This is a genomic window from Sinorhizobium sp. NFACC03, from assembly GCF_900103435.1.
Lineage (GTDB): Bacteria > Pseudomonadota > Alphaproteobacteria > Rhizobiales > Rhizobiaceae > Ensifer.
In genome coordinates this window covers 1-57,671 of the sequence record NZ_FMXF01000025.1, presented here as the reverse complement: position 1 = coordinate 57,671, position 57,671 = coordinate 1, and the positions used below count along the sequence as shown (strand labels likewise).

The following is a 57,671-nucleotide window of genomic DNA, read 5'->3' as shown; positions in this document are numbered from 1 at the left end:
TCAGCTTCGTGCCGCAGGACCGCCTCTTCGAGAACATGGGCGCCGCCTGGTCGCGCGCCAATCTCGGTACGGCGATGCTGAACAGCTTCGTCATGGCCAGCCTCGTCACGGTCGGCAAGGTGGCGCTGTCGGCGCTGACGGCCTTTGCCATCGTGTTCTTCAGAACGCCGCTGAAGGGCTTCTTCTTCTGGATGGTGTTCATCACCCTGATGCTGCCGCTCGAGGTGCGCGTGGTGCCCACCTATGCGGTCGCTGCCGACCTGTTTCAGCCGGTTCGACTGCTGATTTCCGCCGTCACCGGTTTCGAAGTTTCCGTCGATTGGAACCTTCTCAATTCCTATGCCGGCCTCACGCTGCCGTTGATCGCAACCGCGACCGGAACGTTCCTCTATCGCCAATTCTACCTGACCCTGCCCGACGAGTTGGCGGAGGCCGCACGCATGGACGGGTCAGGCGCGATCCGCTTTTTCATCGACATGCTGCTGCCGCTCTCGCGCACCAACATGCTCGCACTGACGACGATCATGTTCGTCTATGGGTGGAACCAGTATCTCTGGCCCCTCCTGATGGTGACGGACCCCCAATACAAGACCACGATGATGTCGCTTGTCGCACTCCTGCCGTCCGACAACGGCACGCCGGACTGGAACGTGACGCTCGCCGGATCGCTGATCATCATGCTGCCTCCGCTCATCGTCGTTGCCGTCCTGCAACGGTGGTTCGTTCGCGGCCTCGTGGCCACGGAAAAATGACCCCGCTTTCCCCAAACAGAACAGACAGAGAGGTCCGCGCCCATGGCTGACATCGCAATTCGCGCCGTGCGTAAATCCTACGGAAAGAACCCCACCCTGCATGGCATCGACCTCGCCTTTGCGTCGGGAGAATTCGTCGTGATCCTCGGCCCGTCCGGCTGCGGAAAATCCACGCTTCTGAGGATGATCGCGGGGCTTGAGGACATCACCGCTGGCGAAATCGCCATCAACGGCAAGGTCGTAAACAGGCTTGAGCCGCGGGAACGCGGTTGCGCCATGGTGTTCCAGAACTACGCCCTCTATCCGCACATGACGGTCGCGGGAAATATCGGCTATGCCCTGAAGGTGGCGGGCGTCCCAAAGGCGGAGCGTTTACGCCGGATCGAGGAAACGGCGAAGATCGTCGGGCTTTCCGATTATCTCGATCGCAAACCTGCGGCGCTTTCCGGCGGCCAGCGCCAGCGCGTTGCCATGGCGCGCGCGATCATTCGCGAACCGAAAGTCTTTCTTTTCGACGAGCCGCTGTCGAACCTGGACGCCAAGCTGCGCGTCACCATGCGGGCCGAGATCCGCAAGCTGCATCAGCGTCTCCAGGCAACGTCCATCTTCGTCACCCACGATCAGGTGGAAGCGATGACGCTGGCGGACAAGCTGGTCGTGATGAACAAGGGCGTGGTCGAACAGGTCGGCCAGCCGCTCGACATCTACCACCGTCCGGCAAGCATCTTCGTCGCATCCTTCATCGGTTCGCCGGCGATGAACCTGTTCGAAGCCACCGTCGACGTCGACATGGCGTGCTTGGCGGTTGGCGGCACAAAGATGCCGATCGACAGAGGCCTTGCCACGCGATTGGGCGCAAGGCAGATCACGGTCGGCATCCGCCCGGAACAATGTGTCGTTGCGCCGGAAGGAATCTCGATCAAGGTCGACTTCGTCGAGGAGCTCGGCTCCGGCCGCGTCATCCACTCGGAACTGAACGGCTATCCCTTTGCAGCCAGCGTCGACGAGCATTTGCGCGCGCGGCCGGGCGATCGCATCAGCCTGAAGCTGCCCCTGGCGCACCTGCATCTCTTCGACCAGGAGACCGGCCGGCGGATCGAGATCGATCTGGAGCCGCGTGCCATCAGCAGCTCCGCCAGCCAACCGACGCTCCAAGCAGTCTGAACACTTCAATAAATCAGGAGAAACCGTGATGAACGACATCATTTCCGCCGTGGGATTCTGCAATCGAACAGGCAAGGGCGATCTTTCGAGCCTTGACGCCTCCTTGCGCGAAATTGCCGAGACCGGAGCCAACGCCTGCGAGATCGGAATCTATGGCGAAGAGATCGTCAGTGGCGGTCGCATCATCGAAGACCGTGTCCAGCGCGTCGCCGAGATGACGAAGAAGTACACCTTCAAGAAGCTTTCGCTGCACGGCCAGATCGTATCCAACTTCATGGATCGCCAGCACCACCATCTGCAAAAGAAGGTCGTGAGGGCGATGCTCGAGCTGTGCGACCGGCTTGGTGCGGGCATCCTCGTCCACCACTCCGGCGCAGCGCAGCTTGCCCCCGGAGAGAATGCCGCGGATCTCGACAAGATGGAACGCGACGCACTCGCGGAGACGGCGGAGATCGCAAAGGGATACGGGGTCCGCATCGCGCTCGAGAACATTTTCACGACGGAAAGCGGCCAGTATCGACAGACACCGAGCCAGGTCGCCGAAACGGTGCGAGCGATCGGTTCCAACAACGTCGTCGCGCTCATCGACTTCTCGCATGCCTATATCGAGGCCACGCATCGCGGGCTGGATTTCCGTGACGAACTGAGGGCAATGGCGCCGGTGACGGGCCACCTGCATGTTCACGACAGTTTCGGCCTGCCCTATTCCATGAACCGCTTCTATCATCCGGCCGAAGCGACCGCGCTCGGCATTGGCGATCTTCATCTGCCGATCGGCTGGGGCGACATTGCCTGGGACGACATCTTCTCCGAACTGACCTTCCTTCCGGATACGACGCTGATCATGGAAATCGGCGCCGAGCGGTTTGCCGATCAGCAACCTGCGTGCCTGGAACGGGCAAGGGGTCTCGCCGCAGCGGTCGGACTTCGATCCGCCGCCTAATATTTCCAGTTGCCCCGCCGCATGCGCGGTGGGGCAACCGGATTGTACCCGCTCGAAGCGCACATTCCGGCCGCGTGTTGCGATACACCTGAGACTTGAGCCGCAGGGTGGTTGAGCTTCGCCGCTCGGCATGAAACCGGCCTCCCGCAGCGCCCCGTCGCATCTCCGCAAAGATCCGACCTTCGACACCCCTGATACGGGCGCAGTATCCCTGGTCGTACGGTCAGCACCGACGCCAACCCCGGCCGCGCGTGTTTTTAAAGCGGCCGGAAGACCTAGCGAGCGACCGCGACATCACCCGACTTGTCGCGCGGATAGGCGTAGGCACCTGCCTTTGAGGTCCGAAAGCCGCCACTCGCCAATGCCTCGGCGAGCTTGACGGCCGCCACCACGCCATCGATGACGGGTACTCCAGCTTCGCGGGAGAGCCAATCGCACAACTCCGCCATGCCGGCACAGCCAAGGACGATGGCGTCGACGCCATCCTCGCGTATCGCCGCACGCGCTTCGCCGAGGAGTTTCGTCCGCGCACTTTCCGGGTCGGCCTCCAGGGCCAGAACAGGCAGATCGACTGAGCGCACGCGCCGGCAGCGCTCGGCAGCACCATATTGCCTGACGAGATCCTCGATCACCGGCACCGACCTCGGCAAGGTGGTGATCACGGCAAAGCGGGTTGCCACCGTCATTGCCACCTGCACCGCCGCCTGGCAGATACCGATCACCGGGCCGGTTGCCACTTCGCGCGCAGCCGCAAGGCCGGGATCATCGAAACAGGCGATTACATGCGCCGACGCACCCCGCTTCTCCGCAGCACGGATCGCCGCCAGCATCGCCGGGACGGACATCGCCTCGTCCGCGTAACCTTCGATCGAGACGGGCGTACCGATTGCGGTCTCCGCATCGATCACAGAGCCTTCCGATCGCACAGCTTCGGCGGCCCGTGCGATCTGATCGGTCATTGATGCGGTCGAGTTGGGGTTGATGACATGTATGCGGATCATCGGGCGGCCCTCTCCGGCCTTGGGTTCACTTGCGCGAGCTCGAGAGGCAGCAGTTCCTCCGGCTTCTTAAGTTCGAATTGTCGATCTGAGGTGATGTAATTGTCGGCATGCAGCCGCGCGATCGGCTGATAGGTCTCGGGGTTCGCATAACGCCCCGCAGGATCGAGGCACCGGTCCTGGATATGCATGTGCACGACCCTGCCGATAACCAGCACGCGCCTGTGATAGTCGAGGATCTGTTCGACCCTGCATTCAAAGCTGCAGGGACTTTCGCCAATACGGGCGGCGTCGATCTGGTTGCACGGTATCGGTGTCAGGCCCGCGAAATCGAGTTCATCGACCTCCGAGGCGAAATTGACGCCACAGACGATCATCGCATCGGCGAGCGCCATGTCGACCATGTTGACGACGAACTCGCCGGTTCGGCGGATGTTCGCGACCGTGTCCTTCTCGTCGCCATTGCCACGGTTCTGGATCCCGAGCACCACCAACGGCGGTTCATGGGAGAACACGTTGAAGAAGCTCATGGGCGCTGCGTTGTTGTGTCCGGCTGGCGATCGCGTGCCAACGAGCGCGATGGGGCGCGGACCGATGAAGTTTGTCAGCAGTCGATAGCGATCCGGAGGCGGTAGCGTGGTGAAATCTATGTTCAAGTCCGGATCTCCTGCTTGCCTGTTGAAAAATTCAGCAAAGAACCCCGACGCCCGGCTCGGCGACAATCGGGGAGGCAGTGCGCACGCCCGCCGTTGACTACTTCGGGGAGCGGCGTCGGTGCACGGCAAAGGGCGGCCCAAAGCACTGATGGTCCGAGCGCGCAGACACGGCCAACACCGGCATACACCCTTCGGCGGGAACGATAGATTCTCTGGAAAGCATCGCCGTCCTTTCGGTCGGCAACGGGTACGATGCGCATGCTGCCCTCCCCGACAGTGCCAATCCCGAAGAGCAAGCTACGTTGCATCCATTATAACGTCAATATCGTACACGATTATTGCATACAATAATGAGGGAGATTAGAGAGATGGACCTTTCTCCAGCAAGGCAAGAAACTCGCCGCAGAAAGCTGGCAGGCATTTATGGAAAAGAAAACAGGATCTTGCCGAACTCTACGGGAAGAAGGGGTGGTAGAGGCGGATCCAGGTCACCCGCACGCAGCAGATGTGGACGAGCTTTCCTTGATCGCGTCCCCGAATAAATTGCATACAAAACGCGCGGGTACGCATCCCCGAACCTGGGTTTCCGCAAGGCAAGCAGCGTCCGAGTGGGCGTTGCGACCTAAAGGCCCTCTTCCTTTGCGTAGGCAGCAAGGAGATCCGGCAAGCCGTCCTCAACGTTGCTTTTCAGCAAGGCTCGGGCCGTGATGGCGCCGATGTGATGGCCCATCAACTCGCATGCCTTTTCGTGATCGTTCCGCGCAAGGGCGGCGATCAGGGCGCGGTGCTCGGATACGGCGCAATCGGAAGAATGGGGGCGCCCATAGAGCGACAGGATCATCGACGAGCGCGAAACGAGTTCAGTGACATACCGCAACAGGGTCGCGTTCTCGGTCAGTCTTGCGAGCAGGACGTGAAACTCACCGGCGAGTTGTATCGAGGTCGACGGATTGCTGACCCTTGCCTTGTCCTCGGCATCGACATGCGCTTCAAGCTCCTTGATCTTCGGCGGCGTCAGCCTGCCGATCAGGCTATCGACCACCAATGTCTCCAGGGCTCGCCGCACGGCAAAGATATCGTGTCCATCCTCGAGGCTGGGATGGCTGACACAGGCGCCCTTGTTGGGACGCAATTCGATCAGTCCCTCGCCGTTCAGCCGGGCCAGGGCCTGGCGCACGATCGTGCGGCTAACGCCGAGCCGCTCGCCGATCGAATCCTCCGGAAGCTTCGTTCCCGCAGCGAAGGCCTGGTCTAGGATCGCGCGCTTCAGGATACGATAGACCACGTCCGACTTGGGAACCGAGGATTTTGCATTGCTGGCGCTGGGTTTGGGCGTCGTCATGAAGAACCTGAAAAATGGCGGGGCGTGCGGTCGAAAGAGTCTGCCGAGGATGGACCGCAAACAACTATCATCCCCCAATCGGAACGGCAAAGGCGCGGCCGACCCCTTCGGCCGACCGTTCCTGCGATTGCCTGTCGACGTCTCGACCGGTCGAACTCTCCTCCGTCAGCCCGGTTGCCGATCTCATCAACAAAGCGTCACTCGACGACCGGCAGGTCACCTGCCAGTTCGCCGCCGTCCACGACGACGCGGCGGCGCCGGATAACGGTGCGCTTGCGCGGGGTCAGCGCGACCGCTTCCGCCAAGGTGCGCGCCGGCACCAGCACCAGATCGCCGAAACAACCTTCGGAGAGACCGTAACCGCCGAGCCCGATGCCTTCCGCACCACCGACAGTGCAGACGCGGGCCGCATATTCGAGATCGACATCATTGGCCATGCCGTTGCGCTGCGCTAGATACTTCGCCCGCTCCAGCATGTCGCCATTTCCATACGGCTCCCAGGTACCTTGAATACCGTCGGAACCGGAGGTGACGGTGAGACCGCTCGCGCGCATCAACCTCAGTGGCAATGCGGGCGCCGATGGACTTCCCACGGTCATGACCGCGATACGCTCGGCAGTCAGCCGTTCGATCAACCCAGCCTGCCGTGAGGCATCGAGCATCCCCAGGCAGTAGGCATGGCTTACCATGACCCGCCCCTGCACCGACAAGGCGCGCGTGCGTTCGATGATGAGATCAAGGCAAAATGCACCGAGGTCACCCGGTTCGTGCAGATGGATGTCGATCGGTTTTGCATGACGTTCCGCAAGAGCGAAGATGGCATCGAGATGACGCACCGGATCGCGCTCGATGGAGGCAGGGTCGATACCGCCGACGATGTCGGCGCCGGCGCTCAGAGCCGCGTCCATCAACTCGAGCGTGCCCACGCGCGGTAGCATGCCACTCTGCGGGAAAGCCACGATCTGCACGTCGACCAGATCTCGCATCGCCTCGCGCGTTTCGAGGACACCCTCGATATTGGCAATGCCGATCTCGGTATCGACGTCGACGTGGCTGCGAATGCTCAAAACGCCGTAGGCAAGCGTCTGCATGATCTGACGGGCCGACTGCCGGCGGGCATTGATGCCAAGTTCGCGCTTGGCGTTGCGGTCGGCCAGTATCCGGTCATTGCGGGTCGGGCCGACGCGGTTTTCGAACCAGTCCATGCCGATGAGGGTCTTGTCGAGATGGGTATGAGCCTCGACAAGACCCGGCACGGCGACATGTCCGGCCGCATCGATCTCGACCGCGGCACAGACGCTATCTGCCGCAACGAACCGGCCGTTACGGATGCATAGGTCTTCGAGGGGCCCGCCGAAGGGACGGGCATTGCGGATGAGTAGGTCTGCAGTCACCTTGATATCCTCGTCTATGCCGGTGTTTACGTGCGATCGCCTAGTCCGGCACGAGCCATGGCGAGATCAAAGGCGCGCAAGGCGCGATCCAGGATCGCGTCTTCGTCCTGACCAACAAGGCGCCGCGCGCGCATCAGCACCCGTCCGCCGACAATGGTCGTATCCACGTCCGCTCCGTTGGCGAAGCGCGCGATGCGCTGCACCGGATCGTGCGGCGGCCAGAGGTGGGGCTGACGCATGTTTATGAGGAGTATGTCGGCGCGTTTGCCGGCCTCGAGCGAGCCGATCTCATGCTCCATCATCAGCGCGCGCGCGCCCTCGATCGTTGCCATCCCAAGCAACTGCAGCGGGGGCAACACGGCATCGTCCGCGAAATGGCGCGCGTGGTAACGGTGCGCCTGGAACAGATTGCGAAACATGTCGAAGGGCCTATCGGGTGCCGCAGCATCGGTGCCGAGGGAAACCGTGACACCGTCCGCCATCAGTTCCGGCGCCGGGCACCGTCCGTAAACCGACATCAATGCACTGGGATTGTGTGCGACCTTGGCACCGGTTCGTTTCAGGACTGCGCGGTCGCCCTCGGTCAGGTCTATGCAATGGGCAAGCAGCGATCGCTCGTCAAAGAGGCCGAGGCGCACGTCATTGGCGGCGATGGACCCGTCGCGGTGTCCATCCTGTACCAGGAGGCATTCTCTTTCCCGCGTACGATCTCGGACCTTGCATGCAATTCTGTATACCGTTTCATCGCGCAGTTCCTGCTCATCGAATACCGGCAGGGAAAAGACGACCTGCAGCCGCTCGTCACGTCCCGCCCAGGCATCGACCAACTCCGTGGCCACGTCGATTTGCCGGTCCGGGTCGATGACGATGTCGCTGTGGGCCGTCGCCGTATACTGGCGATACACATGATCCTGTCCTGGACGGTTCGGCCCCACTGCCAGAACCTCCCGCACGCCCATGGCGGCAACCGAGGCGAGGTGCGCTTCGGCCGCCTCCGGGGCCTCGCTGCGCATGATATCCGGGCCACCGCCAAACAGCAGCGCCGCGGTCGTCGTGCCGCATTTGATCCTTTCTGCGGCCGACAGTGCCGCCTCCGCCGCCCAGAATTCAGGATCTGTCGCGGTTGCGTAGATACGGCCGGTCACGGACATCCAGTCCTCGGCCTCGCTGCCCGGCCCCTTGGTCAGCATATGTCCGGCATGGGCGTGCGTATCGATCAATCCGGGCATCGCGACCATGCCGGCCGCGTCGATGCGCTCGGCATGTGTTTCTCCAGCAAGGCTTCCGTCACCGATGGCGGCGATGCGCCCATTCTCGACCAGAATATGGCCGCGATCGAGAACCCGCCGTCCCATATCCATCGTGATGATCGTGGCATTTTCAATCAGTAGTGCGTTCGTCATGGAAGGTTCCCTCTCCGGCTGCCGGGTTTGGCGTTCTTTTTTGACAAAGCGCTGCCAAATCGACTTTCGCCATCTTGATATTGTTTGCATCAGATGTACACTATTTTTGGGAACATTCGTATCCAATAGCAATGACAATATGTATACGCTAAACGGGAGAAACCAGTGAAAACCTCTATAAAGACCCTTCTGGCGGGACTCGCCCTTCTGGCGCCGCTGTCAGCGCCCGCATTTGCCGAAACGCTGCGGTGGGCCTCATCCGGCGATGTCATTTCCTACGACCCGAACGCTCAGGTCGACAGTTTCACCCAGAGCGTTCACCACATGGTTTTCGATCCTCTGGTGCGCCGCAACAAGGATCTGAAGCTGGAGCCGGCGCTTGCCACGTCCTGGGAAGTCGTCGAGCCGACGCGCTGGCGCTTCAAGCTGCGCCAGCGCGTGAAGTTTCATGAGGGCCAGCCCTTCAACGCCGACGACGTGGTGGCAACGATCCAGCGCCAGATCGATCCCGGCGCGCGCAACCGCGAGAACCTCTCCACCGTTGTCGGTGTCGAGAAGGTGGACGAATATACCGTCGACCTTATCCTGCGTGCCCCTTACCCGCTGCTCCTCAACGATCTTGCCGCCATCTACATCATGAGCAGGCCCTGGATGGAGGAGCACGACGCACTGAAGCCGGGCAATGCCTCGACCGGCGTCGTCACCTATGCCAGCAACCATGCCAACGGCACGGGCGCGTTCAAGCTGAAGGCCTACGAGCCGGACTCGCGCTCGGTATTCGAAGTGAACAAGGAGTGGTGGGACAAGCCGCAGCATAATCTGGACGAGGTCGAGTTCCGTCCGATCGCCTCCGACGCGACCCGCGTCGCGGCCCTGCTGTCGGGCGAAGTCGACATGATTGCACCGGTTCCGTTGCAGGACGTCGACCGCATTGCGGCCACCGACGGACTGAAGGTCGTCGAAAACCCGTCGCTGCGCACCATCTTCTTTGTCTTTAGCTACCGGCCGGAACTGCATGCAACTCCAGGCCAGCCTAACCCGCTGCGCGATGTGCGCGTGCGCCAGGCACTGTGGCACGCGATCGACACCAACACGATCCAGAAGCGCCTGATGCGCGGCAAGTCCCGCACGGCCGGCATGCTCGTCGCACCGGCAGTGACCGGCTACGACGACGACATCGATGTACCGCTGCCTTACGACGTCGCCAAGGCCAAGGCGCTGCTGGCGGAAGCCGGCTATCCGGACGGCTTCAAGACCGGCCTCGCCTGCCCGAACGACCGCTATATCGCTGACGAACAGATCTGCCTTGCCGTCGCCTCCATGTGGGCGCAGATCGGCGTCCAGGCCAATGTGAGCGTCGAGAGCAAGACGACCTATTTCCCACGGACCGACAAGGGCGAGCTCGATGTCTATCTTCTCGGCTGGGCTTCGTTGCCGCCGATGGACGGTTTCAGCCCGCTGCAAGCGCTGCTCGCCACCAATGACGGCACCTTCGGCGGCAGCAACGCCGATGGGCTTTCCAATCCCGAGATCGACAAGCTGGCCTATGCTGCTTCGACGGAACTCGACGAAACCAAGCGCGTCGAGGAGTTGAAGCAGGCCTTCCGCATCACCCATGATCAGGTCCTCTACCTGCCGCTGCATCAGCAGCCGGTCGCATGGGCGATGAACAGCAAGGTCGACATGCCGCAGTTCCCGGACGAATATGTCCGTCCGTGGTTCGCGCAGATCAAGAAGTAATCGGGACTCTCCCAAGGCCAGTCCCGGCAAGCGAAAGCAAGCTGGGACTGGACCGCAAACCGGGTCAACCCCTCCAGAACCGGCGACGGCACGGAGGATGCGGGAGCGCATAAGCCCGGCGGCCGCCCTTAGGGCAAGATCGCTCCCCGTAAGGACTATCCGATGATCAGACTTCTTTCAGTCAGGCTGCTTCAGGCCATCCTCGTGATGGTCGCGGTGACGGCCATCGCCTTCGTCATGTTCCGTTTCGTCGGCGATCCAGTCGCCTCAATGGTTCGTGAGGGGGCAACCCAGGCGGAAAAGGACGCAGTGCGCGTCGCGCTCGGTCTCGACAAGCCGGTCTTGGCTCAGTTCGTCAAATTCGTTGGCCAAGTGCTGACCGGCGACCTCGGCACAAGCTATCGCTACCAGCAGCCAGTGACGACCCTGTTGCTCAGTCGCCTTCCCGCCACGCTGGAACTGGTGATCGTTGCCACCGTGCTGGCACTGTCGCTCGGCATACCGCTTGGGGTGCTCTGCGCGCTGAAGCCGCACGCCTTTTTCTCGCGGCTGACCCAGTCAGCGACACTTGTCGGCATTTCCATGCCCACCTTCGTCACAGGCCTGCTGCTGATCCTGGTTTTCGCAGTAAACCTGCGATGGTTGCCGTCCTCCGGACGCGGAGATCTCGTCGATATCGGGTTCTGGCAGACCGGCTTTCTCTCGCTCTCGGGCCTGAAGTCGCTGATCCTGCCTTCGATCACGCTGGCATTGTTCCAGCTCACACTGATCATGCGGCTGGTGCGCTCGGAAATGATCGACGTCTTGTCGTCGGACTACATCCGCTTCGCCTTCGCACGCGGCCTGCCGCGGACCTACATCTATGGGCGGCTCGCGCTGCGCAACGCATTGATGCCGGTCGTCACCGTCACAGGCCTGCAGATCGGGCAACTCATCGCATTCGCGATCGTCACCGAGACGGTGTTCCAATGGCCGGGCATGGGCCTGCTGTTCACGAACGCCGTCGGCTATCCCGACGTGCCGGTGCTGGCCGCCTACCTTCTCTTCGTGGGCTTCCTGTTCGTCATGATCAACATGATCGTCGACATTCTCTACACCTTCATCGATCCGCGCCTGAGGACACGATAATGGCTACGCAATCCCTGATGCGCCGACTTCCGCCGGTTTCCGTTGTCATCGCCAGCCTGGTGCTCGTCGTCATGCTGGTCCTCGTCATCTTCGCGCCGATGATCGCGCCGATGGACCCGCGCGACGTCGCCTCCTATTCGCTGATGGACATGGAAATTCCGCCAGCCTTCATGGAGGGCGGCGATTCCCGCTTCCTGCTCGGCACCGACAACCAGGGCCGCGACCTTGTCTCGGTCATCCTGTTCGGCTTGAGGATCTCCGTCGTCATCGGCCTCGGCGCAGTGGTCTTTGCGGCCGTGCTCGGCGTCGTGCTCGGCCTCGTCGCCGGTTTCTTCGGCGGCGTGGTCGATAGCATCGTGATGCGGATCGCCGATATCTTTGTCAGCTTCCCGACAATCCTCGTCGCACTGCTCATAAGCGGCATTGCCCGCGCCCAGCTCAGCGCCGAGACGATGCTCGCCTGGGCGCCGCTGGTGCTGATCTTCTCCATCGCCATCAACGAATGGGTGCAATACGCGCGAACCGTACGCGCCTCGACCATGGTGGAGATCGCGCGAGACTATGTGCGCGCCGCCAAGGTCATCGGCCTGCCATCCACCCGCATCATGGGCCGCCACATCCTGCCGAACATCATGAGTTCGGTGATGGTCATCGCCACGATCAACCTCGCCGGCGCGATCCTGACGGAGGCAACGCTCTCCTTCCTCGGCGCAGGCATGCCGCCGACCTATCCTTCGCTCGGCACACTGATCCGCATCGGCAACCAGTTCCTGTTCTCCGGTCTCTGGTGGATCGCAGTGATGCCGGCGACAGTGCTGGTCATCCTCGTGCTGGCCGTCAACGTGATTGGCGACTATCTGCGCGACCACTTCAACCCGAAACTGATGGCCCGATGAGATGACCGAAACAACGCGCCCCGTTCTCGATATCCGCAATCTCCGTGTCGAGTATCCGCTGGCCAACGGCGACACGCTTGTCGCCGTCAAGGACATCGATCTTTCGATCCGGCCCGGAGAAATCCACGCCCTCGTTGGCGAATCCGGCGCCGGCAAGACCACCGTCGGCAACGCGCTGATGGGTCTCTTGCAGGCCCCCGGCAAGATCGCCGCCGGCTCGATCGCCATCGCTGGCAAGGAGATCAACCTGCGCACCGGTCGCACCGAAGGCATCGTGCCCGGGCGTGACGTCGGTGCGATCTTCCAGGATCCGATGACGAGCCTCAACCCGCTCTTCACGGTGGAAAGCCAGCTGTGCGAAGGCATGCTCACGCATCTGAAGCTCTCCTCAAGGGAGGCGAATGCTCGCGCGCTGGAATTGATGAAGGCCGTCGGCATCCCGGAGCCCGAGCGTCGGCTTGGCAGCTACCCGCACCAGCTTTCCGGCGGTCAGCGCCAGCGGGTGGTCATCGCCACAGCACTCGCCTGCAATCCGCAGCTGATCGTGGCCGACGAGCCGACCACCGCGCTCGACGTCTCGGTGCAGGCGCAGATCCTCAAGCTCATCCGGGATCTTGCCGACCAGCGGGGCGTCGGCGTGCTGCTTGTCACCCACAATATGGGCGTCGTCGCCGAGATCGCCGACCGCGTTACCATCATGCAGAACGGTGCGGTCGTGGAAAGCGGCCCGACGCGCGAGGTGTTGACAGCACCGAAGGCGCCCTATGCCCGCACACTGATCGCGGCCGTGCCGCCCATCGATACGCGGCTCGTGCGTCTGCCAGTGCCGAGCGAAGAAACGCAGGTAACGCTCGACGCGCGCGCCACGGTGCGCCGCAAGAGTGCGAAGAGCGAGACCGGTAGTCGCGACGAGGTGGTGCTCTCGGTGCGCGACCTTGCCGTGGAATACGGCGGCCGCGGATTGCTTCGCAAGACATCGGTCTTCAAGGCCGTCAAAGGCGTTTCGTTCGATGTTCGGCGCGGCGAGATTTTCGGCCTCGTCGGCGAATCCGGCTGCGGCAAGACCACCGTTGCCAACACCATCGCCGGTCTTGTCACCCAGAGCGCAGGCTTCATCGATTTCGAGGGCACGGCGCTTGGCGGCCGAAGAGAAAAATCGATCCGCCAGTCCCTGCAGATGGTGTTCCAGGATCCCTATTCGGCGCTCAATCCGCGCCTGCGGATCAACGCCGCCATTGCGGAACCGATTCTGTTCTACAAACTCGCCTCGAATGCGGATGAAGCCAGGCAGGACGCAAAGACATTGCTCGAAGCGGTCGGCCTTCCCGCCGATGCCGGCGCACGCTTCGCGCACGCCTTCTCCGGCGGCCAGCGCCAGCGCATCGCCATTGCCCGCGCTCTGGGTCCGCGCCCGTCGCTACTCATTTGCGACGAGCCGACTTCGGCGCTCGACGTCTCGGTGCAGGCACAGCTCCTCAACCTGCTGAAGGATCTGCGTGATCTCGCTGGGCTCTCCATGCTGTTCATCAGCCACGACCTCGCGGTGATCCGCCAGATGTGCGACCGCGTTGCCGTGATGAAGGCTGGAGAGATCGTCGAGCTCGCCGATACCGAAACCCTCTTCACCGCGCCCAAACACGAATATACCCGCGAGCTTCTCCGCCTTGCCCCCTCGGTCGAGCGCATCATGGGGCGGGAGCTGGCTTCGGCGTAAGCGTGGATGGCAATCCCGTTGGACTTTTCCGCACCGCCGAAAGTCCAACGGGATTGGGAACCTGTCGCCGCCATCCTTTTTAGCCTGCCGCTACCCCGGCTTCGCTGGTGACCTTGGGGTATTTGCCCATCGCGAATGACTGACGCGCCACCGCGCAAGTGCGCGTTCGGGCCACAAACAAGAAGAAGACGTAAAGGAAATACCCGATCATGCCCAAATCAACCCAGCCCACGACGGGCCGCCAATGGATGCTGCTCATTCTCGTCGTGCTGGTCGCCGTCAATCTGCGGCCATTTCTTACCGCTCCCGGGCCTGTGCTGTCCGAGATCGTCGCCGATACCGGCATGGGATATGGCAGCCTGGCCCTGCTGACATTGTTGCCGATGATGCTGATGGGCGTCGGTGCCTTCGTATCCCCGTCGCTGCAGGCCTTGATCGGCACGCGGCGCGGCATTCTCATCGCTCTCGTTGTGCTGGCTGCCGGTTCCCTGCTTCGGCTCGTCGCACCGGGCGGCATAGCGTTGGTGATGACGGCCGCCCTTTGCGGCGCAGGCGTCGCCTTTATCCAGGCGGCTTTCCCGGGGATCATCAAGGCGGAGTTTCCGCGCAGCATACCCGTGGTCACCGGCCTCTATTCCGCCGTCCTGATGGGCGGCGGGGCTTTGGGCGCGCGGCTGACGCCATTCCTCGTCAGTGCCGGCTACGGCTGGCGCCCGGCTCTTGCCTGGCTCGCGGCACCGGCGCTTGTTGCTCTCAGTGCCGCGTGGCTGATCCTGTCGGATTCGCGCAGCGATCGCCCGGACAAGGCGCTCACCGGCCGGCTGCTCCGCCGGCCCCGGACCTGGACGCTCATTTTCGCCTTCGGCCTGGTCAACGCCGGCTACTCTTCGGCCGTCGCCTGGCTCGCCTCCTATTACCAGTCTCTCGGCTGGAGCAGCGGAGATAGCGGCAATCTCGTAGCGCTGATGGCCATCTGTCAGGCGGCTGCCGCCCTCGCCCTTCCGGTCTTGGCCCGCCGTAGCATCGATCGCCGTGCGTTCCTGCGCTTGACGCTGGCGATGCAGGCGATTGGTTTCGCCGGTCTTGCGTTCCTGCCCCAAGCGGCGCCCGCGATCTGGGTTGGCCTGTGCGGTGCCGGCCTCGGCAGCAGCTTCTCGCTGGCAATCGTTACGGCCCTCGATCATCTGCCGCGGCCGGAAGAAGCCGGTGTGCTGGTAGCATTGATGCAGGGCGGCGGCTTCCTGATCGCGTCACTCGGCCCCTTCGCCACGGCATTTCTGCACGACATCAGCGGCAGCTTCGCCCCTGGGTGGACGCTGCATCTCATCTGCGTCGTCGGCGTTTTCTTCCTCTATACGCGCTTCAACCCGTCACGCTACGCACAAGCCATGCATTCACCGATCTGAGCGAAATATTGCTCTCTCGATGGGTTTCGACCCTTGGCCCTCCTCGTGTGGGCTGACCGGCATCTTGCGAACGAACTCGGCCAGAACACGAGAGGCATCACCTGGCGACAAGCCTTTTCGTTTTGCGCCCACCGTTGTTGCCGAGGGTCGATGCCAAATCACTAGACATCACGCCGTTTTGTATGCAATTCGAGGAGACAATTGTTACGGCTTGGAGTGACCAGTATGGCAAAGAAAGAGAGCGAAGGCGGCGGCGGCCGCGCTCAGGCCGTTCATCGCGTCCTGAAACGCGCAATCCTTGATCAGGCGCTGTCTCCAGGATCGAAGCTGCCGGAAGATTCGATCGGCGAAAGGTTGGGTGTCAGCCGGACCCTGGTGCGCGAGGCGCTGGTTCGCCTCAGCGAGGAAGGGCTAGTGGAGTTGCGGCCGAACAGGGGCGCCGTGGTCGCGCGACCAACCCTTGAGGAAGGGCGCAATCTGTTCCTGACCCGAATGGCGCTGGAACGGCTGGTGGTCGAGACGCTTTCTGGAAAATTGACGAACGAGCAAATCGGCATTCTCTCGTCTCATATCGCTGCCGAGGAAGCGGCAAAGAAGGAGCGCGCTCCGTCGATCCGTCTGGCGGGCGAATTCCATACGCTGCTGGCACAGATGACGAACAACGCCAGCCTCATCCGCTACGTGAATGAACTGGTCGCCCGCAGTTCCCTGATCCTTGCGCTCTATGGCCGACCGCATTCTTCGGAATGCGCCGTATCGGAGCACCAGGAGCTTCTGGACAAATTGATCGCCGGCAAAACCGACGAGGCGGCAGCCCTTATGGCGCATCACCTCGATTCGGTGACGACCCGGGCTTTGCTTCCGACCGACGGGGACAGAAACATCAAGGAAGTGCTGTCTGCCTACGCCGTTGCGGAGGGCCTTGCCTAGGCGAAACGCAGCACTCCCGGAGGATACGCGGGAGCCTTGTGCACAGTCGGCGCGCGCACCATTCCTTTGACACACACGCTATCAGCTCTTGGAGCACTTCGACGTTCGGCAAGATACGGCCGCTGGCCGGCTCGTGATGACGAACGTCGTCGTGACACCCAAACGCAGAGCTTATCAGGCTTCGCCGACCCCACCCGACACGAGACGCCCCTTGTGGAAGGTCGCAGTCCTGGCGGGCACCCGGGCCACCGCCTCTGCCGAGCAGCTCGCTCCGACGAGTGTGAACGAGGCCTCATCGCCGACATTTGGCCACGCGCGTTTGCCCTTGTCGTCGAGGGGCAAGATGCCACCGGTGGCGATAGACATGGACCGTGAGAGACGGAACTCGTCCGACCCACGATAAAGCTGCGCATAGAGATACGCCTTTTCCAACATGTCCCCGCTGCCGAACGGCGACCAGTGATCGATGACGCTATCGGAGCCGGTCATGACGAAGACCCCCTTCTGCGCCAACTGCGGCAAGGGCATCATCAGTCCACCGATCGGCACCGTCGAGGCAATCGAGATCCTCTGTTCCGCCAGGCGCGACGCCGTCTCCTCCAGCACCTCCGGAGCAAGTGTCGTCAGTGCGAAGGCGTGGCTGATCGTGACTTTGCCGCGCAGAGCGGGATTCTTCTCGACCGTATCGATCATGTAGTTGACCGCCGCCACGCCGGCGGGGCTCGTTTCATGCTGATGAATGTCCACACCCTTGCCGGTATCCAGCGCGATCTGGAACATGGCGTCGAGTGACTTTTCCATGGCGCCGTCGACATTCGTCGGATCCAGGCCGCCGACATACTGAACGCCCATCTGCATGGCTTCACGCATCAGGCCATCGACCTTGGAGTGAAGCAGGCCGTGCTGGGGGAAAGCCACAATTTCACACACGAAATCATCACGATGGTTTTCCAACGCCTGCTGCAGGTGCTCAAGGCTTTTGAGGCCGCTAACCGGGTCGATGTTGCAATGGCTGCGTGCGACGGTGCTTCCCTTGGACTGCAGCAGCGCGATCAGGCCCTCCGCGCGCTCTCGCGAGGTCGGCAGCAACTGAGGAAGCAGCTTCTCCTCAAGCGCGATCATATCCATGATGGTTTTGCCCTGACGCGGGCGCGGCGCCTGCCACGGGCCACCATAAAACGTCTTATCGAGATGGATGTGCATATCGCGCATCGTCGGCAGCAACAGTTGCCCGTGCGCCTGATAGCGCGGCACACCTTCGGGCAGGTTCGCTTTCTCCGCGTGCAAGGCGACAATCGCGCCGTCCTTGATCTCCAACGCGTAGAGCGCAGTCCGTGTGGCGACGACGATATCGCCGTCATACTCAAACCCCTCCTCCAATCGCACGCCGGTCAGGATGTAGTGGCGATCCGCGAGCGTCTTGGTGTTCGTCTCGCCGGCGCTCTTACCCGCGCTGGCCGATGCCTCGCGAACCGCTCCGCCAGACAACCCGGCGACAGCGCACGCCGTGGTCAGCGCCCCGGTCCGGCTGAGAAAGGTTCTGCGGCTTTGCGGTAGCATCTGTTCCAACATTGTTGCGTTGCCTCATCATGGATTGGGTTAGGGCCGCCAATCTACCGAACGGCGCCACCGCATGGCAGCGACATTTACCAATGCTGGCTATTCGATTTGCCAATGCAAGCGGGCGACCACGCAGCGATCGTGAATAACAAAGGCGTGGACGCCTCCCCTCTGTCGCTACCTCCGCAGGTCACAATACTCGATGAGGCGTTCCGCCAAGGCCAGTGCTGCAGGGCTAGCATCGTCGCGGTAAAACAGCGCCAGTTCAAAGTCATCGACGGACGGCAGACGTTCGGCAGCGCCCAGCACGCGGTGGGAAGGCAGACGGCAGCTCGCAGGCAGCAGACTGACACCAAGCCCGGCAGCCGAGGCGGCGGCAAGCGCTGCGAGACTGGCGCTGCTGTAGCTGATGCGCCAGCGAATGCCGAGAGTATCGAGCGCCTGACATAATTCGTCGCGGTAGAGGCCGTTCAGCGGGAACACAGCCAAAGGCACCGGCACCTGTTCGATTGCCGGGCGAACGAGGCTGTCCAGCCACAGCAACGGTTCCGGCCTTGCCGCGCGCGGCTGTTGCTTGCGGCGCTGCTTGACGAGAATAAGGTCGAGCTCCCCGTCCCGATAGGCGAGTTGCAGATCGGCGCTGAGACCGCTCGTCACGTCCAGCCGCAAGTGCGGATGCTGGCTATTGAAAGCCGCCAGCAGATCGGCCGTCGGCACCATGAAATCCTCGGGCATTCCCAAGCGAAGCACGCCGTCGCGCCATGGGCCCGCCAAGGCGTCATGCGCCTCTTCGTTCAGCGCGATGATGCGGCGCGCATAGCTCAGCAACTTGACGCCTTCCTCCGTCAGCTGCACCTGATGTGACGAGCGTTCGAAAAGCGCCTTCCCGAGCATTTCCTCCAGTCGGCGAATTTGCTGACTGACTGTCGATTGGGAAAGGTTCACCCGCTCGGCTGCACGGGTGAAGCTGTTGCTTTCGCAAATGGCCACAAAGCTCAGCAACAGCTGGGGATTGAACATGGGATAGCGGTTCATTCGTCCCCCAAAAATGTGCTGGAGCCGATTTCGGCGAGGATGACGGCGGATCGCCGCACCATGCGATCACCAGGCGGTCCAGATCACGCGTCACACCAAGATTGAATGCGTTGCATTTATTATCTTGTATACAATCTGCATGCAAAGGGAAAAGTACAGGCTTCGCTGCGGAACGATGGCCAGCCTCCATCCGAACCTACCCGAGAAGCTCTGGAGCGCGCCAGGTATCTGCCCGACGAGTTCATGAAGGATCGTCGCGTTTGGAACGGAAAAATCGGTTCCTGCATCTCGCACCCCGGTCCATTCGCTAACGCAATGGTTTCCATCGGTTTTCTTAATTTCCGAACAGCCGAAAACATCCCTATAGGCGAGGCCATGTCGCGCTCTCCGGTCGCGAATTGCGCAATGCGGCAGCGGCGAACATCGCATTGGTACCCCAGACGCCGCAACGAGCAGCTGCCTCTCGAAAGGCGGCTAGCCCGAGGGCGAACAGCCGCCTGGAAAGGTGCAATGTGATGACGCAAGAACTGGACAGCGCAGCCCGTTCCGACACGATCCCAGGCGAGCGCTCCTCCACATGCGCGCTTCGCGTCGGTTTCCTGGCCAGGATCGCGTCATCTCTTCTCCTTTATCCAGGGTATCGAAGGCTCTGGATATCCAACCTTTTCTTCTTCGGGGGCCTCTGGACGCAGACGCTCGTGCTCGGCTGGCTGGTGTTTGAGACCACCCGCTCGGAGTTTTCCGTCGCCCTCTTCACCGCGGCAAGGCTGGGGCCGATGATGCTTGGTCCCCTCGCAGGCGTGATCTCGGACCGCTTCGACCGGCCCAAACTGCTTTTGGCTGCGTCCGGCTGGGCCTTTGCCGTCCTCAGCGTGATTGCGCTTCTCGTAGCCCTGGACAAAATATCCTTCTGGGGCCTGGTCTTTGGGGGCTTCTGCATTGGCCTGGCGCAATCCCCATCCCAGCCGGCACGTTTCGCGCTGGTCGCCGACCTCGTCGATCGCGAGAAGCTCAGCAACGCGAATTCTCTGAACTCGCTTGTCCTGAGCATGACGCAGATGATCGGGCCGGCGCTTGGAGGAACGATGATCGTGGCATTCGGAGCTGCATCGGCGCTAGCGATCTCCGCCGGCTGGTATCTCGTTTCGTTCGTAGCGCTCTGGCCGATGAGGAACCTGAAGAGCGGCCGGCAACCAGATCGAGAAGAAGGCTTTGTGAGTCTTGTAGCGGCAGGCTTTCGCACCATCTCCGGGAACGTCCTCCTCCGGTCTGTCCTGGGCGTCACGTTCTTGGCCAATATTCTGTTGTGGCCGATCTACCAGGGCTTCATGCCGGTTATCGCTAGGGAACATCTGGACCTGACGCCACAGGGGCTCGGCCTGTTATTGGCATGCGCCGGCACCGGCAGCCTGGCCGGGGCTCTCGTCATCGCCAGTCTCGGAGACTTCCGCTACAAGGGCGGCCTTTTCCTGATTGGCACGGCCATCTGGGGCGGACTATGGGCGACCTTCGCTCTGTCGTCCTCGGTGCCTCTGTCGTTTGCTCTCATGGGGCTCATCGGACTGTCGGCGTCACCGTTCGGCATCCTGCAGACCACGCTCATGCTCATGATGACCGAACCGCACGTGCAGGGACGCGTGATGGGCATCCAGGAATTGACCATCGGCGTGATGCCGGTTTCGAGCCTGCTGCTCGGCTCGGCGGCAGAAATCATCGGCATTGCCAATGTGGCGCTGATCAGCGGGACGCTGTTGGCCATTTCACTTGCGATCTTGGCTCTGCGTGTTCCGGAACTGCTACGCTACAGCGGCCACAATAACTGAGCGCGCCAACAGAAGCCTACCCTCGCGATGCAATGTCGTTTTGACCGCTTAACGGGATCGACGGCTTGCAGCCTCCACAAACGCGTCAAATACGCGAGCGCCCGGATGGCTTTCGGCGTCCAGCAATTCCGGGTGCCATTGCAGCCCCATGGCAAAAGACTGCGAGCCGATCTCGATCGCTTCGACGACTCCATCGGATGCTCGGGCCGTGACGGTCACGGTGCCGGCTACCTCCACAATCGCCTCTCGATGAAACGTGTTCACAGCGAATGTGTCGGCGCCGAAGATTTCAGCCATTCTGGTGCCGGCGACGATGCGGACATCATGCGAAAAATTGCCTTGGTCGTGATTGAGGGCTTCCGGCCACGACGAATGGACATCCGAGACCATCCGGCAGCCGTTGAGACACCCAAGCATTTGCATGCCATTGCAGATGCCAAGCACAGGTTTTTCGCGCGCGAGGAACCCTTCCATCAACGCCATATCGACGGCAAGACGATCAGATGGCGGATACTGGGATTGGTCTCCATCGACGTACCAGCCTTTCGGAAAGTTGATACGGCCACCGACACTCAGGAACCCGTCAAACTCCTCGACGACCTGGTCAACCAGATCAGGAATGTACGGGATGCCGAAGGCAAACGCGCCGGCGCGGCGGATCGCAGAGAAGTAATTCTTCGAGGTATCATAGCGTCCGCCACCTGAACTGGTGTTCTCATCCATGATCACGGCGATCTTCGGCATGCGGTCCATTGGTTCATCCCAGAATCTAGAAATTCTACGTATATTTATCCCGTCCGGATCGCGCAGGCAGTGGTTTTCATACCGACACCACGTCTTTTTCGAACGAGGCGCAGACCGCGCTCCACCGGCTAGGCCAAAGCCATCCGGACCCGATGGTTTCCGCCGACCTCGATAAGCTCGGATCGCGCCGGCGCCGTAAAGACGTCCGGCGCGGTGCTGCCGTCGGAAACGAAGCTGCGGCCGACAAGTTGCGGCATGGTGGCGCAGCGATCCTGCTTGGCCGTCGGGTTCAGGGCCGCATCCGGATCGGGAATGGCCGCGATCAACCGTCGCGTATGGGGGTGGGTGGGCGCTTCGAAAATCTCGCGCCAGTCGCCCTCTTCCACGATCTCGCCGAAATACATGACCAGCACCCGGTCGCTCATATGCTCGACCACGCTCAGATCATGGCTGATCATCAGATAGGAGAGGCCGAGCTTTTCCTGGAGGTCGAGCAGCAGGTTGATGATCTGTGCACGGATCGATACATCAAGGGCAGAGACCGGCTCGTCGAGCACGACGATCTCTGGCTCGAGGATCAGCGCGCGGGCGATGCCGATGCGCTGGCGCTGGCCACCGGAGAATTCATGCGGGTAGCGCCCCGCCTAATATTCAATTACTTATGTATTCACCCATCACGTACAGACGTCCGCGCTCCGTCAACACACGGTCGGTAGACGGCCGAACTCTCGCCGAACCCACCATCGGCCGCGGCGCTGCCTCTCAGGTTTAAAGAAGCTCGGCCATCGACCGTAGGAGCCGGTCGATCTGGTGAGGCGTGTGCTCGGAAAACACCGCAAGCCGCATCGTCGAGACGTCTGACGCATCGGAATAGCCGCCGGGCTGCTGCACCCTGACGATGATGTCGTGCTCCGCAAGACGATCGCGCAATTGCTCGAGGTCGGTGACGCCCTTGATGGTGACGATCGGCACTGGCGTGTCGGCGACTTCGAAACCCAGTGCCCGCAGCCCGCTGCGCATGTGCTTGACGTTGCGGACGAGATTGGCACGCTTTTCCGGCGTCGTTTGCAGAACCCGCAACGATGCTGCGGCGGCGGCCGCAAGACCCGGAGGCGCCGGCGAGGCACCGCGCATGATCATGGCATTGCCCGCGATCTTCGCGGCAAGATCCGCGCTACCAGGGACGATGCCGCCAAGCGCACCGAATGCCTTGCTCATCGTACCGGCAAGATAGTTGCCCTCGCCTTCGAGCCCCGCATGTTGCAGCGATCCGCGGCCGGTCTCGCCAAGGACGCCAACGCCGTGGGAATCGTCGATGCAGAGCAATGCGCCATCATAGGAGGCCATCGCTTGCCGGAAATCTGCAAGCGGTGCCAACTTGCCTGAGGACGGAAAAACGCCATCCGTCAGAACCGCCGGCCGCTCGCCCGGTTTCACATGCTGCGACAATTGCGCGGCCAGATCGTCCGGGTCGGCATGGCGAAATTCATGGATCCGCTTGCCGAGCGTTGGGATGGCGTCGCGGGTGCTGTAATGCGTCGCCGAATCCATCAGGATCACGTCGAAATCGTCGCGCAGGCCCTGCAGCAGCACCATCGGGCTGGTGTAGCCGGAGATCATGTAGACGACCTCTTCCGTGCCGAACCAGTCACGCAGCCGCTCCTGCAGGTCGGCATAGACCTGCATGTGGGCGAGCGTTCCAGGCCCCATGCCGTACTGTCTGGTCGCATCGCAGGCCGCCTCTATCACCTCGGGGTGGCCGTGCAGGCAGAAGTAGGACGTGCCGCAGTAATAGTCGACCTCGCGCCCGCCGATGAACATGCGGGCACCCAAGGGTGACTCCATCTTGATCGGAGCGGCCATGGTCCGGGTCACGCCGCTTCCGCCTGGGATGGGCTGCGCCGCTCCAGGAACATCGGCCCGACGCGGATGCCGCGCTTGCCGTTGTCGTCGACGGCGTCGAGCTCGAGGATCTCGTCCTCGTAGAGCCGCCCATGCATGCGGAAACGCCCTTCTTCGACCGGCTCGCAGGTGTGGGTGCAGAAATATTCAATCAGGCACTTCAGCCCGCCATGGATGTAGGTCAGGTAGGTGATGTTGAAATCCGGTCCGTATTCGCCGAGATGCGGCGCGATCCCGTCGGGAACGGTCTCATCATCAGGTGCCTCGATGCGTGTCCAACTCGCATCCTTCCAGACAAGCTTGCCGGCTTCGGGGAAGGAGAGGTTCATGTGGGCGTAGTCCGCGCCCCGCCCGTAGATACGACCATCGATGACGAAGTCGTTGCCGGCAACCGGACGGATCCGGTGCGGCACACCCTCGCCCATCAGATAGATCTTGCCGTCCTTGGACTTGACCTCGACGATCTCCTGCGTGGCGTCGTCCCTGTAGTAGCCCGGCAGGGTCTTGAACTGAGCTTCGGAGATCTCCGGAGGACGCTGTGTCCGCTCCGGCATCTTGCCCATCTTGCGCTCGGCAAGGACGATGCGCACGCCGTCGACGCCGAGCCGCGAGGCGATCTGGTTGGCAAAATCGAGCGTCGCAAAGATCAGCACGCCGACGCCCGCAGCCGGTAACAGCATCATCTGCGAGGCGTAGCCATAGACGGCACCGCCGTGACCTACGGAGGTCCAGCCATCGACGTCGCCGGAACCGAAGCACAGGCCATAGCCGTTGAGCGTCCTGTCGTGGCCGACCGGACGCTTGCCAAATGGCGTCCACATCTCGCGCAGCGAGGCCGGCGAGATGATGGAATTCCCTTCCGTGTCGAAGCCGCCACGAAGCAGGCATTGGGCGTAGCGTGCCATGTCGCCGGTGGTGGAAAAAATGTTGCCGGCCGGCGAACCGCCGAGGCTGAACACAGGCGCCGGCGTGTCGCCGTCGAGCGTCCACATGTCGGCAGGCGCGAGCCGCTCGCGAATGCCGGGCGCCATGCCGCAGGAGGAGTTGTCCATGCCGAGCGGCTTCAGGATATTGGCGGCGACATAGTCGGAATAGCTCTGGCCGGTCACCGTCTCGATCACCCGGCCGACGACAGCGATGCCGGCATTGGAATAGTGCATCACCCCAAGGCTCGGATCTTGCTTCAGGATCGAGCTCGCGAGCTCGTTGACGGTATCTTCGAGCGGCGGCCGGGTGGCGTCGAGATAGTGGCCGCTCTTCGGCTCGCGCACGAGACCGGCCGTATGGGTCATCAGCTTGCGCAGGCTGATGACCGAACCGTGTGGCCCGCCTTCAGCGCCGGCAAACGGGTTCTCCGGCTTGAACCCCGGCAGATAGGTCGACACGTCGACATCGATATCGACCAGGCCCTTTTCGACCAGCTGCATGATCGCCAGCGACGTGAAGGTCTTGGTGATCGAGCCGATGCGGAAGCAGGTGTCCTTGCCCATGTCGAAATGGCGGTCGTGACGCTGGACATGGCCTTCGGCGAGCACGCCATCTCGATCAACGAGGGCGTAGGAGATCGACGGGATCGCCTTGTCCTCGACCTCGTATCGGATCAGATCCTCGAAAAGCTCGATGGCAGCAGCAGACAGAGAGGACATGGAAAATGCTCCTTTGACTTTAAGGCATTGGGTCTCAATGGGCGTGACGGGGGTCGAGCATATCGCGCAGCGCATCGCCGACCAGGTTCCACGACAGCACGAAAAGGAAGACGGCCGCACCGGGGAAGGCCAGCGTGTACCAGAACTGGAAGGGGTTGCCGGGCTGGCCGACGATCCAGTTGCGCGAATAGGCGATGAACTGCCCCCAGTCGGCGTAGCCTTCTTCGGTACCGACGCCGAGGAAGCTCAACGCCGAGGCCGACAGCACCATGGAGCCGGTCGCCATCGTCGCCAGAACCAGCACCGGGAACATGGCGTTGGGCAGGATATGCAGCACGATCAGCCGCAGATCGCTGGCGCCGTAACTGCGGGCAGCGTGGATGTAGTCCATCTCGCGGATCCTCAGGATCTCGCTTCGGACAATTCGCGCATAACTCATCCAGCCGAACGTCGTCAGCGCGATGGTGATCGGCACGATGCCCTTGCCGAGCAGCGCCGTCAGCACCATGGCAGCAATCAGGAACGGCACGGCCATGAACACGTCGACGATGCGCATCAGCACTTCCTCGACGACACCTCCGTAATAGGCCGCAACTGCACCGACGACGGTGCCGATCAGCACGGAGATCGCGACGACCCCGAGGCCGATCTTGAATGCCGTGCGCGTGCCCCAAACGACACCGTAGAAGATGTCGTACTGGCCCTGCGTGGTGCCGAAAACGGCCTCCGGCGACGGTGGCTGCGGCGTTGCCAGGAAGCCCGCGCGCGGCGTGTCGTAGGGGGAAAGCTGGAAGCTTTGCGGCGGCGCCAGGACCGGCGCGAAAACGGCGATCAGCACGAAGGCGGTGAGGATCACGACGCCGAACAGCGAGACCGGATTTCTTGCGAGGTAACGAAGAAACTTCATTGCGTCTTCACCCTCGGATCGAGCAACGGATAGATGAGATCGACGATCAGGTTCATCAGCACCAGGACGACCGCAAAATAGAGGCCGAAGCCGAGAACGGCGGGAAAATCGAGATTGGCGGCGGTCTTGGCGGCGAACTGGCCGAGCCCGGCATAATCGAAGATGGTCTCGGTGATGACGACACCACCCATCATGACGGCCAGCTCCATGCCGGCGATGGTCGCAAGCGGCAGAAGCGCATTGCGCCGGGCATGGTGCAGTTCGACCACACGGCGCGGCAGACCCTTGGCACGCGCGGTGCGCACATAATCCTGGCGCAGGGTTTCCAGCATCGAGGTGCGCATCACCCGCGTCATGCTGGCGACGTTGACGTAGGTCAGCGTGATGACGGGTGCCGCAAGGTGGCGAAGCGCGTCGCCGAAGATTGCCAGATTGCCGTTGAGCAGCGCGTCGATGGTGTTGGCGCCGGTGTAGCGGACGAAGTCGCTGGAGCTGACCGCGGTCTGCGCCCATTGGCTGAGCCGGCCGGGCGGGAACCAGTCAAGCGCCGAATAGAAGATCAACAGCATCAGCAGGCCGAAGACGTAGACCGGGAAAGACCAGCCGAGAATGGTGAAGATGCGGATGACGTGGTCCGGCCAGCGGTTGAGATAGATGCCGGCGCGCGAACCGAGGAAGACGGCGAGCAGCAGGCAGGGAACGAAGGCGAGCACCACCAGTTCCAGCGTCGCTGGAAACAATGACATCAGCGCCGTGGACACCGGCTGACGCGCGGTTTCCGACCATCCGAGATTGCCACTGAGCACACCGCCGATCCAGCGACCATACTGGATGTAGGAGGGATCATTGAGCCCATACTGCTCGATCATCCTGCGGATGCTCTCCTGACCACCCTTGAGATAGTCGGGTGACGGCGCGTAGGCCGCCAATCTCTGGGTCGGCGAAAGCGACATCTGCAGCGCGAAGATCATCAACGACAGTGCGAAGAGGACGATCGGCAGCATCATCAGTCGTCTGAGTGCATAGTTCAGCACGGTTCACACGTTCCGATTTCAGGGAAGATGAAACAGGTGCGCGTCGGACGGTTTTCCGCCCGACGCGCACTCGCCAATCAGTCGTTGGCCTTGGTGACCGGGTAGAAGTCCCAGGCGCCGTAGAGGATCATGTTGTCGACATAACCATCTATGTTGCTGCGGGTAACGACGTAGCCGAAGTCCTCCCAGAGGAACTGGGTGGTGGCGTATTCGTAGGACATTTCCTGCAGCTTGGCGTAGATCGGCTCGCGCACTGCGGGGTCGACCGAGGCCCAGGCTTCGTCGAGCAGCGGCTTGAACTTCTCGGCCATCAGATCGCGGTAGCCTTGGCCGACCATGCCGCCGACGAGACCCGTGGGCGATAGGTAGTAGCTGGCCGCACCGAGCGGGCCACCCGGGTCGGAATAGTCAGGACCCCAGCCCATCACCGTCAAGGGCGCTGCCGGCTTTTCGCGGTTGTTGAGCTTGTCCGAAACGGATGCCCATGGCAGCGCCTGGATCTGCATCTTGAACTTCGGATTGATGCGCGAAAGGCCCTGCTGCAAGGCCGAGAGCGCTGCGGTCAGCTGCGGGTAGCCTTCGGTCACATAGGCCGTGAAGGTAAAGCCGGTATCCCAGAGCTTGCCGCCGAACGCCTTCTTAAAGTGTTCCTCGGCCTTGGCGGGATCGTAGCTGTAAACAGGCGAGTCCGGGCGATAGCCCATGATGCCGCGCACTGTCGGCCCGCGCGACTGCACGGTCTTGCCGAGCAGCACCTGGTTCAGCAGCGCGTCGTAGTTCTGGGCATAGTTGAAGCCCTTGCGCACGTCGATGTCGGCGAAGAAGTCCGGCGGGATGCCGGCACCATCGAGCTTGCCGCTGCCGATCGCCGGATTGTCGTTGTCGTCGAGCGGCCAGGCAAAGAAGACACCGCGCGAAAACACCTTCTGCAGGCCGTCGATGACCTTGACGCCCTCGGTCTTGCTGAGCTCGTCGATGAACTCGACGGGGGCGGTGACGAAATCGGCGTCACCGGACAGAAGCTGCAGGCGCCGCGTCGTCCATTCCGGAACGGTGCGCATCACCACGCGCTCGAGCTTGGCAGGCCCCATGAAGTAACTGTCGAAGCGCTTCAGCGTTATGCGCCGGTCGGTGCGATCCCATTCCTCGAGCATGAAGGGGCCGGTGCCGTTTTCTTCGGCGAACAGCGGATTGGCGCCGAGTTCCGGACGGTAATGGGCCTTCCAGGTGTCGCCCGAGCCATCCCAGCCGCCGACCGAGGCAACCCATTCCTTGTCAAGGACCGAGGTGCCGAAAGGCAGCGCGATCACACCAAGCGTTGCCGGAAACGACTTAGGCAGTTTCAGCGTGAGATTGTCGCCCTCGACGACGATCTGCGACGCGAGCTGATCGTAAACCTTGCGCAGGACCTCGGGGCTGGCGTCGTTGATGGATTTGACCTCGCCTTCTGTCTCAACCCACTTGGCGATGTCGGTGTACTTGCCGGCGGTGATCACTTCGGTGATCGCGTTCGACATCCACGACTGCCCCTGAAGGATGGCGCGCAACAGCGAATAGCGCACGTCCTCGGGCGTGATCTGGCCGTAGCCCGGCTCGATCGTCGCCTTCTGCGCGTCCGTCAACTTGTCGTAATATTCCCAGGTGACTTTGCCGTCGGCACCCTTCGTCCCGACCTTGTGGGCAAACACGCCCTTGCGGATCGGGAAGGTGTAGCTGATGGAGCCATCGGCGCCTTGCTTGATGAGACCGTTCTCCAGCGACGGCACCTCTGTCGAGAGCGACGGCACGAACTCTGAAATCTTCGAGCCGTTGAAGTTCAACAGGCGGCTGTAGATGTTGAGCGAGCCGTAGGAGCTCGGTGTGTTGGCGATATAGGCCGGGTCGAAAGACTGGATGTCGTCGGTCCACATGAAGACGAAAGTGCCGGGGTTCTTGGTCTCGGCCATAGCGGGCGCAGCCGCGATGCCGAGCCCCAGGCAGAGGGCTAGGGCTAAGGTGCGTTTCATCGTTGTTCCCATTTGGTGGAGGCGGAAGTTTTTCTTCTCGTTATGGGGGAGGCTAGAAGAGCCCTTGCACGTCTGTCCAATGTGTAATTAGGATAGACTATGCAAAACACGCATGAGGGCCAGCATGGAACTGCAATGGCTTGAAGATTTTCTGGAAATTGCCGCGACAAGGAATTTCTCGACGGCGGCGACGGCACGCAATATTTCCCAGCCCGCCTTTAGTCGCCGTATCAAATCGCTTGAGAACTGGATCGGCGCCGATCTCATCGACCGCAGCACCTATCCCGTGCAATTGACGCGGGCCGGCACGATGTTCCTGCCGGGCTGCCAACGCCTCGTGCGCGAAGCCTACCGGCTGCGCACCGATTGCCGCAATGTCGCCGGCGAGAGCTCGGCCATGCTGACGTTTACTTCGCTGCATACGCTGGCGATGTATTTCTTCCCGAAATGGATCGGCTCGCCGCTGATCTCGCGTTTGCCCCTTCGCACCAGCATGCACGCCGCCGACTTCCTTGAAAGCATCGATCACCTTTGCTCGGGCCAGTGCGATTTTGCCATCACCTATGTGCATCCCGATGGCCCGCCGGTACTGGAAGGCGGCCCGTTCGAATCCCTGCAGATTGGCAAGGACCGGCTCATCCTGGTGTCGGGAACCGACGAAAATGGCCGCCCGCTGTTCGACATCGACGTGTCCGAAAGCACGGAAATCCCCTACCTCGCCTATTCCTGGAGCGACGGCTACATCGGCAAGCTGGCGACCTTGATCCAGTCGCGCTGGCGCCGTCCGCTCAATCTCAGCACCGTCTATCAGTCGGGCCTCGCCGACGGCCTGAAGCACATGGCAGTCGCCGGCCGCGGTGTCGCCTGGCTGCCGCAGATCTGCGTGGCGGAAGCGATGCGGCAGGGCCGCCTTGCCCAGATCGGCGGGCCACAGATGTCACTCGAAATGGAAATCCGGATCTTCAGGCGCGCCGGTCCCGGCAGTCCTGACAGCGATGGGTTGTGGCAGCATCTGAAGCAGTGCGCGGCGCTGCCGCAGTACAAAAGTGGCTTCGATGTCGATATCGACGCCGCCTAGAGCGTCGTGGCGCCCAAAGGCAGCGGATCGCCGCCTATGCGAAGACAGGCGATGCAATGCACGAAACGCATAGTTTTGCCTGCCACATTCGTGACACATTGATTTCACTCGGTTTTGTGACATCGGCGGAAGGCCGTGGTGCAACGCACAGGCCGTGGCGGCCCGCCTCACCGGGACGACCTGCCACTCAACCATATTGACAGGATGCAACCTCGTTGCGAGACCTGAGGGCGCAACGTCCCCTCGCAATCGGGTCCATGTGCTGATGCCCCTGTCCAAATCCGCAACACCTGAACTGCCCGAGGGTGTCATCCTTTCCGTCGAAGATCTTGAAGTCTGTTTCGCCGCCCACACCCGCGCCGAGCTGCGCGCGGTACGCGGCGTCTCCTTTCGCATAGCGCGCGGCGAGACCGTCGCGCTGGTCGGCGAGTCCGGGTCCGGCAAATCGGTCACGGCCATGACGATCATGCGGCTGACCGAATACGACGGCGCGACCATCACCGGCGGGCGAGTGCTGATGCGTTTGAAGGACGGCACGGTCGCCGACCTCGCCAAGCTCTCGGAAAAGCGCGTCGAAGCTCTTCGCGGCGCGGACATCTCGATCGTGTTCCAGGATCCGATGTCGAGCCTGAACCCGGTCTTCACCGTCGGCGACCAGATCGCCGAGGCGGTGATCCATCACCAGGGCAAGACGCCGGAGGAAGCGCGCCAGGTCGCGCTCAACACCCTCAAACTGGTCCGCGTACCCGATGCGGAGCGCCGGCTCGACCAATATCCGCACCAGCTTTCCGGCGGCATGCGCCAGCGCGTCATGATCGCGATTGCCCTTGCCTGCCGCCCATCGCTGATGATCCTCGACGAGCCGACAACCGCGCTCGACGTGACCATTCAGGCGCAGATCCTCGATCTCGTTCGTGCCCTGCAGCGCGAAATCGGTATGTCGGTGCTGTTCATCACCCACGACATGGGCGTCGTCGCCGAAGTCGCCGACCGGGTCTGCGTCATGCTCAAGGGCGAGATCGTCGAAACCGGCTCGGTCTACGACATTTTCGCCAAGCCGAAGCATGCCTATACACGCGCCCTGATTTCCGCCGTGCCACGCCTCGGCAGCATGGCCGACAAGGATGCGCCGGAAAAATTCCCGCTGCTGGTGTTTGAACCGGAGCAGCAACTCGCGGAGGCGACAGAATGAACGCGTCTGCGCAGATGACGGACGCCCGGCGCCCTCTCGTCTCGGTGCGCAACCTGGTCACGCGCTTCGACCTGAAGGCGGGGCTGTTCGGCCACGTCTCCGGCCGGGTGCATGCGGTGGAGAACGTCACCTTCGATATCTTTCCGGGCGAAACCCTGGCGCTGGTCGGTGAATCCGGTTGCGGCAAGTCGACGGTTGCCCGCTCGATCATGCAGCTCGATCGACCACGGTCGGGCTCTATCCGCTTCGATGGAACCGAGCTGATCGGCGCGCCGCGCCCCGTCCTCGCGAGATTTCGCCGCGAAGCCCAGATGGTCTTCCAGGATCCTTTCTCCTCGCTCAACCCGCGCATGACGATCGAGCAGTCGCTGATGGACCCGATGCGGGTTCACAAGCTGGGCTCGACGGAAGTCATGCGCGCCCGCGCCGCCGAGCTTCTGGCAAAGGTCGAGCTTTCGCCCGAGCACCTCGAGCGCTATCCGCATGCGTTTTCCGGCGGCCAGCGCCAGCGCATCTGTATCGCCCGCGCGCTCGCGCTCAACCCGCGTCTCATCGTCGCCGACGAGGCCGTCGCCTCGCTCGACGTGACGATCCAGGCGCAGGTCATCAACCTTCTCATGGACCTGCAGCGCGAAATGCAGATCGCCCTGCTGTTCATCAGCCACGATATGGCCGTGGTCGAACGCATCGCCCACCGCGTCGCCGTCATGTATCTCGGCGAGATCGTCGAGATCGGCGATCGCCGCTCGGTATTTGGCAACCCGCAGCACCCCTATACCCGCAAGCTGCTATCGACCGTTCCGATCGCTGACCCGACACGCCGCCCGGAAGGACGCCAGCCGATGTCCGACGAAATCCCGAGTGCGGTGCGTGCGCCGGACTTCGTGCCGCGCGAACTGCCGATGCGGCAGATCTCATCGAGCCATTACGTGCGGCAGGTCGTAGCCGGCTGACAACGGCCGCAATTTCCCGTTCCAGATCAGAGTAACCCAACATGAGCACTTCCGAAGTGACGCAATCGGCTGCGAGCGCGGCCGGCATGGCGTCGGCAGACATCGACAACGGCGCAAACGAGGTGAAGGCCGAGGGCTTCCTGCGTCCAACGGCTGCCGAGCAACCGACGCCCTATATCGAAGTCGACGAGAGACGGCTTACGCGCAACATCAAGGGCATGCAGCAGCGCGCCGACGCGGCCGGCGTCACGATGTTTCCGCATGTGAAGACGCACAAGAGCCTCTACATCGCACGACAGCAGCTCGAGGCAGGCGCGCGCGGCATCACCGCATCCAAGCCCAGCGAGGCACTGATCTTCGCCGAAGCCGGAATCCCGTCGATCATCCTCGCCTATCCCATCGTCCGCGCCGCGTCACTCGATCGCCTGCTGCCTGTCGTAAAGGCGCGGGGCGTCGAGCTGCGTACGATTGCGGCGAGCGAAACGGGTGTCGATGCGCTGTCGGAAGCCGCCAACCGACACGGCGTCGAGATCGGCGTGTTCCTCAAGATCGACGTTGGCCTCGGTCGCGTCGGCCTCAAACCCAATGGTCCGGCAGCGCTCGATTTGTGCGCAAGGATCGCCGCCACCGACGGCCTACGTTTTGCCGGCCTGCTTTCGCACGCCGGACATGCCTACGCGGCTTCCCAACCGCACGCCCTAGCCAAAATCGCCCGCGATGAGGCGACAGACCTCGCCAGTCTCGCCGACCGGCTTCGCGAGCGCGGAATCGCGGTCGACTGCATTTCCGTCGGCGCGACGCCGACTTGCCAGGGCGCGCCGCTGCCCCAGGAGGTCGACTGTATCCGGCCCGGCAATTACGTCTTTCTGGACGGCACCGCGCTCCGGCTTGGTATCTGCTCCGCCGACGACCTCGCGCTTTGCGTGGTCGCCCGCGTCGTTGCCTCCAACGACACGCACTTCGTCATTGACGCCGGCTCGAAGTCCATGAGCTCCGATCGCGGCGCGCATGGCATGGGTGGTGCAGGCTTCGGCACTGTCGTCAGCGCCGACGGCGACGGCGAAACCGGTATGTGGACACTCGAACGACTGTCCGAAGAGCATGGTTTCGTTCCCTTCTCGGGACGTCCCTTGCCGCTCGGCAGCCGCGTGCGTGTGTTCCCCAACCACTCCTGCGCCTCAATCGCCAACTTTGACAGTTTCATCCTACGTCGCGTCGATGGTACCGCGCTCAGCCTGCCCGTGGATGCCCGCAGCGGTCAGACCTGACGAGCCTCACCGGCTTTACCAATCTCAACTCTCTCTCCCTCGCACCGCCAGCACATCGCCGGGAACCGTCCTCGTCTTGCAGCGTTTCCTGTTCCACCGGTGCTTTCGGACGCTGGACCGCACAAGAGGACCTGGATCGTAAAGATCACGGGTCAGAGCAGAGGGCAAAAGACGATATGGGTTTGGTGCAACTCGGCCGGGCTCGCCTTGCGCTGGTGCTTCCACGGCATCGCGAACTCCTGCGCATGACAAAGGACCAACAGCTCTACGACCTTTACGAGGCCTATGCGCGCGAGTCGATGACGCTCGACAATCTGTTGCGGGAACTTCCGCGCCGCGAGAAGCAGGTATCCGAACATCAGCAAATCTGCCTGGACCTGCAGGCCGAAGTGGTAACGCTGCTGACGCGGCTCGCAGAGCCGCTCAAGCCGGGAGCGTTGTAGCATTCGGCCGCGACAGCCCCGGAGGCACCGTGCCCGACGCTTAACGCTTTTAAGAGACCCGGAAATAGTCTGTCGCTACTTCCAGAGCCTCAGCTCGGAATTCGCCCCGAAGGCCTCCTGATCTGAGCAAAACGAGTTCCTATATTACAGTTCCGTCGCCGGCGGTTCATTCCCCGTGAGCGGAGATGAGACCAAGGCGTATTTATCAACCGGAGGAATTCTGGATGACCAAGAGAGCTGTTCTGGCCGGTGGCTGTTTCTGGGGGATGCAAGACCTGATCCGCAGGCTTCCCGGCGTCACCGATACGCGCGTGGGCTACACCGGTGGCGACGTGCCCAATGCGACCTACCGCAATCACGGCACCCATGCCGAGGGCATCGAAATCCTCTTCGATCCGGAGAGGATCAGCTATAGGCGAATTCTGGAGGTCTTCTTCCAGATCCATGACCCGACCACGAAGAACCGCCAGGGCAATGACATCGGCATGTCCTATCGGTCGGCAATCTATTACGCCGATGACGAGCAGAAGCGAATTGCCGAAGATACCATCGCGGACGTGGAAGCATCAGGCCTGTGGCCAGGCAAGGTCGTGACCGAAGTGGAGCCAGTGGGAGATTTCTGGGAGGCCGAGCCGGAGCACCAGGACTACCTGGAGCGCTATCCCAACGGCTACACTTGCCATTTCCCGCGCCCGAACTGGGTTCTGCGCCAGCGGTCGGCGGCGGAGTGACCGTTCTGGCAGATGTGCCTGAGCTCCCCGTGTCATGCATTAGGCTCTGTGGTCGTGGGGATGCCGGATAAAGCTTGGGCCCAACCGGTCGGATGGGCCCTTATTCGAAAGCATATCTTCTGATGTGGTAGTTGGCTGGGGGTGACACGGGTCTGATTAGTCCCACCCGTGCTTCCCGATCGTTTTGTGGCCGCCGCTAGCACGCCTTCCTGCAAACGGCCTCATCGGCAAGAATGGCGGCTGCCTCGTTCAGCAAGACGTCCTTTGCGTTCTTGCGGGCATTCTCGATGGCAATGTCAGCACTCAGGCTCCGCTCGTTTGCATTGAGACCATCATCTCCGCCAGTATCCTCGCCATCGCCTGCTTGCGCGCGAGACTTCCGTCGATTTTCTCGGGCAGTCAATTCTTTGCGGCGTTCGGCTTCATTGAGGGAGACTACCCCTTTCTCGCGCTGCGCTTTCACCTCGGCAATGTCTTTCAACAGGCGTTGGAAGTCCGGATCGCTCTCAACCCGCGCATCATGGCGGCTTTGCAGTTTCGGCAGCAACGTCGTCACCGTGTCGGCGGGCGCATACTTCGCGGGCTTGATCTGCGCCCACGGCAGGGCATTGTCATAGCTGGTCTCGCCAAAGGTTGTCGGGTCGGAAAGTGCCGGCAGGCTGATATCAGGGGTCACGCCGCGCAGTTGCGTCGTGCCGCCGTCGATCCGGAAAAACTGGGCAATCGTCACTTTCAGCTCACCGAATTCGGGTTTGCTGTTGCGGACTATCTCGTCAAGATTGACGACGGCTTGAACGGTGCCCTTGCCGAAACTGGGTTCGCCAATGATCACGCCTCGACCGTAGTCCTGGATTGCCGCGGCAAAAATCTCCGAAGCCGACGCCGAGCCGCGATTGATCAGGACACCCACAGGGCCTGTCCAGGCAGGCGCTGGAAAATCAGCGCTTCTTACGTCGACCTTACCGTCGCTACCGCGTTGCTGGACGACCGGACCATTGCCGATGAACAGGCCGGTTAAATCAATCGCCTCGTCCAGTGAACCGCCGCCGTTGTTCCGCACGTCAATGAGAACGCTGTCGACTTTTTCCCGCTTGAGTTCGTCGAGGAGCTTTCGGACATCGCGGCTCGCGCTTCTATAGTCCTTGTCGCCTTTGCGCCGGGCTTCAAAATCCTCGTAGAACGCCGGCAGCGTAATCACCCCGATCTTGCGCGTGGCGTCGCCCGCTTTCACAGTGAGCACGGTCTTCTGCGCAGCCTGCTTTTCAAGGCTGATTTTATCGCGCACCAGGGTGACGACGTGATGAGTGGCATCAGCTCCGGCATCTGCCGGCAGGATGTCCAAGCGCACGACGGAGCCTTTTTTCCCGCGTATTAGTTGCACGACTTCATCCAGCCGGGTGCCAACCACTTCCTTTATCGCCCCGTCCTTGCCCTGACCAACACCGGTAATGCGGTCTCCGACCGCAAGCTTGCCAGAAAGCTGCGCCGGCCCGCCGGGCACGAGCTCGCGGATCGTCGTGTAGTCGTCGCGTTCCTGCAGCACCGCACCGATACCAACCAGGGAAAGCTTCATGGCGATGTTGAAATCGGCCGAAGCGGTCGCGCCGAAGTAGTCCGTGTGCGGGTCGACCGACGTCGTGTAGGCGTTCATGAACGATTGGAAAACGTCATCGCTTTTATACTTGTAAGCGCGATCGAGAGCGTTTGTGTACCGCTTGGCGAGCGTTTCGCGAATGGCCGCGTCGGTCTTGCCGCCCAGTTTCAACCGCAACCAGTCGCTTTTTACGCGCTTGCGCCAAAGCTCGTTGCTCTCGGCTTCCGATTGCGGCCAAGGTGATTTGTCGCGCAGTACGGGATAGTCTTCCTGCGTGCTGAAATCGAAGTCCTGTTTAAGCAAGTCGCGCGCGTAGTTCATGCGGTCGACAACGCGCTTCCCGTATACGTTGAAGATCTCGAACGGGATCTTCAAATCCTTCTGTTTGATGGCGTCGTCGATCTCACTGCGGTCAGACATGAAACTGTCGATGTCCGCCTGCAGGAAAAGCACGCGATCCGGATCCAGTGATTCGATGAACCGATCCATGATCCTGGCCGACAAGGCGTCGTCGAGTTGAACCGGCTTGTAGCTGAAACGTGAGAGAAATTTTGCACTCAACTGCGCCGCTTGTGCCTGTTGCTTCAGCGGCTCCAAAACAGGCGGTGGGGCGACTTCAGCATAGGCGGACTGTACGATTGCAAGAAATGCACCAAGGAAGACGTATGATATGCGCATTCAGCGTTGATCCAATTCTTAATGCCGAGTGTCGATGCCAATCTAGGTGAAGCAATTATGGTTTTTTGGCAACCGGGTGGATCATGCGCGGCAGTTCTTACGACCGAATGACCGCTCAATCGACGGCGAGGTCGATCCCGCCGCCGTCAGAATGACCTCCACGTCATCAGAAAAACCTCATATGATAGCCGTCCGCCCAAATGCTTTCTGGAGGATCCAGATGATCCGGCTCGAACCACCGCTACGAGTTGCAAGCGAGACAGATGCGAAGGCGTTGGCCGATCTCGTCAACTTCGCGGGCGAGGGTTTGCCCCTGTACATCTGGGAGGGGCTTGCCAAGGACGGGCAGGATCCATGGGAAGTTGGTCGCGCCCGACAAATGCAAAGGGTGCGCGAAGGCCAGATTGTGGTTGTGGATTTCGGGGATGGCGCCGTAGCAAGCCTGACTGGTTACCGGATTGGATCGGAGCCCGAGCCAATTGCCGATGATTTCCCCGCCCTGTTCCGGCCGCTGCAAGAACTGGAAAACAAGGCACTCGACAGCTGGTATGTCAATGTACTGGCCTGCTATCCCGAGTACCGAGGGCAAGGGCTTGGCTCACGCCTGCTCGGTCTGGCAGAAGAGATAGCGCGGGATCAGGCGCTCCGTCGGATGAGCGTCATCGTCGCCGACAACAATGTGAGTGCCAGACGACTGTACGAGCGCAGCGGCTACGAGCAAGTGGCAACGCTCGCGTGTGTCCGGGAAGGCTGGAAGGGCGATACGGAAAACTGGGTGCTTCTGATGAAATCGCTTCCTCCATCGGATGGCTGATGAGTCCCACTGCCCTCGGGCTCGGAACATTCCGCGCTGCGGTCATGAGACCAACCGAGGCACCTAATCGACACGCTAAAATCGTCTCGCCACACGCGCTGAGCCGCAACAGATCGCATCCCGAATCGCGCCGGCGCGACCGTGAGTTCCCTCTCTCGTGTGGTCAATCCGAGGGTCTCGACCCGCTTTTCTGGTGCCCGCCTCCGTTAAGCGAGTTCACGTTTTGAAATGAACGGTCACGCAATATGACTTCCTATTCTAGACCAATGTGGTCATGTGACGCTCAAAGTTCGTCCGAGTCACCCCTCGACGACCAACGGACCAAAGAGCTGACAGTATGGAAAACCCGATCGCATTGAACCGTCTTGCCGAAAACAGCGTCTTTCGCAAAGGAGATGTTTTCGTCCTCTTCGGCGAACTGTTCGGTCGCGGATACGCGACTGGCCTGCTCGACGAAGCCCGGCGGGCTGGTATGGAAATCGTGGGGATAACGGTCGGACGGCGCGATGAGAACAACGCGCTGCGGCCTCTGGACGCCGAGGAACTCGCCGCCGCCGAAGAGCGGCTGGGCGGCAAGATCATCAACATCCCTCTGATGGCGGGCTTCGATCTCGACGCTCCGGCCGGCGGCCCAACTGCGACCGATCTTCTCGCGGACATGACGCTGGAAAGCTGGCAGGACGACAAGCTCGACTGGGACTACATCAAACAGTGCCGGGACATCGCCACCGCGCGGTTCACGAATGCGCTCAAGGAGGTCATGGCCGCTCTCGACGGAATGATCGCTGACGGCCGCAACGTCTTTTTCGCCCATACAATGGCCGGGGGCATCCCGAAGGCGAAGGTCTTCCTGGTAATTGCCAATCGAATCTACAAGGGTCGTGGTGCCCGCCACATGTCGTCGCAAGCCCTGCTCGACAGCGATATGGGCAAGCTCATCCTGCAGAATTTCGACGAAGTCTCCGCAATCACGTTCCGACATCTCATCGACTACAGCACGGCGATCCGGGAGCGCATCGAGGCATCGGGCGGTCAGGTCCGCTATACGGCCTATGGTTACCATGGAACGGCCGTCCTGATTGACGGCAGCTACCGTTGGCAGACCTACACCAACTACACGCAAGGCTACGCCAAGATGCGGCTCGAAGGCATCGCGCAGGATGCCTGGACCGCGGGTATCAAGGCGACCGTCTATAACTGCCCTGAAATCCGGACCAATTCGTCCGACGTCTTCACCGGCATCGAGCTCCCGCTGATACCGCTTCTGCTTGCGTTGAAGAAAGAGAACGGCGGCCAATGGGCAGAGTACCAGTGGCAGGCCTGCCAGCAGCTTCTGGCCGACGGCTTCACGATGAAGGATGTGTTCCAGAAAATTACCGACATGCAGGCCAATGAAGTCATGCGTCCGTTTTACGACTTCTCGGCGTGGCCCATGGCGAACAGCCAAGCGCAGTCCGATCTGACAATCGGCACGTCCAACGAAATCACACAGATGCACCGCGACGGCAAGGCCATGATCAGCGACCACCTGAGCGCTCTGGTAGTGGAGGCGACGGGGCAACTCATCTTCGGCGCGTCGTCAGAACCGTCCGGTCCGGTCCAGTGGCTCAACCACGATATCGTGGCGCGCCGGCTCAACGCTTCCCACATGCAATGGGAATCGCCGTCGATCGCTGAAGGGGCGAAAGACTCTCAGCTCGAAGTGGCCTGAGGCGTCCCGCCCGCGTGCGCGGTCAACAACGCGCGCTACGCGACCACCAACTCCGCAGTCCCCGTCACGGCCTCCCCGATTACGGCCGCCTCAAAGCCATGCTTGCGGAAGACGTCGAGCACTTCCGGCGCGGACGATCGCGAGCAGGCGACGAGCAGACCGCCGCTTGTCTGCGGATCGTATAGCAGCGCCTTGTCGATCGTTCCCATCTCGCGAGAAAAGACGACCTCCTGTCTGTAACTCGCCCAATTGCGGCCCGCGGCACCCGTGATGAAGCCCTCCAGCAAGGGCACAGCGGACCAGTCGATCCGCAGCTGACAGCCCGAGCCGCGCGCCATTTCGAGAGCGTGACCGGCAAGGCCAAAGCCCGTCACATCGGCCATGGCGTGGACATCGGCAAGACGCGCGAGATCCGGTCCGGGCGTGTTGAGGCGGGTCGTGCTCTCGATCATGCGGGCGTAGCCGGCCTCGTCGAGCGCACCCTTTTTCAAAGCGGCGGAAAAGATGATGACGCAGCGCAATGACATCAAAACAATTTCCCATGGAAGAAACTATACAATCGTATAGCAATGGACTTGCGACGCGGCCGCGCCCGGTTATTCTGGGCTTCGGCGGCCTCGGCCGCCCCAATCGAAATTCTAATCGTGGTAGTAGCGATGTCCCGAGACCCCCGCTTCGATATTCTCTTCGAACCCGTCAAGATCGGCCCGGTCACGGCGCGTAACCGCTTCTATCAAGTGCCGCACTGTTCCGGCATGGGGTACCGTTATCCCAACGCAGAGGCCCACCTGCGCGGCATGAAAGCCGAAGGTGGCTGGGCGGTCGTCTCCACCCAGGAAGCGGAAATCCATCCAACCTCGGACCTGACGCCGGCCAACGAAGCGCGTCTTTGGGACGAGGGCGACCTGCCCGCGCTCTCGGCCGTCACCGAACGCATCCATCACCATGGCAGCCTGGCGTCCATCCAGCTCGTGCACAACGGCCTGCATGTCGCCAACCGCTTCAGCCGGATGATCCCGCTTGCCCCGTCGCATGCCATCAGCGACAGCCTCGACCCCGTCCAGGCGCGTGCGATGGACAAAGCCGACATCGCAGACATGCGCCGCTGGTATCGCAATGCCGCGTTGCGTGCCAAGAGAGCCGGTTTCGACATCATCTATGTCTATGCCGGCCACGACATGAGCGTGCTGCAGCACTTCCTGTCGCGCCGCCACAATGATCGCAGCGACGAATATGGCGGTTCCTTCGAAAACCGGCTGCGGCTTTTCCGGGAGATTCTGGAGGATACCCGCGAGGCGATCGGCGACACCTGCGCACTCGCCGTGCGCCTCGCTGTCGACGAATTGATGGGCCCATCCGGTATTACCAGCGAAGGGGAAGGCAAGGACATCATCTCGGCGCTCGCCGATCTTCCCGACCTATGGGACGTCAACCTTTCGGACTGGTCCAACGACAGCCAGACAGCCCGCTTCTCCGAGGAAGGCTACCAGGAGCCCTATATCCGCTTCGTCAAATCCGTCACGACCAAGCCGGTGGTCGGCGTCGGGCGCTACACCTCACCGGACAGCATGGTGCGGGTGATCCGCCAGGGTGTTCTCGACTTCATCGGCGCGGCACGCCCGTCGATCGCCGATCCCTACCTGCCGAAGAAGATCGAGGAGGGACGCATCGACGACATCCGCGAATGTATCGGCTGCAACATCTGCACTTCCGGCGACAATACCAACGTGCCGATGCGCTGTACGCAGAATCCGACAATCGGCGAAGAATGGCGCAAGGGCTGGCACCCGGAGATTATCGCATCCTCACCGGCGCCCGAGCCGGCGCTCATTATCGGTGGCGGCCCGGCCGGTCTCGAAGCGGCGCGTGCTCTTGCCCAACGCGGCGTCGACGTCGTGCTCGCCGAGGCGGGTGGAGAATGGGGCGGACGGGTCGCGCGCGAATGCCGCCTGCCAGGGCTTGCGACCTGGGGCCGCGTGCGCGACTGGCGCGCCGGCCAGCTGAGCACGCAGGTGAATGCCCAACTCTACCTGCACAGCCCGCTGAGCGCCGAAGACGTTCTGCAATACGGCATGCCTCATGTGGCGATTGCCACCGGCGCGAACTGGCGATGCGACGGCGTCGGCCGCACCCACCGCCTGCCCGTGGAATTCCTTTCGGAAGGCGCCCTCGTTTCGCCCGACGCCCTTCTTGTCGACGGCGCCGCGGCCGTGTCCGTCGACGGTCCGGTCGTAATCTTCGATGACGATTGCTTCTATATGGGCAGCGTGCTTGCTGAAATGCTGGCCAGGGCTGGCCGGGCCGTGACCTTCGTGACGCCCGAAGCCCAGGTTTCGCCGTGGAGCAAGAACACGCTGGAACAGGGACGGGTTCAAAGACGTCTCATCGAACTCGGCGTGGATATAATTCCTGCCATGGCGCTTGCCGGGCGCACGAAAGACCGGCTTGAGCTTTCCTGCGTCTATAGTGGAAAGACGCGGCAGATCGACTGCGTCACACTCGTCCCGGTCACGGCTCGGCTGCCCGATGAAACCTTGTGGCATGACCTGAAAGCACGGGAAGCGGAATGGGCCGATGCGGGGATCAAGACTGTTGTCCGGCTAGGCGACTGTCTGGCGCCCGGTCTGATCGCCGCCGCCGTCTATTCGGGTCACGAATATGCCCGAGCCTACCAGGAGCAGATCGACAGGGATTGCCCTCCTTTCCTGCGCGAAGACATAGCAGTGCTTCACGACAGGCTGGGTGGCTGGAACCGATAGCGGGCGCGCCGGTGCGCGTTGCCCTCAGCACAACCATCGCATTAAAGCTCGACGTTCGAGTTGCAAATACGCGCCTGCCGGCTTGCACGCATTCACGATCCTGAAGGCAATTCGGTTGAACTCTGGGACCCCCTGAGTAGTGATGAACGGTTCGCCGTCCATGCGCAGATAACCGCGAAGAACCGTCCATACGTCCTCGTATGGTTGCCCTCTAGACCTTGGAATGTCGCGCACTACTTCGTTACTTTGGCACGCCTGATATAGTATCGGGCCTCGCCCCTTCGCATTCTCGGCCGCAAGGATCTGTGGCTCGGATCTGCCCTTCGCCCCTCCAACGTATTTTCACCACGCAAGCGGGAGGACTTTCCATGGCCACTGCCCAATGCACCTGTGGCGCTCTTAAACTGACGTTTGGCGAACCGCCGCAATTGACCGCGCTGTGTCACTGTTTGGCTTGTCAGCGAAGAACTGGCGCGCCATTCAGCGCCAATGCGTTCTACTCTGTCGACTGCATCGAGATTTCCGGAGCGTCCAAGGAATTCGTTCGCACTGCTGACAGCGGGCGCAAGGTGCGAATGTATTTTTGCCCAACGTGCGGTTCTACCGTCTATTGGAGGGCCGAGGCCGCACCGTCCTGGATCGGGGTGGCGATCGGCTCATTTGCCGACCCGACATTCGCGCCACCTGCCCTGTCAGTGTTCGAACAGTCGAAGCACAAGTGGGTGCAGCTTGACGAGAAGGTCAGGCATTTCAAAGGCCTTCCGACCGGCCAAGATTAGTGCCGACGATACCCGCTGACGAGTGTCGAGGCGTGCGTGAGAGCGAGCATGGTTGCGCGCCCTCCCGGCCGCGCGTCGCCGTCACACTTGGCTTTGGATCCACTGCAAGAACTTGCTGATCGCCTTCTCTCGCGCGCGCCGCTCCAGATGCACGAGATACCATCCGCCCGGCTGCATGACATCCGAGGCCAGCGGGGGCAACGAGTGTACCGTTGGCAATGTCTGCCTCGACCGAAAACTGCGACACGACCACCACACCTTGTACATTGGCGGCCGCCTCTATCGCGAGCAGATTGCTATCGAAAAGCGGCGAGGATTTTTGGGAAAGACCGGTCGCTTCCACGCTGGCCGCCCAGGTTGCCCGCTGTCGTTCCTCTCAAGCGAAAACGCCAGAAGCAGCACGCCGTGGAGCGCAGGTCGATCGGGAAAACAACGCTAATCCAGGCATCGCCGGAGTCAAAGACAAATCGGCCCTAGTGCCCAGGCAAGTTCGGTGGCGCGACAAACTGGTAGTATGACCACACCCCGATCAACGCGGCTACCAGTGCCAGCCAAATCAACGCCTTTCGCTGCGTTGGACTGACCGGCTTGGCCTCCTTCTTTGGCTTCGGTCGTTCAAACTTGATGATTTTGTTGTCGTCCATCCTGATCCCATCCTGAACAAGTCCACTCAGCACTGCCCGCATGCCCATGCATATAGCGGGCACGGCGTCATTGATACGCCCTCAAGCTCGCCTTCTTGACCTAAGCACCTGATTTGGCGTCAATAAGATATGAACGCACCGCAGCATTCCAACGCCGTAGCCCTTTCGGACCGACCTTCGATGGCGCGAAGATCGTCAGCCTACGGGTCTGTCGCGGTCCTACCTCAGCAGCGCGTTTCGCCAATCCACCGACATGTCGGCGCATCAATGGCTGATGCAGAAGCGCATTTCGAAGGCGAAGGAATACCTGATGAGCACCGAATATCCTGTTGCTCAGATCGCACCTGTCCTAGGGTTTTCCGACCAGGCTCATTTTACCAGGGCTTTCAGCCAGACCGTCGGAATAAGTCCGGCGAAGTGGCGTCGTATGCGACGCCATTGAAGACCATAGGCAAATGCTTGTTCTCCCCAAAGGAACATCGCCATGAATTTCAACACTCAACGACTTGAATTTGCTGGACATTCCGGTGCAACCCTCGGCGCTCGTCTCGATCTTCCCAACGGTCCCGTGCGGGCCTACGCGATTTTCGTCCACTGCTTCACCTGCTCCAAGGATCTGGCAGCGGCGCGTCACATCGCGGCCGAACTTGCGCGTGAAGGGATCGCGGTCCTCCGCTTTGATTTTACAGGTTTGGGATCGAGCGAAGGGGAATTCGCCTCAACCAATTTCTCCTCCAACGTTGCCGACCTGCTTTCGGCTGCAGACTATCTGCGCCGACACTTCGAGGCACCGTCACTGTTAATCGGCCATTCCCTCGGCGGTGCCGCAGTTCTCGCCGTCGCCAGAGACATTCCAGAGGTCCGCGCGGTGGCAACGATCGGGGCGCCGGCCGATGTCGGCCATGTCCTGAAGAATTTCGGGACGAGCCTCAAGGACATCGAGGATAGCGGTGCCGCCGAGGTAGATCTTGCCGGGCGCAAGTTCCTGATCAGAAAACAATTCGTCGAAGACGCCCGCGCGCATCGCGTCCTGGATGCTGCCGCGACGCTGAAAAAGCCCCTTCTCATTCTTCATGCCCCGCTGGATCAAACGGTCGGTATCGAGAATGCGAGCGACATCTTCCACGCGGCAAAACACCCCAAGAGCTTTGTCTCGCTGGACAAGGCCGACCATCTGCTAACCGATCCTGCCGACGCCGCCTTCGCCGCCCGGATCATTGCGGAATGGCTGGGCCGCTATCTCGTGGCTGACCCGCCACAGGGCGCGAGACCGATGGAACAGGTTCGCGTGATGGAAACGGGGGAAGGCAAATTTCAGAACTCGGTCCAGGCCGGTAGCCACCGCCTTTTTGCCGACGAGCCACAAAGTGCAGGCGGGCTGGATTCCGGTCCATCGCCCTATGACTTCCTCTCGATCGGACTCGCGGCTTGCACCTCGATGACGCTGCGTCTTTACGCCGACCACAAGAAGCTGGCGCTGGGGCGCATCAAGGTGGAAGTCTCGCATTCCAAGATCCACGCGAGGGATTGCGAAGAATGCGCTGCATCCGAACGCGCCGATGGCGGAAAAATCGACCGGTTCGAGCGGGTCATATCGGTCGACAGCGAGATCTCGGATGAGGTTCGCGCCAAAATCGCCGAAATCGCCGACAAATGCCCAGTCCATCGAACGCTGGAAGGGATAGCCAAGATAGAGACGGCCGTGAGATAATTCCGAGGTCTCGCCCATCGAACCGGTCCCGAACGCCCACGCAAGGTACGGGGTCATCGGCCGACGAGGCGGGAATCACGCCAAGCATGGACATCGTTTGCACTAGAGGCGAAGGCGAAATCAGCGGCGATCTAAACAATGGTGGCCCGTGTGGCGAAGCTCGTCCGGAAAAATGCGTCGTGCGCAACTGTGTCGGGATCAAAACAGCAGTCACGGACGATGTAGATTTTATAATCTGCATCGCTTGACCACCCGACGCTGGAGAAGAGCACGCCGCTGGTCGCTATCCCGGCCATGACCAACGTCTTGATGCCTTTTGCCTGCAGGTCTTGGTGCAAAGTGGTGCCATGAAATACGTTGGCGCGCGGACATGCGTATCGCCAGTCGCCTTCGGCTATATCGAGCCCAGTTACGGGCGCCGGGTCACGAAAGAAACCTGTCTTCATGATGTTGCTGATCAACATGTTGTTTTCACAGGGCGACCTATAGTCGATCGCGAAATTCGCGAAGATCGTCGGGTTTTCAGTGTCACGCCACCGCGCAATCAGTGAATTGGTGCGATCGAGCAAATCCGTTGGAACATCGTTTGCCAGGATCGAAAAGACGTCGGCCTGATAGTGCATGATCAACAAAGCCGCATCGGCGACGTCCAAATCATCCATATACGACACTGCTGCCCTCCCGCTTTTCCGCCCGCTCGCTTCGAAGTAACCAGGTGGCCGAATTCGCAAATCACCGAATGGCCCTCGCCTCATTCAACGTCGACGCGGCGTATCGTGTCAATCACGGCGGCGGGCGATCGGGTTAGCGCCAACAGCATTCGGCAACAGGTCGATCCGCCCCAAGACGAGTACGGTTAGGCGGCGGAACCGACAGCTAGTGGCGTACATCCTCCCCTAACCGGCCGCGCCAGCGACCGGACAATGTCGATGATGTCGTCTCCCGATGCGATCGAGTCGTCCGTGCTCCAGGCGCCCCCAAGCCGATCTTGAAGTCTGAAGACGAGATACCTTGTTAGTGCTTCAGGATCTGGCTGAGGAACAGTTTCGTCCGCTCGTGCCTGGGATTGGTGAAAAATTCGTCCGGGCTTGCTTCCTCAACTATCTGTCCGAAGTTCATGAAGATCACACGGTCGGCGACCGCCCGCGCAAACCCCATCTCGTGCGTGACGCAGACCATCGTCATGCCGTCCTTCGCCAGATTTGTCATGGTGTCCAGAACCTCCGACACCATCTCCGGATCGAGCGCGGATGTCGGCTCGTCAAACAGCATCACTGCCGGCTGCATGCAGAGCGAGCGCGCAATCGCGACGCGTTGCTGTTGTCCGCCAGAAAGCTGGACGGGGAACTTGTTGGCCTGTTCCGGAATTCGTACCCGCTCCAGGAATGTGAGCGCTCTTGCCCTCGCCTCTGCTTCCGATACGCCGTTGATCCACATCGGCCCGACCATGCAGTTCATCAGCACGGTCATATGCGGAAACAGATTGAAGTGCTGGAACACCATTCCAACATTGCGCCGCACGTCCGAGACATTGCGCATCTTGGTATGCAGGTTGATGCCGTTGACGACGATCTCCCCTTCCTGGTGCGCCTCCAGGCGATTGAAGCAACGGATCAACGTGGATTTTCCGGAGCCGGACGGGCCGCATATGACGATGCGCTCGCCTTTGCGAACCGTCAGGTTGATATCCGTCAGCACCTGGAAGGCGCCGTACCATTTGGAAACGTTCCTGGCGTCAATGATGGTCTCGGCACTCATCTGACCTTGCTCCTGGCATAGTGACGTTCGATGCGGGACTGGATCAACTCGAGAGCGATGGACAGGGTCCAGTAGAGCATGGCGGCGGATATGAGCATTTCCATGTGCTGGAATGTCTTCTGACCCAGTGTGCGGGCAAGAAACATCAGTTCCCAGACACCGATGACGGAGACCAGCGAGCTATCCTTCAGCATCGAGATGAACTGGTTGCCGGTCGGCGGGATGATGACCGGCAGCGCCTGTGGCAGAATGACCTTGCGCATCGTCAGCCCGAAGCCGAAGCCGATGGAGCGTGATGCCTCCCACTGGCCGCGATCGATGCTCTGGATGCCGGAGCGGAAGATCTCCGTCATGTATGCGCCGTAGCAGAGCGAAAGTGCCAGAATGCCGGCCGGCACCGCGTCGATGATGAAGCCGAGTTGCGGCAGGCCGAGATAGATCAGATAAACCTGCATCAAAAGCGGCAGGCCGCGAAAGAAGGACGTGTAGAAGCTGGCAATCGCATAGGCGAAGCCGTTGCTCGAGAGCTTGGCCACAGCGCCGAGAATGGCGATCGCCGATGCGATCACAATCGAGATCGCTGAAACGTAGACCGTCGTCACCAGCCCCTGCGTGATGAGGAACGGTAATTTCTCCTCGATAAATGGCAGGCTGAGATTGAAGGTCTGGAAGAAGGCGAGGAACAGCGCGAGCAACTCAAGCCAGACGACGGCGATCTGGACTCTAAGGCTCGCAAAACCGATCAGGACGATGTTGAGGCAGAAGAGCACTGCCACGACGAAGGCGGTCGCAAAACGGCCATAGAACCCACTTTCGAGCGGCTCGCCGATCACCGGGCGCATCAGTTCGCCCATCGTCGTGCCGGTCAGGCCGAAGGCCGTGAAGGCAATGAGAACGGTGGCGAAAATGCTGGCCACGAACCACGGCTTGTGGACGAGTATTTCGGACTCGACAGTATCCGGATAAAGCATCTTTGGTCCCTTTGGACAAAAGGCGGTCCGGTCTCCCGGACCGCCAGATATGGGTGCCTTACTTCACGATGGTGTAGTCGACGCCGTACCATTTCTCCGAGAGCGTGCTCAGCGTGCCGTCGCCCTGCATCGCCTTGATCACTTCGGCGATCTTGTCGCTCAGTTCCTTGTCCCCCTGTTCGATGGCGACAGCGAGCGGCTCGTAGAAGACCGGGTCGCCAACCTGTTTGATCGGATAACCGGCCTTGATCGCGTCGCGGATGCTGGGCAGCGACGACACGACGGCATCGAGGCGAACACCGTCACCAAGGCGCAGGTCGTCGAAGGCGGTCGTCGAGTTGGCGTAGGACTTCACTTCCTTCGGCTTGAACGTGTATTCGAACGCAGGGGCGCCGGCGGCATCGAGTGTCAGATCCTGTTTGGCGTAGGCTTCGAAGGTCGATGTCGCCGTGGCGCCGACAACCTTGCCGTCCAGATCGATCAAACCGACCGTAGGGCTGTCCTTGTGAACGGCCACGGCGGCCGGGGTGTAATAGTAAACCGCCGGGAAATCGAAGACCTTGGCGCGTTCCTTGGTCGGCGTCATCGAGCCGACATGCATGTCCCAACGTCCCTGCCAGTTGCCGGCCGTGATGATGTCCCAACCGGGCGTGACGAACTCGACGCCAACACCCAGCCGCTTGGCAATTTCCTTGGCGACATCGACGTCGAAGCCGTCCATCTCGTTCTTCTCGTTCATGAAGGATTGCGGCGCCCAGTTGGCGTCGGTCGCGACCTTCAGCGTCTTTGCATCAAGCACGTGGTCGAGCACGGCACCGGCGTGCGCCGGAACGGTCGCGAGCGACAGGGCAAGCGATGCGGCCGCGGTGAGTTTTGCGAATGTGTTCATGCTGTCGTTCCCTTTTGTCGTTCTGTTTTTGACAGGGTCCTCTTCCTGCCATCGGGTTGATCTTGAGGTCTCAGGCGGCCTTCCGTCTTCCGGCGATACGGGGTAGCGCGGAGCTGCCCTCTCCTAGAAACCGTGGAAGTTAGCGCTCTCCTTTCTGGGCCATCTCGTCGCAGACGCTCCGCGCAACGCGGAAGGCTTCGACGCCCGCGGGAATGCCGCAGTAGATCGCGATCTGGACGAGTGCCGCGCGTAGCTCCTCGTCGGTCAAACCGTTGCGGATCGCCCCACGAAAATGGATGCCGAACTCATGCATTCGGTTGAGCGCCGCAAGCATTCCGAGGTTGAGCAGGCTGCGGCTCTTCAGATCGAGGCCCTCATCCGTCCAGACGGTGCCCCAGCAATATTCGTTCAACAGATCCTGGAACGGACGCGAGAAGGCATCGCTGTTGCCGACCGCGCGATCGACATAGTCGTCGCCGAGCACTCTACGCCGAACAGCCTCTCCCCTTGCCTGCAAAGCCTCATCCATCAACCGTCTCCCCCTGGCACAAAAACTCGCCCATCAGCGATGCAACGACGTCTGGCGCCTCGATGAGGATGGAGTGGCGCAGGCCCGGCAGGATGCGGAGGTGCGAACCGGGAATGCGCTCGTGCATGTAGCGCGCCATACGTGGGTTGGAGCCGGCATCGTCCTCGCCGGTTGCGATCAGCGTCGGGCAACGGATCTGGTCGAGAAAGCCGCCGAAATCCGTTTCCGCCAGCACGCGATAAGCGGCCGCGTAGCAGTCGGGATCGTTTTCGGCGTCCCGTGCCCTTAGCCTTTCGACCACGTCCGGGTGGCGCGCCTGGAACTCTTCCGTCAGCCAGCGCGACAGCGAGGCGTTGTGGTGATCGGCAGGCGTGCCGGCCCTGAGTGCGGCCAGGCGATCGAGAACCCGCTCACGCTCGGCCGGTGTGCGGCCGGCGACCGTCGACAAAAGCGCCAGCCGGCGCAGACGGCCAAGATGGGTCAGAGCGAGACGCTGGGCGATCAACCCACCCAGCGAAAAACCCGCAAGATGGAAGGTGGGAAAACCCGCCGCGTCGGCGAGAGCCAGCGTCTCGTTGACGAAATCATCGATCTCGTACCGGCCCTTGACCCGGCTGGATCGGCCATGCCCGCGAAGGTCGAATGTCAGGATCGTGAACCGATCCTTCAGGCGTTCGACCACGCCCGACCATGCCTCGAGATAGGAGCCGACGCCGTGGATGCAGACGAGCGGCTCGCCGTCACCCTCAATGCGGTAGTTGAGCGTCACCTCTCCAATGGTATGGCGCTGAGCCCCTGCCATCGTCAGCCACCCACCGCAACGCGCTTCTGTTCCATCTCACGGGCGGCGAAGAAGGGCATGATTTCCCTGACGAACAATTCCAGCGTCCGCTTCTGCAGCTCGAACGGCAGGTTGAAGGTCAGGCCCAGGCAGTACTGGTCCACGCCGGCGGCCTCATAGACCAGTAGCTTCTCGATCGCTTCGTCCGGCGTGCCGAACATCAGGTTCTTGCGGATGTTTTCCGGGTTGTAGTTGTCTTTGCCCTTGACCGCCTCATAGGGCACAGCCTCGGGGAACCCCTCGCGCACGGTTCCGATGTTCTGCATGAGGTTTTCGAAGGCGCGGCCGTAATCCATGCTGTGTTTGACGGCGCGCTCCCAGCCATCCGGCCGGTCGTAGACGCAGGTGCGGCGCTGCATCATGAAGCGCGGACGCCGTACTTCGGGATGATCGGCAACGGCCTTATGAAACTTCTCGGAAAGCACGTGGATCTCGGCCTGCGGAGCGGAGAGCGGTGTCGACAGGATGCTGGCGCCGTTCGCGATCGCCCAGTCGAAAGTGCCGGGGTCGCGCGCCGCCACCCAGATCGGCGGATGAGGCTGCTGCAGCGGCTTCGGTACGGCCGCCGTGATCGGGAAATTCCAGTATTGCCCCTCATGGGCATAGTCGCCGGACCAGAGCTTCTTCACGGCCGGCACGATTTCCTTCATGTAGGCCACACCCTCCTGCTGCGGCATGCCGCCTGCCATGCGGTCGAACTCGTATTGGTAGGAGCCGCGCGCGATGCCGAACTCCAGGCGCCCGTTGGTCAGGTGATCGCAGAGCGCCGACTCGCCGGCGAGCCGGATCGGGTTCCAATAGGGCGCGACCAAGGTGGAGGTACCCAGCCGGATGCGATCCGTGTGCTGGGCAAGCCAGACCAGCGTCTGGAACGGATTGGGAGAGATCGTGCATTCCAGCGTGTGGTGCTCGGCAGTCCACAGCGTCTCGAAGCCGCCTTCGTCGGCAAGCCGCGCGAGCTGCAGCAGGTTGCTCTTCACCTGCTCCATCAGAATATCGGGAGAGAAGCGTTCCATCGTGAGGGAGACTGCGAACTTCATGTTTTCTGCCTTTCCTGTTCCCGTTCTTTTGCTGTCATTTCAGGCGGATGACGAAGGGGTCCTGCATCGCGCCGGAGTAGTCGACGATGACGTTCTTCAATCGCGAGAACTCGTGCATGACCTCGAAGCCGCCGCGCCGGCCGTATCCGCTTTCCTTGAATCCGCCGTTGGCGGACATGAAAGAGGCGGAGCGGTAGGTGTTGATCCAGACGGTCCCCGCATCGATCCGGTTGGCGAACCGCAGCGCCCGATCGATGTCCTTGGTCCAGATGCCGGAGGCCAGGCCGTAGCGCGTGTCATTGGCGAGCCGGATCATCTCTTCCTCGTCGCGAAACGGCATGACGCCGACCACCGGGCCGAAGAGTTCGTCGCGCATGAAGGCCATGTCGTTATCGGCGTCGAGCATCACAGTCGGTTCGAAGTACCAGCCCCCTGACGAAAGCCCTTGCCGCTGCGGCCGCCGCCCGCCGGCGGCGATCCGCGCCCCTTCCTTGATGCCGGAGGCCACGTAGGATTCGACCTTTGAAAGCTGATCAGCGAGCGCGAGCGGACCGATGTCGGTGTCGTCGGCCGTCGGGAGGCCGACGCGGATGCGTTCAGTCCTCGCGACGAGCGCCTCAATGAAGCGATCGTAGATGCGCGCTTCGACGAAACTGCGCGATCCGGCAACGCAGGTCTGGCCAGCGGCTGCAAAGACACCGGAGACGACACCGTTGACCGCATGTTCGATATCGACATCGCCAAAGACGACGTGAGGCGACTTGCCGCCGAGTTCCATCGAGCAAGGGACAAGGTTCTCAGCGGCGTTGCCGGCGATGCGGCGGCCCGTGGCCGTGCTACCGGTAAAGACATATTTCGCAACACCGGGATGACGTGTCAGCGCCTCACCGGCACTCTGGCCGGTACCGGTCACGACATTGACGACGCCGGCGGGAAAGCCCGCCTCGTGGATCAGCTCCGCGAGCGCCAACGTCGAGGCGGTCGCGTGTTCCGAAGGCTTGATGACGACCGTATTGCCGATTGCAAGGCAAGGCGCCAGCGTGCCGGTCAGAAGCATCAGCGGCGAATTCCACGGCGTGATCATGCCGACGACGCCCAAGGGTTCGCGCAAATTGAAGTTCAGCGTATCGAGACGATTGATCGGGATCGTCTCGCCCTGCAACTTGTCGGCCATGCCCGCGAAATAGTGGTAGCTGTCGGGCATGGAGCGCATCTGCGCCCGAGTTTCCTTCAGCAGCTTGCCATTGTCGCGCGTCTCGATTTCCGCGAGCGTATCGGCGTTGGCGCGAACGAGCTCGGCAAGCCGGCGCATCAGCGCGCCGCGATCGGTCTGCGTCATGCGGCGCCAGGCCGGATCGCGAAAGGCGGCATTAGCAGCGGCCACGGCAGCCTCGACATCGTCCGCGTCAGCTTCGGCAAGATGATACCAGGGCTCGCCCGTCGTCGGGTCGAAACTGGCGATGTAATTGCCGTCCTTCGGCGCCACGAATTGCCCGCCGATGAACAGGAGCTGGCGCGAACCTTCAATGGAACTGACCGTCGTCTTCATATCATTGTCCTTGGTCTTGGGAGGTCTGAAGCCAGGTACGGGCTTCGCCGTCGATCATCGCGATACGGCCACCGTCGTCGGAATCCATGTAGATGCCGAAGCGGCCCGCCTGCCTCTCGCGTACGTAGCGCCGCAACATGGATCGCAGTTCGTGCGTCGCGATCGCATCGTCGGGAAGATCGTCGAGCGGGAAGAAGCGCAGATCGGCTGGCAGCCTGGTGCCGGCGCCGCCCTCGCCCGCCAGCCGGGCGCGATAGACGAGATAGCCCGGGTCGCTGTCTGCGACATCGAAGACCGAATAGAGGAAGGTCTCGTCCGGGACGAGCCGCAGCGCGTCGCCACCGTCGATGACGAGCTGGCTGTCCGCCTTGCGTCGCCGCGCAGAAGGCAATACCCAGCCGCCCTTGCCGTCCGAACGCAGAAGCAGGCCGTCACCCGCTTCGATCAGATAGCCGATGATCATGCCATGCGACGCGAGCCAACCATTCGGCAACGGGTCTTTGACGCTGGCATAGTGGCCGCGACAAAAACCGAGCGGTGCGGTCGGGCTGGTGCCAAAGGCCCGGACCTGACCGATCAGGATCGCATGATCTCCGGCATCAACGGTGTTGAAAGTCGTGCAGTCGAACCAGGTCAGGCTGTCGGTCAGGACTGGCGCGCCCGTGTGAATGTGATCGTGGGTTACCGACTGGAACTTGTCCGGGGATTTTGAGGCAAAGGTTCCGGAGACGTCGACCTGTCCTTCATGGAGGATGTTGACCGCAAAACACCCCGCATTGGTGAAGGCAGGATAGCTCGAAGCCGACTTCGCAACGCAGACCAGAAGCAGCGGAGGATCGAGCGAAACCGACGTGAAGGAGTTCGCTGTCATTCCACGTGGGGTGCCGTCTTCGTCGCGCGTGGTGATGACGGTGACACCGGTCACGAACGTGCCGAAGGCGCGGCGAAGCGCAATCGGATCAATCGCCACGTGCGTCGATGCTGCTGTCTCAACCATGCGCTTCTTGCCTCCTCACCATCAGGTTGATTGGAGGCTAATGCCGTCACGGCGGTCGTTCTTCCGTCGCTTCACAGGAGTGGGCGAAGAACTTCTGCATCGAACCCTAGGAGGCGATTGAAGGCCACGAAAAGGGGTGGCGACGTGGGCGCAAGACGGCTCCCGACGGACGAGGAAAATCTAGCTGCGGAGGGTGGAACGGTTGTCGATGACACCGTGCAGGCGGATCGCGAGTTCGACGGCAAAGCGCTTTTCCGGCGTTTCGACATCCACGCCAAACAGCTCCTGGATGCGCGCCAGCCGATAGCGCAGCGTCGTCACATGCAGGCCCATCGCGTCGGCACAAGCCTGGCTGCGACACCCCTCCTGCAAGTAGATCGACAGCGTTTCGAGGTAGGGGGTTCCGTTGTCCCGGTCGTGATCGGCGATCGCCCCAACACTCTCGTGCACGAAACCGCGCACGTCGCCGGCCTCGCAGGCAGCGACCAGCATCGGTAGCGGGCCGAAATCCTGCGCAGAGACCGCGCCAGTCAGACCAAAGGAGCGGCCGATGCGGATCATTCGGGCGCAGCGTTCCCAGGCCTGCGGATAATCCGACAGGGCGGCACACCGGTTGCTGGCGACGACGATCGGTGCCTCGTCGAAGTAACGGCCGAGTTCCTCGGCGATACGGCGCGCGAGCTTTGTCGTGCGCTCCTGCCGCTTACCCGTATCGTGGGGAACGAGGCAGACGACGCCGCCCTCGACGGCAATCAGGTTCGCCTGAACGGATGCCTGCTGCATGACACGCGACAGCGTGTGCTCCACATCGACGGAAGCGCCGCCAAATGCCTTCGTCTTATCCGGAAAATCGACGACGATCATCTGCTGAGGCACGGAAAAACTCAGGCCGAGCCGCTGGGCGCGCTGGGCAACATCGCCGGCATTGCGCCACCGCGCCTCCACGATCTCGAAGAAGAGCTCGGTCTGCGTCCTGGTCTCGAAGCGAAACCGGATGAAGCTTCGCATCATCTGCACGCTCAGCGCAAACTTGGCGCTGTCGAGCATCAGGAGATCGAGATCGCTGAACTCGCGCGTCGTCGGGAAGATGATGAGCGCCCCGACCAGTTGATTGTCGACCATCAGCGCTTCGACACGGGCCGTTATCTTGGACCGTTGCGTGCCGTCATCGAGGTAGAGGTTCACGGCATCGGTCGTCCCGCGCTCGACAGCGTCTCGGGCGGCCTTCATCAGCGGCCGGCTAAGAACGGTGGAAGCCGCCTCGTGCCAACTGGCCTCGTCGTAGAGTGCGTTCGGCGGCCGGCCGGCGACAACCTGATTGGCGGTGAAATCAACGACCACCGTCGGATTCGGCAGCATCGTGCCGACCATGGCCGAAAGTGGTGCGACCGACCCATCGCTCAACACATGTTCCAGAAGCGAGGTATGTGCCTCCAGGGCGCGCTCCAGCCGCTGCGCCGACCGCTTCTCCGCCTCGAGACGATGTTCCCGTTCGACGGCGATGGCACCGAGGTGGATGATCGTGCCGAGAAAGGCGAGATCGTCTTCCGACACCTCGGCGACCTCGCGAGCAATGACGCTCAGCACCATCGGTCGGCCCTCAGCATCCCTGCAGTTCATCGGCATGACGAGCACCGTACGATAGTCGCGCTCGAAAGCCTCCTTCCGATAACCTGGAAACTCGGCGGATTCGCGTGCGTCACGGATGTAGACGGGCTCGTTTCGCTGCAGCGCGATCAGGGAAGGGCTTGTCGCCAGCTCCCATTTGTCGGGCAGTCGCCGTTCGATCAGTGTCGGATCGTAGCGCACGATGACATGGGCGTAACCATGCGCCGCGTCGATGCCCATGATCGACCCCAGAGACCAGTTCGCATGGCGACAGGCGGCCGCAATGAGATGCTGCAGCGCCGTCTGAAGATCGCCACCGCTGTTGATCTGACTGGCGACGTCGCGGAGCGCCAGTATCTGGGACTTCTGATCCAAATCGTCTCGCCTCTTGACATCTATCAACTAACCATGCGCGCGGCGAAGGCCAAAGTCTACTCCGTTTCCGTGAAGCCGCAGCGCACATCTTCCGACGAAATGTAGGAAGCGCCGCTCGACGATCCCGCTAGGGTGCGAAGCAATCCCAACAAACAGCAACGGCGCATCCCATGACGATCGACATTCGAAAAATCTGCACTTTCCTCGAAGAAACGCTGGTGGAGGGCGGCAAGGCGGCGCCGCGTCCCGTCAATATCGTCGTGGTCGCGGCAGTGATCCAGAATCCCTGGGCAGGCCGCGGCTTTGTCGAAAACCTCAGGCCGGAGATTATCCGCATTGCAAGCGAGCTCAGCCGCGAGATGACGGACCGACTGCTGCGCCAAATGGAGCCGGAACGGATCGAAGCTTGCGGCAAGGCGGCGGCCGTCGGCATCGCCGGTGAAATCGAACATGCTTCGGCGATGATCCACACGCTGCGTTTCGGCACTCCATTTCGCGAGGCGGTCGGCGGCACCAACTACCTGGAATTCGCCAACACCCGCAATGCGCCGGGTGCGCTGCTGTCACTGCCGATGATGCACAAGAGCGAGAGCGGCAAACGATCGCATTTTCTCACTTCCAACTTCCAGATCGCCGACGCCCCGGGGCCGGACGAAATCATCGTCGCGATCGGCGCCTCCGACAGCGGCCGTGCCCATGCCCGCATTGCCGACCGGTTCCAGGACATCGCCGAAATGGACGCAGAAAAGGCTGCATTGCTCAGCAAGGCTTGATAAGAGCAGACAAACGAGTTGCGCGGGAGTTTGCCATGAAGCTTGATGCGATCGACCTGCGCATTCTCGATGCAATCCAGCGGGATGGACGCATCACCAAACTTGCGCTCGCCGAAAAGGCGGGCCTTTCGCCCACGCCCTGCTGGATGCGGCTGCGCAAGCTGGAAAAGGCCGGCATCATCAGCGGCTACCATGCACATGTGGCATTGCGGCGTGTCGCGCCGGTTGCAAGCGTGATGGTCGAGCTGACGCTCGCCAACCACCGCCAAGCGGACTTCGACCGGTTCGAACGAGCCGTCCGCGATATTCCGGAAATCGTCTGCTGTTGGTCGGTCGGCGGCGGCGTCGACAACATCCTGAAAATTGTCGCCGCCGATATCGACGCCTATCAGCGCCTGATCGACATGCTTCTCGATAGGGAGCTCGGCATCGCGCGTTACTTCACCTACATCGTCACCAAGACCGTCAAGGAAGAAGCGGTGCTTCCCGTGTCTTTGCTTATGGCGGAAGAGGCCTACAGCGTAAACTCATAAAATTTCTTGGCATTTATCGGCCGCCGTGATTCAAGGCTTCGAAATAGGGAAGCATTTGATGACGCGTCGTCGTTACGAACTGACTGACCACGAATGGTCGATCATATCGCCGTTGTTGCCCAACAAGCCACGCGGCGTTGCCCGCGTTGATGATCGGCGGGTCCTGAATGGCATCCTCTGGCGGTTTCGAACGGGCTCGCCTTGGGCGGAAGTTCCGGAACGCTATGGCCCGCCGACGACCTGTTACAACCGCTTCGTCCGCTGGCGCAAAGCCGGGGTATGGGATCGGCTTCTTGAAGCGGTGTCCAAGGCCTACGATGGCGACATCGT

49 protein-coding genes and 3 pseudogenes (1 of these 52 running past the window's edge) are annotated in these 57,671 nt (G+C 61.6%); 24 read left to right on the top strand and 28 right to left on the bottom strand.

What is annotated here, in order from left to right; all coding sequences use genetic code 11:
- The 3 genes in view from BLU35_RS25845 to BLU35_RS25835 are tightly spaced (at most 42 nt apart) and all read left to right on the top strand, a layout consistent with a single transcriptional unit that may run on beyond the window.
- Positions 1-752 carry the 3' portion of an ABC transporter permease subunit gene (locus tag BLU35_RS25845; protein WP_057249778.1) on the top strand. It extends 136 nt beyond the left edge of the window, so only the last 752 of its 888 coding nucleotides appear in the window; its start codon lies beyond the left edge, outside the window; the stop codon is at positions 750-752.
- Positions 753-794: 42 nt separating this feature from the next.
- Positions 795-1,916 (top strand): sn-glycerol-3-phosphate import ATP-binding protein UgpC, encoded by a 1,122-nt coding sequence (locus BLU35_RS25840; protein WP_093235053.1) that lies wholly within the window; start codon positions 795-797, stop codon positions 1,914-1,916.
- A 28-nt stretch (positions 1,917-1,944) separates the two neighbouring features.
- Positions 1,945-2,859 (top strand): TIM barrel protein, encoded by a 915-nt coding sequence (locus tag BLU35_RS25835; RefSeq protein ID WP_093235052.1) that lies wholly within the window; start codon positions 1,945-1,947, stop codon positions 2,857-2,859.
- A 275-nt stretch (positions 2,860-3,134) separates the two neighbouring features.
- Here BLU35_RS25835 and BLU35_RS25830 read toward each other — a convergent pair whose 3' ends face one another.
- From BLU35_RS25830 to BLU35_RS25810, 5 genes are all read right to left on the bottom strand, one after another.
- Positions 3,135-3,857, bottom strand: coding sequence for an aspartate/glutamate racemase family protein (locus BLU35_RS25830; protein ID WP_093235080.1), 723 nt, complete (start codon positions 3,855-3,857; stop codon positions 3,135-3,137).
- Complete coding sequence (locus tag BLU35_RS25825; protein ID WP_093235051.1) at positions 3,857-4,513, bottom strand: flavin reductase family protein; 657 nt, start codon at positions 4,511-4,513, stop codon at positions 3,857-3,859. The genes BLU35_RS25830 and BLU35_RS25825 overlap by 1 nt, the downstream gene beginning before the upstream one ends.
- Before the next feature lie 622 nt (positions 4,514-5,135).
- Positions 5,136-5,855 carry a GntR family transcriptional regulator gene (locus BLU35_RS25820; protein WP_093235050.1) on the bottom strand — a complete coding sequence of 240 codons (720 nt, stop codon included), beginning with the start codon at positions 5,853-5,855 and terminating at the stop codon, positions 5,136-5,138.
- Positions 5,856-6,052: 197 nt separating this feature from the next.
- Positions 6,053-7,249, bottom strand: a complete 1,197-nt coding sequence (locus tag BLU35_RS25815; protein WP_093235049.1) for an amidohydrolase — start codon at positions 7,247-7,249, stop codon at positions 6,053-6,055.
- A gap of 26 nt (positions 7,250-7,275) precedes the next feature.
- Entirely contained in the window at positions 7,276-8,652 is a 1,377-nt protein-coding gene (locus tag BLU35_RS25810; RefSeq protein WP_093235048.1) for an amidohydrolase family protein, read from the bottom strand.
- A 165-nt stretch (positions 8,653-8,817) separates the two neighbouring features.
- Here BLU35_RS25810 and BLU35_RS25805 point away from each other — a divergent pair, with 165 nt between their 5' ends.
- The 6 genes from BLU35_RS25805 (at position 8,818) to BLU35_RS25780 (ending at position 16,466) form a co-directional block, all read left to right on the top strand.
- A complete protein-coding gene (locus tag BLU35_RS25805; protein ID WP_093235047.1) occupies positions 8,818-10,392 on the top strand; it encodes an ABC transporter substrate-binding protein in 1,575 nt (524 codons plus the stop codon).
- A gap of 162 nt (positions 10,393-10,554) precedes the next feature.
- On the top strand, positions 10,555-11,520 hold the full coding sequence (locus BLU35_RS25800; protein WP_057249798.1) for an ABC transporter permease: 966 nt from the start codon (positions 10,555-10,557) through the stop codon (positions 11,518-11,520).
- Positions 11,520-12,416, top strand: a complete 897-nt coding sequence (locus BLU35_RS25795; protein ID WP_093235046.1) for an ABC transporter permease — start codon at positions 11,520-11,522, stop codon at positions 12,414-12,416. Before BLU35_RS25800 ends, BLU35_RS25795 begins: the two co-directional genes overlap by 1 nt.
- Position 12,417: 1 nt before the next feature.
- On the top strand, positions 12,418-14,130 hold the full coding sequence (locus tag BLU35_RS25790; protein WP_093235045.1) for a dipeptide ABC transporter ATP-binding protein: 1,713 nt from the start codon (positions 12,418-12,420) through the stop codon (positions 14,128-14,130).
- A gap of 209 nt (positions 14,131-14,339) precedes the next feature.
- Positions 14,340-15,536, top strand: a complete 1,197-nt coding sequence (locus BLU35_RS25785; protein WP_093235044.1) for a cyanate transporter — start codon at positions 14,340-14,342, stop codon at positions 15,534-15,536.
- Positions 15,537-15,761: 225 nt separating this feature from the next.
- A complete protein-coding gene (locus BLU35_RS25780) occupies positions 15,762-16,466 on the top strand; it encodes a GntR family transcriptional regulator (protein ID WP_058327190.1) in 705 nt (234 codons plus the stop codon).
- Between the two features lie 174 nt (positions 16,467-16,640).
- Here the strand turns inward: BLU35_RS25780 and BLU35_RS25775 are convergent, their stop codons facing one another.
- Together BLU35_RS25775 and BLU35_RS25770 are read right to left on the bottom strand one after the other, a co-directional pair.
- Positions 16,641-18,038, bottom strand: a complete 1,398-nt coding sequence (locus BLU35_RS25775) for an amidohydrolase family protein (RefSeq protein WP_176907442.1) — start codon at positions 18,036-18,038, stop codon at positions 16,641-16,643.
- A 165-nt stretch (positions 18,039-18,203) separates the two neighbouring features.
- Complete coding sequence (locus BLU35_RS25770; protein WP_058321912.1) at positions 18,204-19,061, bottom strand: LysR family transcriptional regulator; 858 nt, start codon at positions 19,059-19,061, stop codon at positions 18,204-18,206.
- A 515-nt stretch (positions 19,062-19,576) separates the two neighbouring features.
- Here BLU35_RS25770 and BLU35_RS25765 point away from each other — a divergent pair.
- Positions 19,577-20,884: an MFS transporter gene (locus tag BLU35_RS25765; RefSeq protein ID WP_093235043.1), complete on the top strand. Its 1,308-nt coding sequence runs from the start codon at positions 19,577-19,579 to the stop codon at positions 20,882-20,884.
- Positions 20,885-20,932: 48 nt separating this feature from the next.
- On the opposite strand, the gene BLU35_RS25760 is transcribed toward BLU35_RS25765, so the two are convergent.
- The 7 genes from BLU35_RS25760 to BLU35_RS25730 form a co-directional block, all read right to left on the bottom strand.
- Complete coding sequence (locus tag BLU35_RS25760) at positions 20,933-21,637, bottom strand: gamma-glutamyl-gamma-aminobutyrate hydrolase family protein (protein WP_093235042.1); 705 nt, start codon at positions 21,635-21,637, stop codon at positions 20,933-20,935.
- Between the two features lie 119 nt (positions 21,638-21,756).
- Positions 21,757-22,185, bottom strand: a complete 429-nt coding sequence (locus BLU35_RS36740; protein ID WP_502688177.1) for an ABC transporter ATP-binding protein — start codon at positions 22,183-22,185, stop codon at positions 21,757-21,759.
- A 211-nt stretch (positions 22,186-22,396) separates the two neighbouring features.
- Positions 22,397-23,503: an aminotransferase class I/II-fold pyridoxal phosphate-dependent enzyme gene (locus BLU35_RS25750; RefSeq protein ID WP_286161627.1), complete on the bottom strand. Its 1,107-nt coding sequence runs from the start codon at positions 23,501-23,503 to the stop codon at positions 22,397-22,399.
- The gene (locus BLU35_RS25745) at positions 23,500-25,176 is read right to left on the bottom strand and encodes a serine hydrolase domain-containing protein (RefSeq protein ID WP_093235040.1); all 1,677 of its coding nucleotides are present in this window, start codon (positions 25,174-25,176) and stop codon (positions 23,500-23,502) included. Before BLU35_RS25745 ends, BLU35_RS25750 begins: the two co-directional genes overlap by 4 nt.
- Positions 25,177-25,210: 34 nt before the next feature.
- On the bottom strand, positions 25,211-26,083 hold the full coding sequence (locus BLU35_RS25740) for an ABC transporter permease (RefSeq protein WP_058327195.1): 873 nt from the start codon (positions 26,081-26,083) through the stop codon (positions 25,211-25,213).
- Entirely contained in the window at positions 26,080-27,117 is a 1,038-nt protein-coding gene (locus BLU35_RS25735; RefSeq protein WP_286161626.1) for an ABC transporter permease, read from the bottom strand. The genes BLU35_RS25740 and BLU35_RS25735 overlap by 4 nt, the downstream gene beginning before the upstream one ends.
- A gap of 77 nt (positions 27,118-27,194) precedes the next feature.
- Positions 27,195-29,123 carry an ABC transporter substrate-binding protein gene (locus BLU35_RS25730; protein WP_093235039.1) on the bottom strand — a complete coding sequence of 643 codons (1,929 nt, stop codon included), beginning with the start codon at positions 29,121-29,123 and terminating at the stop codon, positions 27,195-27,197.
- A 124-nt stretch (positions 29,124-29,247) separates the two neighbouring features.
- Between BLU35_RS25730 and BLU35_RS25725 the strand changes: the two genes are divergently transcribed.
- The 5 genes and pseudogenes from BLU35_RS25725 to msrA all read left to right on the top strand — a co-directional run bounded on the left by BLU35_RS25725 (position 29,248) and on the right by msrA (position 34,788).
- Entirely contained in the window at positions 29,248-30,201 is a 954-nt protein-coding gene (locus BLU35_RS25725; RefSeq protein WP_093235038.1) for a LysR family transcriptional regulator, read from the top strand.
- 265 nt (positions 30,202-30,466) lie between these two features.
- A pseudogene (locus BLU35_RS36880) lies at positions 30,467-32,346 on the top strand (ABC transporter ATP-binding protein).
- Positions 32,347-32,387: 41 nt separating this feature from the next.
- On the top strand, positions 32,388-33,614 hold the full coding sequence (locus tag BLU35_RS25710; protein WP_093235035.1) for an alanine racemase: 1,227 nt from the start codon (positions 32,388-32,390) through the stop codon (positions 33,612-33,614).
- A gap of 245 nt (positions 33,615-33,859) precedes the next feature.
- On the top strand, positions 33,860-34,057 hold the full coding sequence (locus tag BLU35_RS25705; RefSeq protein WP_286161625.1) for a hypothetical protein: 198 nt from the start codon (positions 33,860-33,862) through the stop codon (positions 34,055-34,057).
- Positions 34,058-34,281: 224 nt separating this feature from the next.
- Positions 34,282-34,788, top strand: coding sequence for a peptide-methionine (S)-S-oxide reductase MsrA (gene msrA, locus BLU35_RS25700; RefSeq protein ID WP_093235033.1), 507 nt, complete (start codon positions 34,282-34,284; stop codon positions 34,786-34,788).
- A gap of 161 nt (positions 34,789-34,949) precedes the next feature.
- Here the strand turns inward: msrA and BLU35_RS25695 are convergent.
- Positions 34,950-37,060 (bottom strand): annotated as a pseudogene (locus BLU35_RS25695) (carboxy terminal-processing peptidase); the annotation flags it as partial.
- A 220-nt stretch (positions 37,061-37,280) separates the two neighbouring features.
- Here BLU35_RS25695 and BLU35_RS25690 point away from each other — a divergent pair.
- Together BLU35_RS25690 and BLU35_RS25685 are read left to right on the top strand one after the other, a co-directional pair.
- Positions 37,281-37,874, top strand: a complete 594-nt coding sequence (locus BLU35_RS25690) for a GNAT family N-acetyltransferase (RefSeq protein ID WP_093235031.1) — start codon at positions 37,281-37,283, stop codon at positions 37,872-37,874.
- Positions 37,875-38,211: 337 nt separating this feature from the next.
- A complete protein-coding gene (locus BLU35_RS25685; RefSeq protein ID WP_093235030.1) occupies positions 38,212-39,585 on the top strand; it encodes an enoyl ACP reductase FabMG family protein in 1,374 nt (457 codons plus the stop codon).
- A gap of 35 nt (positions 39,586-39,620) precedes the next feature.
- On the opposite strand, the gene BLU35_RS25680 is transcribed toward BLU35_RS25685, so the two are convergent.
- The gene (locus BLU35_RS25680; RefSeq protein ID WP_093235029.1) at positions 39,621-40,112 is read right to left on the bottom strand and encodes an AIR synthase-related protein; all 492 of its coding nucleotides are present in this window, start codon (positions 40,110-40,112) and stop codon (positions 39,621-39,623) included.
- A gap of 129 nt (positions 40,113-40,241) precedes the next feature.
- Between BLU35_RS25680 and BLU35_RS25675 the strand changes: the two genes are divergently transcribed.
- Positions 40,242-42,344, top strand: coding sequence for an oxidoreductase (locus BLU35_RS25675; RefSeq protein ID WP_093235028.1), 2,103 nt, complete (start codon positions 40,242-40,244; stop codon positions 42,342-42,344).
- A gap of 368 nt (positions 42,345-42,712) precedes the next feature.
- Positions 42,713-43,123, top strand: a complete 411-nt coding sequence (locus BLU35_RS25670) for a GFA family protein (RefSeq protein WP_093235027.1) — start codon at positions 42,713-42,715, stop codon at positions 43,121-43,123.
- 473 nt (positions 43,124-43,596) lie between these two features.
- Here BLU35_RS25670 and BLU35_RS35760 read toward each other — a convergent pair whose 3' ends face one another.
- Complete coding sequence (locus BLU35_RS35760) at positions 43,597-43,767, bottom strand: hypothetical protein (RefSeq protein ID WP_093235077.1); 171 nt, start codon at positions 43,765-43,767, stop codon at positions 43,597-43,599.
- A 208-nt stretch (positions 43,768-43,975) separates the two neighbouring features.
- On the opposite strand from BLU35_RS35760, the gene BLU35_RS36735 reads away from it, so the two are divergent.
- Complete coding sequence (locus tag BLU35_RS36735; RefSeq protein WP_093235026.1) at positions 43,976-44,209, top strand: helix-turn-helix transcriptional regulator; 234 nt, start codon at positions 43,976-43,978, stop codon at positions 44,207-44,209.
- A gap of 42 nt (positions 44,210-44,251) precedes the next feature.
- Positions 44,252-45,478 (top strand): bifunctional alpha/beta hydrolase/OsmC family protein, encoded by a 1,227-nt coding sequence (locus BLU35_RS25650; protein ID WP_093235025.1) that lies wholly within the window; start codon positions 44,252-44,254, stop codon positions 45,476-45,478.
- Between the two features lie 131 nt (positions 45,479-45,609).
- Here BLU35_RS25650 and BLU35_RS25645 read toward each other — a convergent pair whose 3' ends face one another.
- The 11 genes and pseudogenes from BLU35_RS25645 to BLU35_RS25600 all read right to left on the bottom strand — a co-directional run bounded on the left by BLU35_RS25645 (position 45,610) and on the right by BLU35_RS25600 (position 56,035).
- Positions 45,610-46,140 carry an isochorismatase family protein gene (locus BLU35_RS25645; protein ID WP_286161624.1) on the bottom strand — a complete coding sequence of 177 codons (531 nt, stop codon included), beginning with the start codon at positions 46,138-46,140 and terminating at the stop codon, positions 45,610-45,612.
- A 194-nt stretch (positions 46,141-46,334) separates the two neighbouring features.
- Positions 46,335-46,474, bottom strand: a pseudogene (locus tag BLU35_RS36875) (LysR family transcriptional regulator); the annotation flags it as partial.
- Positions 46,475-46,492: 18 nt separating this feature from the next.
- A complete protein-coding gene (locus tag BLU35_RS25640; protein WP_093235024.1) occupies positions 46,493-47,236 on the bottom strand; it encodes an amino acid ABC transporter ATP-binding protein in 744 nt (247 codons plus the stop codon).
- Positions 47,233-48,207, bottom strand: coding sequence for an amino acid ABC transporter permease (locus BLU35_RS25635; protein WP_057249870.1), 975 nt, complete (start codon positions 48,205-48,207; stop codon positions 47,233-47,235). Before BLU35_RS25635 ends, BLU35_RS25640 begins: the two co-directional genes overlap by 4 nt.
- 58 nt (positions 48,208-48,265) lie before the next feature.
- Positions 48,266-49,096, bottom strand: coding sequence for a transporter substrate-binding domain-containing protein (locus BLU35_RS25630; protein ID WP_093235023.1), 831 nt, complete (start codon positions 49,094-49,096; stop codon positions 48,266-48,268).
- Positions 49,097-49,235: 139 nt separating this feature from the next.
- Complete coding sequence (locus tag BLU35_RS25625; protein WP_093235022.1) at positions 49,236-49,625, bottom strand: carboxymuconolactone decarboxylase family protein; 390 nt, start codon at positions 49,623-49,625, stop codon at positions 49,236-49,238.
- Positions 49,618-50,427, bottom strand: a complete 810-nt coding sequence (locus BLU35_RS25620) for an alpha/beta fold hydrolase (RefSeq protein ID WP_176907440.1) — start codon at positions 50,425-50,427, stop codon at positions 49,618-49,620. The genes BLU35_RS25625 and BLU35_RS25620 overlap by 8 nt, the downstream gene beginning before the upstream one ends.
- Positions 50,428-50,429: 2 nt before the next feature.
- Positions 50,430-51,506, bottom strand: a complete 1,077-nt coding sequence (locus BLU35_RS25615) for an LLM class flavin-dependent oxidoreductase (RefSeq protein WP_093235020.1) — start codon at positions 51,504-51,506, stop codon at positions 50,430-50,432.
- 34 nt (positions 51,507-51,540) lie between these two features.
- Positions 51,541-53,055 (bottom strand): aldehyde dehydrogenase, encoded by a 1,515-nt coding sequence (locus BLU35_RS25610; RefSeq protein WP_093235019.1) that lies wholly within the window; start codon positions 53,053-53,055, stop codon positions 51,541-51,543.
- A 1-nt stretch (position 53,056) separates the two neighbouring features.
- A complete protein-coding gene (locus BLU35_RS25605; protein ID WP_093235018.1) occupies positions 53,057-54,052 on the bottom strand; it encodes a flavin reductase in 996 nt (331 codons plus the stop codon).
- Between the two features lie 180 nt (positions 54,053-54,232).
- Positions 54,233-56,035: a helix-turn-helix domain-containing protein gene (locus BLU35_RS25600; protein ID WP_093235017.1), complete on the bottom strand. Its 1,803-nt coding sequence runs from the start codon at positions 56,033-56,035 to the stop codon at positions 54,233-54,235.
- 170 nt (positions 56,036-56,205) lie between these two features.
- Between BLU35_RS25600 and BLU35_RS25595 the strand changes: the two genes are divergently transcribed.
- From BLU35_RS25595 to BLU35_RS25585, 3 genes are all read left to right on the top strand, one after another.
- Complete coding sequence (locus BLU35_RS25595; protein ID WP_093235016.1) at positions 56,206-56,808, top strand: amino acid synthesis family protein; 603 nt, start codon at positions 56,206-56,208, stop codon at positions 56,806-56,808.
- Between the two features lie 35 nt (positions 56,809-56,843).
- Positions 56,844-57,341: an Lrp/AsnC family transcriptional regulator gene (locus BLU35_RS25590; protein ID WP_093235015.1), complete on the top strand. Its 498-nt coding sequence runs from the start codon at positions 56,844-56,846 to the stop codon at positions 57,339-57,341.
- Positions 57,342-57,399: 58 nt separating this feature from the next.
- On the top strand, positions 57,400-57,671 hold a 272-nt coding region (locus BLU35_RS25585), incomplete at its 3' end, for a transposase (protein ID WP_143032994.1).

Excerpts from the sequence above, each read along its gene's own strand:
- BLU35_RS25840 (WP_093235053.1), top strand. The coding sequence starts at position 795 with ATGGCTGACATCGCAATTCGCGCCGTGCGTAAATCCTACGGAAAGAAC.
- BLU35_RS25835 (WP_093235052.1), top strand. The coding sequence starts at position 1,945 with ATGAACGACATCATTTCCGCCGTGGGATTCTGCAATCGAACAGGCAAG.
- BLU35_RS25820 (WP_093235050.1), bottom strand. The coding sequence starts at position 5,855 with ATGACGACGCCCAAACCCAGCGCCAGCAATGCAAAATCCTCGGTTCCC.
- BLU35_RS25810 (WP_093235048.1), bottom strand. The coding sequence starts at position 8,652 with ATGACGAACGCACTACTGATTGAAAATGCCACGATCATCACGATGGAT.
- BLU35_RS25800 (WP_057249798.1), top strand. The coding sequence starts at position 10,555 with ATGATCAGACTTCTTTCAGTCAGGCTGCTTCAGGCCATCCTCGTGATG.
- BLU35_RS25795 (WP_093235046.1), top strand. The coding sequence starts at position 11,520 with ATGGCTACGCAATCCCTGATGCGCCGACTTCCGCCGGTTTCCGTTGTC.
- BLU35_RS25790 (WP_093235045.1), top strand. The coding sequence starts at position 12,418 with ATGACCGAAACAACGCGCCCCGTTCTCGATATCCGCAATCTCCGTGTC.
- BLU35_RS25785 (WP_093235044.1), top strand. The coding sequence starts at position 14,340 with ATGCCCAAATCAACCCAGCCCACGACGGGCCGCCAATGGATGCTGCTC.
- BLU35_RS25780 (WP_058327190.1), top strand. The coding sequence starts at position 15,762 with ATGGCAAAGAAAGAGAGCGAAGGCGGCGGCGGCCGCGCTCAGGCCGTT.
- BLU35_RS25775 (WP_176907442.1), bottom strand. The coding sequence starts at position 18,038 with ATGTTGGAACAGATGCTACCGCAAAGCCGCAGAACCTTTCTCAGCCGG.
- BLU35_RS25770 (WP_058321912.1), bottom strand. The coding sequence starts at position 19,061 with ATGAACCGCTATCCCATGTTCAATCCCCAGCTGTTGCTGAGCTTTGTG.
- BLU35_RS25765 (WP_093235043.1), top strand. The coding sequence starts at position 19,577 with ATGACGCAAGAACTGGACAGCGCAGCCCGTTCCGACACGATCCCAGGC.
- BLU35_RS25760 (WP_093235042.1), bottom strand. The coding sequence starts at position 21,637 with ATGGACCGCATGCCGAAGATCGCCGTGATCATGGATGAGAACACCAGT.
- BLU35_RS25745 (WP_093235040.1), bottom strand. The coding sequence starts at position 25,176 with ATGTCCTCTCTGTCTGCTGCTGCCATCGAGCTTTTCGAGGATCTGATC.
- BLU35_RS25740 (WP_058327195.1), bottom strand. The coding sequence starts at position 26,083 with ATGAAGTTTCTTCGTTACCTCGCAAGAAATCCGGTCTCGCTGTTCGGC.
- BLU35_RS25730 (WP_093235039.1), bottom strand. The coding sequence starts at position 29,123 with ATGAAACGCACCTTAGCCCTAGCCCTCTGCCTGGGGCTCGGCATCGCG.
- BLU35_RS25725 (WP_093235038.1), top strand. The coding sequence starts at position 29,248 with ATGGAACTGCAATGGCTTGAAGATTTTCTGGAAATTGCCGCGACAAGG.
- BLU35_RS25710 (WP_093235035.1), top strand. The coding sequence starts at position 32,388 with ATGAGCACTTCCGAAGTGACGCAATCGGCTGCGAGCGCGGCCGGCATG.
- BLU35_RS25705 (WP_286161625.1), top strand. The coding sequence starts at position 33,860 with ATGACAAAGGACCAACAGCTCTACGACCTTTACGAGGCCTATGCGCGC.
- msrA (WP_093235033.1), top strand. The coding sequence starts at position 34,282 with ATGACCAAGAGAGCTGTTCTGGCCGGTGGCTGTTTCTGGGGGATGCAA.
- BLU35_RS25690 (WP_093235031.1), top strand. The coding sequence starts at position 37,281 with ATGATCCGGCTCGAACCACCGCTACGAGTTGCAAGCGAGACAGATGCG.
- BLU35_RS25685 (WP_093235030.1), top strand. The coding sequence starts at position 38,212 with ATGGAAAACCCGATCGCATTGAACCGTCTTGCCGAAAACAGCGTCTTT.
- BLU35_RS25680 (WP_093235029.1), bottom strand. The coding sequence starts at position 40,112 with ATGTCATTGCGCTGCGTCATCATCTTTTCCGCCGCTTTGAAAAAGGGT.
- BLU35_RS25675 (WP_093235028.1), top strand. The coding sequence starts at position 40,242 with ATGTCCCGAGACCCCCGCTTCGATATTCTCTTCGAACCCGTCAAGATC.
- BLU35_RS25670 (WP_093235027.1), top strand. The coding sequence starts at position 42,713 with ATGGCCACTGCCCAATGCACCTGTGGCGCTCTTAAACTGACGTTTGGC.
- BLU35_RS35760 (WP_093235077.1), bottom strand. The coding sequence starts at position 43,767 with ATGGACGACAACAAAATCATCAAGTTTGAACGACCGAAGCCAAAGAAG.
- BLU35_RS25650 (WP_093235025.1), top strand. The coding sequence starts at position 44,252 with ATGAATTTCAACACTCAACGACTTGAATTTGCTGGACATTCCGGTGCA.
- BLU35_RS25645 (WP_286161624.1), bottom strand. The coding sequence starts at position 46,140 with ATGGATGATTTGGACGTCGCCGATGCGGCTTTGTTGATCATGCACTAT.
- BLU35_RS25640 (WP_093235024.1), bottom strand. The coding sequence starts at position 47,236 with ATGAGTGCCGAGACCATCATTGACGCCAGGAACGTTTCCAAATGGTAC.
- BLU35_RS25635 (WP_057249870.1), bottom strand. The coding sequence starts at position 48,207 with ATGCTTTATCCGGATACTGTCGAGTCCGAAATACTCGTCCACAAGCCG.
- BLU35_RS25630 (WP_093235023.1), bottom strand. The coding sequence starts at position 49,096 with ATGAACACATTCGCAAAACTCACCGCGGCCGCATCGCTTGCCCTGTCG.
- BLU35_RS25625 (WP_093235022.1), bottom strand. The coding sequence starts at position 49,625 with ATGGATGAGGCTTTGCAGGCAAGGGGAGAGGCTGTTCGGCGTAGAGTG.
- BLU35_RS25620 (WP_176907440.1), bottom strand. The coding sequence starts at position 50,427 with ATGGCAGGGGCTCAGCGCCATACCATTGGAGAGGTGACGCTCAACTAC.
- BLU35_RS25615 (WP_093235020.1), bottom strand. The coding sequence starts at position 51,506 with ATGAAGTTCGCAGTCTCCCTCACGATGGAACGCTTCTCTCCCGATATT.
- BLU35_RS25610 (WP_093235019.1), bottom strand. The coding sequence starts at position 53,055 with ATGAAGACGACGGTCAGTTCCATTGAAGGTTCGCGCCAGCTCCTGTTC.
- BLU35_RS25605 (WP_093235018.1), bottom strand. The coding sequence starts at position 54,052 with ATGGTTGAGACAGCAGCATCGACGCACGTGGCGATTGATCCGATTGCG.
- BLU35_RS25595 (WP_093235016.1), top strand. The coding sequence starts at position 56,206 with ATGACGATCGACATTCGAAAAATCTGCACTTTCCTCGAAGAAACGCTG.
- BLU35_RS25590 (WP_093235015.1), top strand. The coding sequence starts at position 56,844 with ATGAAGCTTGATGCGATCGACCTGCGCATTCTCGATGCAATCCAGCGG.